The 57671-nt window shown below is 26.9% G+C and carries 63 protein-coding genes, 2 other RNA genes and 2 pseudogenes (2 of these 67 cut by a window edge); 63 read left to right on the top strand and 4 right to left on the bottom strand.

Annotated features, from left to right (window positions below):
• The 12 genes from HGAG_RS02370 to HGAG_RS02320 form a co-directional block, all read left to right on the top strand.
• On the top strand, positions 1–675 hold the 3' portion of the coding sequence (locus HGAG_RS02370; RefSeq protein WP_019117753.1) for a (Fe-S)-binding protein. 285 nt of this gene lie to the left of the window's left edge; only the last 675 of its 960 coding nucleotides appear in the window; its start codon lies beyond the left edge, outside the window; its stop codon occupies positions 673–675.
• 10 nt (positions 676–685) lie between these two features.
• Complete coding sequence (locus HGAG_RS02365; RefSeq protein WP_019117752.1) at positions 686–1105, top strand: C-GCAxxG-C-C family protein; 420 nt, start codon at positions 686–688, stop codon at positions 1103–1105.
• An 88-nt stretch (positions 1106–1193) separates the two neighbouring features.
• Positions 1194–2534: a phosphoglucosamine mutase gene (gene glmM, locus HGAG_RS02360; protein WP_019117751.1), complete on the top strand. Its 1341-nt coding sequence runs from the start codon at positions 1194–1196 to the stop codon at positions 2532–2534.
• A 3-nt stretch (positions 2535–2537) separates the two neighbouring features.
• Entirely contained in the window at positions 2538–2858 is a 321-nt protein-coding gene (locus HGAG_RS02355) for a hypothetical protein (protein ID WP_019117750.1), read from the top strand.
• A 79-nt stretch (positions 2859–2937) separates the two neighbouring features.
• Entirely contained in the window at positions 2938–3087 is a 150-nt protein-coding gene (gene rpmG / locus HGAG_RS02350; RefSeq protein WP_004816546.1) for a 50S ribosomal protein L33, read from the top strand.
• A gap of 69 nt (positions 3088–3156) precedes the next feature.
• The gene (gene secE, locus HGAG_RS12400; protein ID WP_341871709.1) at positions 3157–3285 is read left to right on the top strand and encodes a preprotein translocase subunit SecE; all 129 of its coding nucleotides are present in this window, start codon (positions 3157–3159) and stop codon (positions 3283–3285) included.
• A 7-nt stretch (positions 3286–3292) separates the two neighbouring features.
• Positions 3293–3886 carry a transcription termination/antitermination protein NusG gene (nusG, locus tag HGAG_RS02345; protein WP_019117749.1) on the top strand — a complete coding sequence of 198 codons (594 nt, stop codon included), beginning with the start codon at positions 3293–3295 and terminating at the stop codon, positions 3884–3886.
• A gap of 63 nt (positions 3887–3949) precedes the next feature.
• A complete protein-coding gene (rplK, locus tag HGAG_RS02340) occupies positions 3950–4384 on the top strand; it encodes a 50S ribosomal protein L11 (RefSeq protein ID WP_004838714.1) in 435 nt (144 codons plus the stop codon).
• Positions 4385–4421: 37 nt separating this feature from the next.
• Positions 4422–5132, top strand: coding sequence for a 50S ribosomal protein L1 (gene rplA / locus HGAG_RS02335; protein ID WP_019117748.1), 711 nt, complete (start codon positions 4422–4424; stop codon positions 5130–5132).
• Positions 5133–5333: 201 nt separating this feature from the next.
• Positions 5334–5882 (top strand): 50S ribosomal protein L10, encoded by a 549-nt coding sequence (gene rplJ, locus HGAG_RS02330; protein ID WP_019117747.1) that lies wholly within the window; start codon positions 5334–5336, stop codon positions 5880–5882.
• Between the two features lie 39 nt (positions 5883–5921).
• Positions 5922–6302 (top strand): 50S ribosomal protein L7/L12, encoded by a 381-nt coding sequence (gene rplL, locus HGAG_RS02325; RefSeq protein ID WP_019117746.1) that lies wholly within the window; start codon positions 5922–5924, stop codon positions 6300–6302.
• 112 nt (positions 6303–6414) lie between these two features.
• Complete coding sequence (locus HGAG_RS02320; RefSeq protein ID WP_019117745.1) at positions 6415–6864, top strand: Fur family transcriptional regulator; 450 nt, start codon at positions 6415–6417, stop codon at positions 6862–6864.
• Positions 6865–6905: 41 nt separating this feature from the next.
• On the opposite strand, the gene HGAG_RS02315 is transcribed toward HGAG_RS02320, so the two are convergent.
• The gene (locus HGAG_RS02315; RefSeq protein ID WP_019117744.1) at positions 6906–7619 is read right to left on the bottom strand and encodes a heparan-alpha-glucosaminide N-acetyltransferase domain-containing protein; all 714 of its coding nucleotides are present in this window, start codon (positions 7617–7619) and stop codon (positions 6906–6908) included.
• An 87-nt stretch (positions 7620–7706) separates the two neighbouring features.
• On the opposite strand from HGAG_RS02315, the gene HGAG_RS02310 reads away from it, so the two are divergent.
• The 6 genes from HGAG_RS02310 to HGAG_RS02285 all read left to right on the top strand — a co-directional run bounded on the left by HGAG_RS02310 (position 7707) and on the right by HGAG_RS02285 (position 14082).
• Positions 7707–8993: a bifunctional folylpolyglutamate synthase/dihydrofolate synthase gene (locus tag HGAG_RS02310; protein ID WP_019117743.1), complete on the top strand. Its 1287-nt coding sequence runs from the start codon at positions 7707–7709 to the stop codon at positions 8991–8993.
• A 274-nt stretch (positions 8994–9267) separates the two neighbouring features.
• Positions 9268–10785: a YfcC family protein gene (locus HGAG_RS02305; protein ID WP_019117742.1), complete on the top strand. Its 1518-nt coding sequence runs from the start codon at positions 9268–9270 to the stop codon at positions 10783–10785.
• A 13-nt stretch (positions 10786–10798) separates the two neighbouring features.
• Positions 10799–12010 (top strand): peptidase T, encoded by a 1212-nt coding sequence (gene pepT, locus HGAG_RS02300; RefSeq protein WP_019117741.1) that lies wholly within the window; start codon positions 10799–10801, stop codon positions 12008–12010.
• Positions 12010–13410: a beta-Ala-His dipeptidase gene (pepD, locus tag HGAG_RS02295; protein WP_019117740.1), complete on the top strand. Its 1401-nt coding sequence runs from the start codon at positions 12010–12012 to the stop codon at positions 13408–13410. The genes pepT and pepD overlap by 1 nt, the downstream gene beginning before the upstream one ends.
• Before the next feature lie 155 nt (positions 13411–13565).
• A complete protein-coding gene (locus tag HGAG_RS02290) occupies positions 13566–13826 on the top strand; it encodes a type II toxin-antitoxin system RelB/DinJ family antitoxin (RefSeq protein ID WP_019117739.1) in 261 nt (86 codons plus the stop codon).
• On the top strand, positions 13816–14082 hold the full coding sequence (locus HGAG_RS02285; protein WP_019117738.1) for a Txe/YoeB family addiction module toxin: 267 nt from the start codon (positions 13816–13818) through the stop codon (positions 14080–14082). The genes HGAG_RS02290 and HGAG_RS02285 overlap by 11 nt, the downstream gene beginning before the upstream one ends.
• Positions 14083–14596: 514 nt before the next feature.
• On the opposite strand, the gene ssrA is transcribed toward HGAG_RS02285, so the two are convergent.
• Positions 14597–14953, bottom strand: a transfer-messenger RNA (tmRNA) gene (ssrA, locus tag HGAG_RS11195).
• A gap of 154 nt (positions 14954–15107) precedes the next feature.
• Between ssrA and HGAG_RS02280 the strand changes: the two genes are divergently transcribed.
• From HGAG_RS02280 to HGAG_RS02240, 9 genes and pseudogenes are all read left to right on the top strand, one after another.
• Positions 15108–16241: a glucose-1-phosphate adenylyltransferase gene (locus tag HGAG_RS02280; protein WP_019117737.1), complete on the top strand. Its 1134-nt coding sequence runs from the start codon at positions 15108–15110 to the stop codon at positions 16239–16241.
• A gap of 1 nt (position 16242) precedes the next feature.
• Entirely contained in the window at positions 16243–17358 is a 1116-nt protein-coding gene (gene glgD / locus HGAG_RS02275; RefSeq protein WP_004838726.1) for a glucose-1-phosphate adenylyltransferase subunit GlgD, read from the top strand.
• Positions 17359–17368: 10 nt separating this feature from the next.
• On the top strand, positions 17369–18799 hold the full coding sequence (glgA, locus tag HGAG_RS02270; RefSeq protein ID WP_019117736.1) for a glycogen synthase GlgA: 1431 nt from the start codon (positions 17369–17371) through the stop codon (positions 18797–18799).
• A gap of 144 nt (positions 18800–18943) precedes the next feature.
• A complete protein-coding gene (locus HGAG_RS10445) occupies positions 18944–21049 on the top strand; it encodes a glycogen/starch/alpha-glucan phosphorylase (protein ID WP_244263798.1) in 2106 nt (701 codons plus the stop codon).
• A gap of 5 nt (positions 21050–21054) precedes the next feature.
• Positions 21055–22746 (top strand): type I pullulanase, encoded by a 1692-nt coding sequence (pulA, locus tag HGAG_RS10440; RefSeq protein WP_019117735.1) that lies wholly within the window; start codon positions 21055–21057, stop codon positions 22744–22746.
• 183 nt (positions 22747–22929) lie between these two features.
• On the top strand, positions 22930–24621 hold the full coding sequence (locus HGAG_RS02255; RefSeq protein ID WP_019117734.1) for a phospho-sugar mutase: 1692 nt from the start codon (positions 22930–22932) through the stop codon (positions 24619–24621).
• Positions 24622–24839: 218 nt separating this feature from the next.
• Positions 24840–25342: pseudogene (locus tag HGAG_RS10435) on the top strand (FHA domain-containing protein).
• Positions 25329–26606 carry an FtsW/RodA/SpoVE family cell cycle protein gene (locus HGAG_RS02245; RefSeq protein ID WP_026074031.1) on the top strand — a complete coding sequence of 426 codons (1278 nt, stop codon included), beginning with the start codon at positions 25329–25331 and terminating at the stop codon, positions 26604–26606. The pseudogene HGAG_RS10435 and the gene HGAG_RS02245 overlap by 14 nt, the downstream one beginning before the upstream one ends.
• Positions 26587–28092, top strand: a complete 1506-nt coding sequence (locus HGAG_RS02240) for a peptidoglycan D,D-transpeptidase FtsI family protein (protein ID WP_019117732.1) — start codon at positions 26587–26589, stop codon at positions 28090–28092. The genes HGAG_RS02245 and HGAG_RS02240 overlap by 20 nt, the downstream gene beginning before the upstream one ends.
• An 80-nt stretch (positions 28093–28172) precedes the next feature.
• Here HGAG_RS02240 and HGAG_RS02235 read toward each other — a convergent pair whose 3' ends face one another.
• Positions 28173–28958 (bottom strand): NAD(+)/NADH kinase, encoded by a 786-nt coding sequence (locus HGAG_RS02235; protein ID WP_004838735.1) that lies wholly within the window; start codon positions 28956–28958, stop codon positions 28173–28175.
• Between the two features lie 60 nt (positions 28959–29018).
• On the opposite strand from HGAG_RS02235, the gene HGAG_RS02230 reads away from it, so the two are divergent.
• The 36 genes and pseudogenes from HGAG_RS02230 to HGAG_RS02075 all read left to right on the top strand — a co-directional run bounded on the left by HGAG_RS02230 (position 29019) and on the right by HGAG_RS02075 (position 56280).
• Complete coding sequence (locus HGAG_RS02230) at positions 29019–29879, top strand: RluA family pseudouridine synthase (protein ID WP_019117731.1); 861 nt, start codon at positions 29019–29021, stop codon at positions 29877–29879.
• Between the two features lie 33 nt (positions 29880–29912).
• Positions 29913–30081: non-coding RNA, 6S RNA (ssrS, locus tag HGAG_RS11190), on the top strand.
• A gap of 83 nt (positions 30082–30164) precedes the next feature.
• A complete protein-coding gene (locus HGAG_RS02225; protein ID WP_004838737.1) occupies positions 30165–30740 on the top strand; it encodes a YtxH domain-containing protein in 576 nt (191 codons plus the stop codon).
• A 10-nt stretch (positions 30741–30750) separates the two neighbouring features.
• Positions 30751–31194 carry a hypothetical protein gene (locus tag HGAG_RS02220; protein WP_004838738.1) on the top strand — a complete coding sequence of 148 codons (444 nt, stop codon included), beginning with the start codon at positions 30751–30753 and terminating at the stop codon, positions 31192–31194.
• A 49-nt stretch (positions 31195–31243) separates the two neighbouring features.
• Complete coding sequence (locus HGAG_RS02215; RefSeq protein ID WP_019117730.1) at positions 31244–32254, top strand: LacI family DNA-binding transcriptional regulator; 1011 nt, start codon at positions 31244–31246, stop codon at positions 32252–32254.
• 52 nt (positions 32255–32306) lie between these two features.
• Complete coding sequence (locus tag HGAG_RS02210; protein ID WP_004838740.1) at positions 32307–32567, top strand: HPr family phosphocarrier protein; 261 nt, start codon at positions 32307–32309, stop codon at positions 32565–32567.
• A 59-nt stretch (positions 32568–32626) separates the two neighbouring features.
• Positions 32627–34336 (top strand): phosphoenolpyruvate--protein phosphotransferase, encoded by a 1710-nt coding sequence (gene ptsP, locus HGAG_RS02205; RefSeq protein WP_019117729.1) that lies wholly within the window; start codon positions 32627–32629, stop codon positions 34334–34336.
• Complete coding sequence (locus tag HGAG_RS11860; RefSeq protein WP_019117728.1) at positions 34336–34542, top strand: hypothetical protein; 207 nt, start codon at positions 34336–34338, stop codon at positions 34540–34542. The genes ptsP and HGAG_RS11860 overlap by 1 nt, the downstream gene beginning before the upstream one ends.
• 47 nt (positions 34543–34589) lie before the next feature.
• Positions 34590–35255 carry a hypothetical protein gene (locus HGAG_RS10430; protein ID WP_019117727.1) on the top strand — a complete coding sequence of 222 codons (666 nt, stop codon included), beginning with the start codon at positions 34590–34592 and terminating at the stop codon, positions 35253–35255.
• A 136-nt stretch (positions 35256–35391) separates the two neighbouring features.
• Complete coding sequence (locus HGAG_RS02195) at positions 35392–36243, top strand: YitT family protein (RefSeq protein WP_019117726.1); 852 nt, start codon at positions 35392–35394, stop codon at positions 36241–36243.
• A 15-nt stretch (positions 36244–36258) separates the two neighbouring features.
• A pseudogene (locus HGAG_RS12260) lies at positions 36259–36411 on the top strand (S1-like domain-containing RNA-binding protein); the annotation flags it as partial.
• A gap of 111 nt (positions 36412–36522) precedes the next feature.
• Positions 36523–37065 carry a S1 RNA-binding domain-containing protein gene (locus HGAG_RS02190; protein WP_019117725.1) on the top strand — a complete coding sequence of 181 codons (543 nt, stop codon included), beginning with the start codon at positions 36523–36525 and terminating at the stop codon, positions 37063–37065.
• Position 37066: 1 nt separating this feature from the next.
• A complete protein-coding gene (locus HGAG_RS02185) occupies positions 37067–37813 on the top strand; it encodes a peptidylprolyl isomerase (RefSeq protein WP_019117724.1) in 747 nt (248 codons plus the stop codon).
• A 12-nt stretch (positions 37814–37825) separates the two neighbouring features.
• A complete protein-coding gene (locus tag HGAG_RS02180) occupies positions 37826–39226 on the top strand; it encodes a zinc-binding metallopeptidase family protein (protein ID WP_019117723.1) in 1401 nt (466 codons plus the stop codon).
• Positions 39227–39228: 2 nt separating this feature from the next.
• Positions 39229–39585 (top strand): DUF1292 domain-containing protein, encoded by a 357-nt coding sequence (locus HGAG_RS02175; protein ID WP_019117722.1) that lies wholly within the window; start codon positions 39229–39231, stop codon positions 39583–39585.
• Complete coding sequence (mnmL, locus tag HGAG_RS02170; RefSeq protein WP_019117721.1) at positions 39578–40534, top strand: tRNA modification radical SAM protein MnmL/YtqA; 957 nt, start codon at positions 39578–39580, stop codon at positions 40532–40534. Before HGAG_RS02175 ends, mnmL begins: the two co-directional genes overlap by 8 nt.
• Entirely contained in the window at positions 40531–40959 is a 429-nt protein-coding gene (locus HGAG_RS02165) for a hypothetical protein (RefSeq protein ID WP_019117720.1), read from the top strand. The genes mnmL and HGAG_RS02165 overlap by 4 nt, the downstream gene beginning before the upstream one ends.
• Before the next feature lie 36 nt (positions 40960–40995).
• On the top strand, positions 40996–41535 hold the full coding sequence (locus HGAG_RS02160; protein WP_019117719.1) for a DUF6648 family protein: 540 nt from the start codon (positions 40996–40998) through the stop codon (positions 41533–41535).
• Positions 41516–42496, top strand: a complete 981-nt coding sequence (locus tag HGAG_RS02155) for an RluA family pseudouridine synthase (protein WP_019117718.1) — start codon at positions 41516–41518, stop codon at positions 42494–42496. The genes HGAG_RS02160 and HGAG_RS02155 overlap by 20 nt, the downstream gene beginning before the upstream one ends.
• Entirely contained in the window at positions 42477–44105 is a 1629-nt protein-coding gene (locus HGAG_RS02150; protein WP_019117717.1) for a nucleoside kinase, read from the top strand. The genes HGAG_RS02155 and HGAG_RS02150 overlap by 20 nt, the downstream gene beginning before the upstream one ends.
• On the top strand, positions 44098–45000 hold the full coding sequence (locus HGAG_RS02145; protein ID WP_019117716.1) for an ROK family protein: 903 nt from the start codon (positions 44098–44100) through the stop codon (positions 44998–45000). Before HGAG_RS02150 ends, HGAG_RS02145 begins: the two co-directional genes overlap by 8 nt.
• Positions 44993–45688 carry a response regulator gene (locus tag HGAG_RS02140; RefSeq protein WP_019117715.1) on the top strand — a complete coding sequence of 232 codons (696 nt, stop codon included), beginning with the start codon at positions 44993–44995 and terminating at the stop codon, positions 45686–45688. Before HGAG_RS02145 ends, HGAG_RS02140 begins: the two co-directional genes overlap by 8 nt.
• A complete protein-coding gene (locus HGAG_RS02135) occupies positions 45679–47118 on the top strand; it encodes a sensor histidine kinase (protein WP_004838755.1) in 1440 nt (479 codons plus the stop codon). Before HGAG_RS02140 ends, HGAG_RS02135 begins: the two co-directional genes overlap by 10 nt.
• Positions 47115–48590: a hypothetical protein gene (locus tag HGAG_RS02130; protein ID WP_019117714.1), complete on the top strand. Its 1476-nt coding sequence runs from the start codon at positions 47115–47117 to the stop codon at positions 48588–48590. Before HGAG_RS02135 ends, HGAG_RS02130 begins: the two co-directional genes overlap by 4 nt.
• Before the next feature lie 58 nt (positions 48591–48648).
• On the top strand, positions 48649–49257 hold the full coding sequence (gene rdgB / locus HGAG_RS02125) for an RdgB/HAM1 family non-canonical purine NTP pyrophosphatase (RefSeq protein ID WP_019117713.1): 609 nt from the start codon (positions 48649–48651) through the stop codon (positions 49255–49257).
• Positions 49235–49717: a metallophosphoesterase family protein gene (locus HGAG_RS02120; protein WP_019117712.1), complete on the top strand. Its 483-nt coding sequence runs from the start codon at positions 49235–49237 to the stop codon at positions 49715–49717. The genes rdgB and HGAG_RS02120 overlap by 23 nt, the downstream gene beginning before the upstream one ends.
• A gap of 2 nt (positions 49718–49719) precedes the next feature.
• Positions 49720–50067, top strand: a complete 348-nt coding sequence (locus tag HGAG_RS02115) for a hypothetical protein (RefSeq protein WP_019117711.1) — start codon at positions 49720–49722, stop codon at positions 50065–50067.
• The gene (locus HGAG_RS02110; protein WP_019117710.1) at positions 50054–50797 is read left to right on the top strand and encodes an HAD family hydrolase; all 744 of its coding nucleotides are present in this window, start codon (positions 50054–50056) and stop codon (positions 50795–50797) included. Before HGAG_RS02115 ends, HGAG_RS02110 begins: the two co-directional genes overlap by 14 nt.
• A gap of 197 nt (positions 50798–50994) precedes the next feature.
• A complete protein-coding gene (locus HGAG_RS11400; RefSeq protein ID WP_154645829.1) occupies positions 50995–51141 on the top strand; it encodes a hypothetical protein in 147 nt (48 codons plus the stop codon).
• Between the two features lie 20 nt (positions 51142–51161).
• Positions 51162–51701 carry a hypothetical protein gene (locus HGAG_RS10425; RefSeq protein WP_083857211.1) on the top strand — a complete coding sequence of 180 codons (540 nt, stop codon included), beginning with the start codon at positions 51162–51164 and terminating at the stop codon, positions 51699–51701.
• Between the two features lie 51 nt (positions 51702–51752).
• Entirely contained in the window at positions 51753–52247 is a 495-nt protein-coding gene (gene ruvC, locus HGAG_RS02100) for a crossover junction endodeoxyribonuclease RuvC (protein WP_019117709.1), read from the top strand.
• Positions 52247–52846: a Holliday junction branch migration protein RuvA gene (ruvA, locus tag HGAG_RS02095; protein WP_019117708.1), complete on the top strand. Its 600-nt coding sequence runs from the start codon at positions 52247–52249 to the stop codon at positions 52844–52846. The genes ruvC and ruvA overlap by 1 nt, the downstream gene beginning before the upstream one ends.
• A 9-nt stretch (positions 52847–52855) precedes the next feature.
• Positions 52856–53866: a Holliday junction branch migration DNA helicase RuvB gene (gene ruvB, locus HGAG_RS02090; RefSeq protein WP_019117707.1), complete on the top strand. Its 1011-nt coding sequence runs from the start codon at positions 52856–52858 to the stop codon at positions 53864–53866.
• Positions 53866–54888 carry a tRNA preQ1(34) S-adenosylmethionine ribosyltransferase-isomerase QueA gene (gene queA, locus HGAG_RS02085; RefSeq protein ID WP_019117706.1) on the top strand — a complete coding sequence of 341 codons (1023 nt, stop codon included), beginning with the start codon at positions 53866–53868 and terminating at the stop codon, positions 54886–54888. Before ruvB ends, queA begins: the two co-directional genes overlap by 1 nt.
• 8 nt (positions 54889–54896) lie before the next feature.
• Positions 54897–56021, top strand: coding sequence for a tRNA guanosine(34) transglycosylase Tgt (gene tgt / locus HGAG_RS02080; protein WP_019117705.1), 1125 nt, complete (start codon positions 54897–54899; stop codon positions 56019–56021).
• Entirely contained in the window at positions 56011–56280 is a 270-nt protein-coding gene (locus HGAG_RS02075; RefSeq protein WP_234287348.1) for a preprotein translocase subunit YajC, read from the top strand. The genes tgt and HGAG_RS02075 overlap by 11 nt, the downstream gene beginning before the upstream one ends.
• A gap of 75 nt (positions 56281–56355) precedes the next feature.
• On the opposite strand, the gene HGAG_RS02070 is transcribed toward HGAG_RS02075, so the two are convergent.
• Positions 56356–57671: the 3' portion of an alanine/glycine:cation symporter family protein gene (locus tag HGAG_RS02070; RefSeq protein ID WP_019117703.1), read on the bottom strand. The gene runs 67 nt beyond the window's last position; only the last 1316 of its 1383 coding nucleotides appear in the window; its start codon lies beyond the right edge, outside the window — the gene reads right to left on this strand; the stop codon is at positions 56356–56358.

The following is a 57671-nucleotide window of genomic DNA, read 5'->3' as shown; positions in this document are numbered from 1 at the left end:
AAAAAAAAATCAAAAGATTTGCTCTATTTGGGATGTAATTATCCAGGTTTTTTTCCTGAAACTTCGAAAAAGTTAATAGATATTTGCAAAGAAAAAGGAATTGATTATAGTGTAGATTGCTGTAAAAAACCAGTTTATGAAAAAGGAGGATATGCAAAAATAAGTCAGATAAAAAAATTATGTAAAATTAAAAATGTAGGAAGGCTTATTTGTTGTTGTCCAAATTGCTATCATTTTTTGAAAGATAAGATAGATATAGAAGTTATCAGTATATATAAATTTTTAAAAGAAAATAATATAGGTCAAAAAATCAAAGGAGAAGTTAATATATTCTTTCCTTGTAGTGATAGATATAATAAAGAAATATTTCAGGACACAAAGTATTACATAGAATCTTATAAAGATGCTTACAAGAAATTAAATTGCTGTGGTCTAGGTGGAGGGGCAATTACATACGAAAAAGATTTAGTAAAAGACATATCTAATTATATGAAAGAAAAAAATGAAGACAATATTTATACCTATTGTTCATCTTGCTCTGGAATTTTTACTAATCAATATAAACTAAATAATGTTAAAAATATTTTATCTGAAATTTTAGGTGTGAATGAAAGTGCATCATCAAATTATGGAAAAAATATTTTGAAATTTAAATTTAAAAATTATAGAAAGTAGGAAAAATATTATGGACTATGAAAAGATAAATGAAATGATGGAAAAAGGATATAATTGTAGCCAAGTCGTTTTTTGCTATTTTGCAGAGGACTATGGAATAGATAAAAAAACTGCTATGAAACTTGCAACTCCTTTTGAGATGGGAATATATGAAAGCAAGACTTGTGGAGCACTATCTGCAGCATATATGATTCTTGGATTGAAATATGGATCAACAGACTTTGATGATAGAATGAAACTTTTAAAGAAAATCAAAAAATTAAACGAATTATTTGATGGAAAAATGAAAGCTAAAAATTGCAAAGAGTTATTATCTATGGAGATTTTAGAAGATGATAATATGAAATTGGCTGAAGAAAAAGGTTTATTTGAAAGTGTCTGTACAAAATCAATAAAAACAACAATAGAAATATTAGAAGAATTATTATAAATAAAGTAAAAATGCAATTTTATATAACAAGAACTTGAATCAATGAACTTACTAATCTATAATTATATTAGTAAATTAGGAGGTTAGAATGAAATATTTTGGAACAGACGGATTTAGGGGAGAAGCTAACCAAGATCTTACCCTTTATCATGCAATTAAAATTGGAAGATTTTTAGGATATTATTTTAATAAAGAAAAAAATGGAAACGGAAAAATTGTAATAGGCAAAGACACGAGAAGATCATCATATATGTTTGAAGATGCCTTATCAGCAGGGATAACTTCATCAGGCTCTGATGCATATCTTCTTCATGTAACAACAACTCCTTCAGTATCTTATGTAGTTAGAAGTGAAGATTTTGATTGTGGTGTAATGATAACAGCAAGCCACAATCCATATCATGATAACGGAATAAAAATTATAAATTCTGATGGAGAAAAAATGGATGATGAATTTTTGCAAAAATTAGAAGATTATATTGATGCGGATATTAAAGATATTGATTTAAAAATTGGAGAAGAGATAGGAAGAACTCATGATTTTGTTGGTGGAAGAAATAGGTACACAGCATTTTTAATTCAAACTGTATCAAAATCTTTTAAAGGCAAAAAAGTAGGACTAGATTGTGCAAATGGAGCTGCATCATCAATAGTAAAAAGTGTTTATGATGCTCTAGGAGCAGAAACCTACGTAATAAATAATAATCCTGATGGCTTTAATATAAATGTGGATTGTGGTTCAACACACATTGAAGTTTTACAAAAATATGTAAAAGAAAATAAACTTGATTGTGGATTTGCTTATGATGGAGATGCTGATAGGTGTATAGCAGTCGATGAAAATGGTGAAGTTGTTGACGGAGATGCTATTCTTTATATTTGTGGAAAACACATGAAAGAAGAAGGATATTTAGAATCAAATACAATTGTAACAACAATAATGTCAAATATAGGCTTGTACAAAGCACTAGACAAAATTGGAATAAATTATAGCAAGACAAAAGTTGGAGATAAATATGTCCACATAGAAATGAGCGAAAATGGATATGAACTTGGTGGAGAACAATCAGGTCATATTATTTTTTCAAAATATGCAAACACAGGAGATGGAATTTTAACTTCACTTAGATTAATGGAAGCTATGATAGACAACAAAACAAGCCTATCAGAATTGAGAAGAGATTTAAAAATTTATCCACAAGTTTTAAAAAATGTAAGAGTAAATGATAAAAAAGCTGTATTAAATGATGAATCTATAAAAAATATTATAGAAAAAGAAAGTGAAAGTCTAAAAGATACAGGAAGAATTTTAGTTAGAGAAAGCGGAACAGAACCATTGATTAGGGTAATGGCAGAAGCAGAAACAGAGGAAATCGCTGATAAAAAAGTAAACAATATAGTAGAAGCAATAGAAAAAAGCGGACTTTAATTAATGAAAGATTATCTTACAGGTAGAGAGATAAATATAAAAGAAGCTGTACTTGTAGTAGGAAATAAAATATATTCAAAAAAATCTTATATAAGCATGGACACAAGAAAATTAGAAGGCTATCCGCCAAAAATATTTTATGATAAAAATAAAAATTATTTGGGGAAAATTTATGACGAAGGAGTATATGAGCTTTTAGATATAGAAGAAATACTTCTTGATTATAGCGATTCATGTTTTTCTAATCACGACTTAGATGATCTTAGAGATTTTTTAATAAATAAAAGAAAAAAACTTTATGAAAGCCTAGAAAAAAGTCAATAAAAAATATTGACAATATTGTAATTTGATGGTAATATATGTGTTTGTATGGGACTATCCATATAAATTAGGAGGTGTTTTAATGGCAGATAAAGTAAAACTAGAATGCACAGTTTGCAAAAATAGAAATTACGATACTACAAAAAACAAAAAGAACACTCAAGAAAGACTTGAGCTTAAAAAGTATTGTCCTTTCTGTAAAAAACACACTGTTCATAAAGAAACAAAATAGTAAGGAGTTTTAAAATGGCTAAGAAAAAAGATGGATTTTTTAAATCTGTAAGTAGAGAATTCAAAAAAAATCACATGGCCAACAAAAAATGAAACTTTAAATTACTCATTACTTGTTATTATTGTCAGTGTGATTACAGGACTTCTCATTTGGTTATTAGATATAGTCTTTGGAAACATGCTTGGATTTTTGATGTAGGTAAGATATGACTGATTTATCTAATAACAATAATTCAAATGAACCAAACAATACTAAAGAAGAAATTGATTCTAAAGATTCAGAAAAACAACCAAAATGGTATGTAGTTCACACATATACTGGCTACGAAAATAGGGTCAAAGATAAGATCCAAATGATGATAGACAACGAACAAAATCCTGATATCATCGATGTAACAGTGCCAGAAGAAGAGTATGTTGAAGTAAAAAATGAATCAAAGAAACTTAAAACAAGAAAATTATTCCCAGGTTATGTAATGGTAAAGATGAATATTACTAACAGATCTTGGTATATAATTAGAAATACTCAAGGCGTCACAGGCTTTGTAGGACCAGATTCTAAACCTGTTCCATTAACAAAAAGAGAGGTAAGAAAATTTGGTATTAAAGAAGATAAGCCTGTACTAAATATTAATATAAATGTAGGAGATAATATAAATATTATCCAAGGACCATTTAAAGATTTAGTAGCTGAAGTAAAAGAAGTTGATACAGACAAACAAATAATTAAAGCTTTAATTGATATGTTTGGAAGAGATACAATTATTGATTTAAGTTTCGAGGATATTGAGACAATTTAAACTGGCTTACGTAATGTAAGTGGGAGGGGATAACCCGCCAAAAACCACAAAGGAGGATTTAATATGCCAGCAAAAGAAAAAGAAGTACAAGCAAAAGTTAAATTACAAGTACCAGCAGGAAAAGCTACACCAGCACCTCCAGTAGGTACAGCACTAGGACCACACGGAATCAACATCATGGAATTCGTGCAAGCATTTAATGCTAAAACAGCTGACCAAGCTGGAATGATAATACCGGTTGAAATGACAATTTATAAGGATAGATCATTTGATTTTATCACCAAAACACCACCAGCACCAGTATTAATCAAAAAAGCTATAGGACTTGAAAAAGCAAGTGGAGAACCAAACAAAAATAAAGTTGGTTCAATAAAACTTGAACAAGTAAAAGAAATAGCTGAAACTAAGATGCAAGATTTAAATGCTGCAAGCCTAGAAGCTGCAATGAGCATGATAAAAGGCACATGCAGAAGCATGGGAATTACTGTAGAGGAATAAGTGGAAGAGGAAACTCGTTATACCACAAGGAGGCAACATGGCTAAAAAAGGTAAAAAATATATAGAATCAAAAAAATCTTTTGATACTCAAAAAGAATATGAATTATCAGAAGCATTAGATATAGTTGAAAAAACTGCAAAAGCAAACTTTGACGAAACTGTAGAATTACACGTAAGATTAGGTGTAGATTCAAGACATGCTGACCAACAAGTAAGAGGTACTGTTGTACTTCCACACGGAACTGGTAGAGATGTTAAAGTACTTGCAATTGTAAAAGATGATAAAGTTGAAGAAGCTTTAAATGCAGGTGCAGACTATGCAGGTAGTGAAGAATATACAGATAAAATCCAAAAAGAAAACTGGTTGGATTTTGATGTAATAGTAACAAGCCCTGACATGATGGGACAAGTAGGTAGACTTGGTAGAGTTTTAGGACCTCAAGGATTAATGCCAAACCCTAAATCAGGAACTGTAACAAATGATATTGCAAACGCAATTAAAGAAGTAAAAGCAGGTAAAGTAGAATATAGAACAGATAAAAACAATCTAGTTCACGTACCAACTGGAAAAGTTTCATTTGGTAAAGAAAAATTATCAGACAACTTAAAAGCTTTAATCACTGCTATTGTTAAAGCAAAACCAGCTTCAGCAAAAGGAAAATATTTAAAATCAATTACTATTGCTTCAACAATGGGTCCTGGAGTAAAATTATCTCCAGCAAGAGCAATGGACTTGGTTGAAAAATAAAAAAATATTTGACAACATATATATCAAGTGATATACTATCATAGTCAAATAAATAGGCTACCAAAGACTACGGAGACTTAATAGTTTAATTATTCCGTATAGGTGGGAATAAGAATCTACATCCCCACCGATGTAGGCATAATAATTATGCCTAATTGTGGGGATTTTTATATACCTACCAAAAGCCATAGGAGGTGAAATATGTCTGAAAAAGCTATACAACAAAAACAAGTAATTGTTAATGAAATAGTTAAAAAAATTGAAAATGCTAAATCAGTTACTCTTGTAGAATTTGATAAAATGGATGTAAAAGAAATTACTGATTTACGTAACAATTTTAGAGATGCAAATACTGAATACAAAGTATACAAAAATACTATGATGAGATTTGCATTCCAACAACTAGGATTTGACCAATTTACAGAAGAGCTAAAAGGTTCTAACGCACTAATTTTTTCAAATGAAGAAATGGTTGATGGACCAAAAGTAGCAAGAAAATACATCGTTAAAGACGATGCAAACAAAGATAAGCTTATAATTAAATCTGGTGTAGTTGATGGAAACTATCAAACTCCAGACGAAATGTTAGCAATTGCAAAATTACCAGGACAACAAGAACTTGCTTCAATGCTTGTTAATACATTACAAGCACCAATTAGAAAACTTGCTGGTGATTTATCACAAATCAATGCAAAACTTGTTTATGCACTTGATGCAGTTAGAGAAAAAAAAGAAAACGAAGCAGCTTAATATAATAACAATTTAAATTAAAATATCGGAGGATTAAAAATGTCAGAAAAAGTAACAAACTTATTAGAAGAAATTAAAGAACTTACAGTATTAGAACTATCAGAATTAGTAAAAGCATTAGAAGAAGAATTTGATGTAACAGCTCAAGCTACAGTAGCAGCAGCTCCAGTAGCTGCAGCAGGAGCAGCTGAAGCAGGTGCAGCAGAAAAATCAGAATTTGATGTTGTATTAAAATCAGCAGGTGCTTCAAAAATTAACGTAATCAAAGTAGTTAAAGAAGTTACAGGTCTTGGATTAAAAGATGCTAAAGCATTAGTTGATGGAGCTCCAAAACCAGTTAAAGAAGGCGTAGCTAAAGACGAAGCTGAAGAATTAAAATCAAAATTAGAAGAAGCTGGTGCAGAAGTAGAATTAGCATAGTTTCTATTTATAAAAAGGCTCAATTGAGCCTTTTTTCTTTGCGAAGATTGACACTTATTAGTTTATAATGTATATTAAAAATGAAGGATTTTAATTTTGGAAAGAGGAGAATATGAAAGAAATTATTGATTCTCTTGAAAATGTCGATCAAAATAAAAAATTTGAGATTGAAAAACATATACTAAAAAAACATGGGATTAGAGTTAGTCATCAAAGGCTAATGATACTAGATTTTCTTGTGAATAATAGAAATCATCCAACTGCTGATGATATTTATAAAAATTTAAAATCTTACGATCCTATTATATCTCAGGCAACGGTTTATAATACTTTAAATTTATTTGTTGAAAATAATATAGTAAGTGAATTAGATTTTAATCAATCAAGAAAAAGATATGATTTTTATCAAAAAAATCATTCTCATTTTATTTGTGAAAAATGTGGAAATATTCTGGATTTAAATGTTGATATCGACAATCTAAAATTAGAAGAATTAGAAGGCTATAAAATAAATAGTGTAGATATAACAATTAGAGGAATTTGTCCTAATTGTAAAAAATAAAAGAAGGCGATAAATTATTTTTTATTTATCGCCTTCTTTTGTTATTTAATTATTTCAAAAACAAAATAAACAAGGGCATATATTATTATCTGGTGGGAGAGGTAAATTTTTAGGGAATTTTGACCGATTTTTGCAAGAAAAGAATTTTTGCCGTAATGATTATAAAAATTTTTTTCTATTAAAATTTTTCCTATGATATAACCGCTCATATAAGCAAAAAACCACGGAATAATTGGGAAATAATCCGTTGAATGAAAGCTATTTGATGGAAATCCTAGAATAAATAAATTTTTATTATATAAAGAAAGCTCTATATTTTTACTTAAAAATTTTCCGCTAGGTAGGCTATAAGTTATGGCAAACAAGATAATAAAAATAATTAGTAGGTTTTTGTTTATTTTTATATTTTTTTGTAAAAAAGATATTATTATCATTGATAGACCAAGACCGTTTAGTACCCCAAAAATTATTAATTGGTCGGGTACAAAAAAATATGTTATTAAAGTAATTAAAATTCCTAAGATTGAAATTATTATTCCACGTTTTAAATTCATTTTCCAATCAAGAAAATTTGAGCTGATTCCTGAAATTATGAAAAATGATATGGCTATGGATAATTGCCAAATTTTATTTATATAAATATTATTGTACCAGTCAAGCCTTGTGTATAGGTTTATATCATAACAAAGATGAAATAATACCATAGATATTATTGTAAAGCCTCTGTACTTATCTAGTGTGTAGTTTCTTTTCATTTTCTTTCCTTTAAAATAAGAGTGTCCATTATTATTTTACTTTATTTTTTATTATAATATAATATTTGTGTTAAGAAAGAGGTAGAAATGATTAAAGATAAAGATTATTATTTGGATTGGATTTATGGAAGAGGAAATTCTGCTGGCAAAAGGAGAGATTTATCGGATATAAAGGCTTTACTAAATGAGCTTGGAAATCCTCAAGATAAAATAAAGGTTATTCATATAGCAGGAACAAATGGAAAGGGTTCTACTGCAAATTATATTGCAAATACCCTAGCAAAAACTTCTAAGTGTGGATTATTTACTTCTCCTTATATGATTGAAATAAATGAAGAAGTACAAATAAATGGAAAAGCAATTAGTGATGAAGATTTTTTTTCTTATATAAACTTAATTAGACCTATATGTGAAAAATTGGATGTAAGAGGATTAAAAAATACATATTTTGAGGTTATGACAGCTCTTATGTATAAGTATTTTTATGATAAAAAAGTTGATGTATGTGTTGTTGAAACAGGTTTGGGAGGAAGATTGGATTCTACAAATATTGTACAAAAACCTCTTGCTACTATTATTACAACAATATCAATGGACCATACAAATATTTTGGGTGATACTATTGAAGAAATTGCTTGGAATAAGGCGGGAATTATTAAAGAAAATGTTCCTGTATTTATTTATCCTCAAGTTCAAGAAGCCCTTGATGTCATTTTAAAAGAAGCGAATGAAAAAAATTCTAGGATTTATAAATTTGATTTTGATGAGATAAAAATAAAAACTCAAAATTATAACTACAATGAATTTGATTTTAGAAATTATAAAAATATAAAAACTTCTTTAATAGGAAAGGTTCAAATTTATAATGCTTGCAATGCTATAAATTTTTTGGATTATTTTAAAGAGGAATTTTTCTTGGATGAGAATATTATTAAAGAGGGGATATTTGAAAGCAAAAATTCGGGAAGGATGGAACTTATTTCTAAAAATCCAAAAGTTTTAATAGATGGAAGTCACAATAAAGAATCAATAGATGCTTTAATTAAATCATTAAAATTATTCAAATATAATAGGCTTATAGTAGGTTTTTCTGTTTTAAAAGATAAGGATTATGATTATATTATAGAAAATTTGTCATCAATAGCAGATGAAATTGTTATAACAAAAGTTGATAATCCAAGAGCATTTGATTTAGGTAAATTGGAAAAAATTGTTGGAGAAAAATTTACAAATATTAAGGCAATAGATAATATAAAAAATGCTTACGAATATTCAAAACAAATAGCTAAAGAAAATGATTTGGTTTTGTGGTGTGGATCTCTTTATTTGATTGGAGAAATAATCAAATATGAAAAAATGAATAAAGATATATAAAATTATTATATTTATAAGAAATACCAGATTTTAAATTTTTAAATCTGGTATTTTTTATTATTGCAAAAAAAGATTTATCTAAAAACAAATAAATGCTTTAATATTTATTGATTACTATAAATAAATATGATAGTTAGATAAAATTAAGTGAAAAAATATAATTATAGCAATTAAATCACAAATATGATTCAATCTTTTAGATTGATTGCTCAACATTACAATATTATTGACAATCTTAGTTAAAACCTGTATGGTTTGAATTGGAGGTATAATTATGAGTGAAAAAAAGAAAAAGAAATTTAAGTTTCCTTCAGCTTTTACTGTACTATTTATAGTTTTAGTATTAGCTTCTATTTTAACTTACCTAGTACCAGCAGGTTCTTATGATAGGTTAGAGTATAATAAGGAAGAAAATGTATTCATAAGAAGTGGAGTTGATGGAGAGGAAGAAAAACTTCCAGCAACTCAAGATGTTTTGGATAAGTTAAAAATAACTGTTCCATTAAAAAGTTTTGTCAAGGAAGATATTAAAAAGCCTGTAGCTATACCAGGATCTTACCATAAGCTTGATCAACAACCACAAGGTTTTCTAAAGGTAGCTAGAGCACCAATAGATGGTGTAGCTGATTCTATAGGAATTATTGTTTTTGTATTGCTACTTGGTGGTTGTATTGGAGTTTTAAATAAGACAGGTACTTTTGATGCGGGAATTGCTGCTTTGTCAAAACTAACAAAGGGAAAAGAATTTTTGATGGTTGCAATTTTATCAAGTATTGTTGCTCTTGGTGGAACAACTTTTGGAATGGCAGAAGAAACAATTGCCTTTTATCCTATTTTAATGCCAATATTTTTAGCATCAGGATTTGATGCTATGGTAACAATTGCTGCAATTTATATGGGCTCATCAATAGGAACAATGTTTTCAACAACAAATGCTTTCTCAGTTGTAGTTGCATCAAATGCTGCAGGAATTTCCTTTAAAGAAGGAATGGGTGTAAGAATTATAAGCTTAGTTTTAGCTCAAGCTATTTCTCTTTGGTATATCTATAGATATTCTAAAAAAGTTAAAAAAGACCCATCAAATTCTATAATTGAAGAAGATATGCCTAGAATTAAAGATCAATATCTAAAAGATTATGATCCAGATAATGTAGCACCATTTAATTTTAGAAGAATTGCAATGCTTGTTGTATTTATGCTAGCATTTCCTATAATGATTTATGGTGTTATGAATTTAGAATGGTGGTTTGAAGAAATGTCAACCTTGTTCTTGGTAGTTGGAATTTTATTGATTATTCTATCAGGTTTAGAAGAACAAGATGCAGTTGGATCATTCTTAGATGGAGCAGCAGATCTAGTATCAGTTGCCTTAATCATAGGAGTAGCTAGGGGAATTAATATAATTTTAGATGACGGAATGATTTCAGATACAATGCTTTATGGAGCATCAAATATTATTAGCGGAATAAATGGAGTATTATTCTCATCAGTACAAATGATTTTATTCTCATTCTTGGGAATTTTTATTCCTTCATCATCAGGACTTGCTACTTTGTCAATGCCAATTATTGCTCCACTTGCAGATACAGTTTCTCTTGGAAGAGATGTTGTAGTATCAGCATATAATTTTGGACAAGGTTGGATGGCAATAATAGCTCCAACAGGATTAATTTTGGCAACTCTCGAGATGGTAGATGTTTCATATAATAAATGGATTAAATTTATTGCACCATTAATGGGAATATTGTTAGTATTAGCTATAGTTATGTTAGGAATACAAACTGTAATTTAGAAATGGAGAATCTATGCTAGACAAATTTTTGAAATATGTTAAATTTGATACTCAAAGTGATGACAAAAACGAATCATGTCCATCAACACCAGGACAAATGAAACTTGCAAAAGTTATCGTTGAGGATTTAAAAGAAATTGGAATTGAAAATGCTCATGTAGATGAAAATGGATATGTTTATGCATCAATTGAGGGAACAGTAAAAAATGTTCCTACAATTGGTTTCATTTCTCACATGGATACAGCTTTAGAATTAACAGGTAAAAATGTTAATCCTCAAATTATTGATTCATACAAGGGTGGAGATATTGTTTTAAACGAAAAATATAAATTAAGTGAAGAAGAATATCCATTTTTAAAAGAATTAGTAGGACATAAATTAGTTACAACCGATGGAACAACCTTGCTTGGAGCAGATGACAAGGCTGGAATTGCTATAATTATGGAAATAGCAAAATATTTCATGGAAAATAGAGATTTAAAATTCGGAGATATAAAAATAGGATTTACACCAGATGAAGAAATTGGTAGGGGAGCAGATCTATTTGATGTAGAAAAATTTGGAGCTGACTTTGCCTATACAATTGATGGGGGACCTGTTGCAGAATTAGAATATGAAAACTTTAATGCTGCAACAGCAAAAATTCATATCGAAGGAAAATCAGTTCATCCAGGAGCTGCAAAAAATGTTTTGATAAACGCTCTTCTAGTAGGCCAAGAATTAAATTCAATGCTTCCAGTAAATGAAAGACCAGAATATTCAGAAGGATATGAAGGATTTTTTATGCTAGATGAAATTTATGGAACATCTGCTGAAGTTGATATTGTTTATTTGATAAGAGATTTTTTCACAGACTCATTTAACGAAAAGAAAAAATTATTAGAAGAAATAGTAAATTTCCTAAATAAAAAATATGATGATATAATAGATTTAAAAATAGAAGATTCTTATTACAATATGAAAGAAAAAATCGAGCCATGTATAGAAATTGTTGAGCTTGCAAAAGAATCAATCAAAAAAGCAGGCATGGATCCAATTGTAAAACCTGTAAGAGGTGGAACAGATGGAGCAAGTCTTTCATACAAAGGACTTCCAACACCTAACCTTTTTACAGGTGGATACAATTTCCACGGTAGATATGAAATTTTATCAGTAGATATAATGGAAAAATCACTCGAAGTTCTAAAAAATATTGTAGAGTTAAATGCTAAGGAGAGTAAATAATGGAAAAATTACAACCAGAAAGAGTTTTTTATTATTTTTCAAAATTAATGGAAATTCCAAGACCAAGCTTTCACGAAAAAAAAGTTTCTGATTTTTTAGTAAAAACAGGAAAAGAATTAAATCTTGAAACATATCAAGACGAAAGTTTAAATGTAATTTTGAAAAGAAAAGCATCTAAAGGATATGAAAATGCACCAAAAGTAATTTTGCAAGGTCACATGGATATGGTTGCATCAAAAACAGAAGATTCAAACCATGATTTCCTAAAAGATTCAATAATTCCAGTAATTGATGGAAAATATTTAACTGCAAAAGATACAACTTTAGGAGCAGACAATGGAATTGCTGTTGCTATGGGATTAGCTTTGCTTGAAGATGAAAATTATGTTGGACCACAAATTGAATTATTAGTTACTACAGAAGAAGAAACTTCAATGGCAGGAGCTTTGAACTTGGCAGATGATGTACTTGAAGGAGAATATTTAATAAATATAGACTCAGAAGAAGAAGGAGTCTTAACAGTTGGTTCTGCTGGAGGAATTACAATTTTTGTAGAAGAAAAAATTGGACAAGAAGAACAAAAAGATGGTTATGAAATAAAAGTTTCAGGCTTACTAGGTGGACATTCAGGAATGGATATAAATGACAATAGAGGAAATGCTCTAAAAGTATTTGCATCCATTTTAGATAATTTAAATTCAGATATAACAATAGGAGAATTTACAAGTGGAAGTCTTGATAATATAATTCCATCATCAGGAAGCGTGAAAGTTTATGGAGCAAAATTAGAAGAATTAGAAGAAGCTAAGAAAAATACTCTAGATAAATTTAAAGATGTAAAAGGCGAATTAAAAATAGAAATTAACGAAGCAAGCGGAAAAAGTTATTCAAAAGAATTATCAGAAAAAATAATAAAAATGATAGCAAATGTAGCTTGTGGAACAAATACTATGATGAAAGATGGAGAAACAGTAGAATCCTCAGATAATTTAGCCCTAATAAAAGAAGAAGACGGATTTATTAAAAGTGAAATTTCTTTAAGATCTTCAGATAATGATGCACTAGAAGAATTATCCAAAAAAATCAGGACAGTTATAGAAGATTTAGGAATTAATTATAGAATTGATTCAATATATCCAGGATGGGAATACAAAGAAGATTCAAAACTTAGACCACTAGCTCAAAAAGTATACAAAGAATTTGAAGGAAAAGAATTTGATACGATAGTAATACACGCTGGACTAGAATGCGGAGCATTTTATGAAAAATATCCAAATCTAGATATAATTTCAATAGGACCAAACATAACAGGAGCTCACTCTCCAGAAGAAAAAGTTGAAATAGAATCAGTACAAAGAGTGTATGCATATTTAAAACAATTACTAAAAGAAATTAAATAAGCTAGTAAAAATAATTTTTAATAGATGATGTTTGAAATAGATAAAACTATTTTACACATCATCTTTTTTATTATCTCTTAGAAAACAAAGATTATTATATAATATATCTTTACAAATAATATAATAATGCTATAATAAAATCAAGAGGTGATAATATGGCACAAATAAATTTAAGGGTAGATGATGATGTAAAAAAACAAGCGGAATTAGTATGCAATGATATAGGAATTTCTTTATCAAGTGCTATAAACATTTATTTAAAAAAATTAGGTAGAGAATACAGAATCCCTTTTGATGTTTCAGTAGATCCATTTTATAGTAAAAAAAATATTGAATATCTTGAAGAAAAATTTAGCGAGTATAAAAAAGGAAATATGAAACTTATTGAAAATGAGATAATTGAAGATGAAAATTAAAAGTTTGAAATGGGATTTTGACGCATGGAATGATTATCTATATTGGCAAAAAGCAGATAAAAATAACTTTAAAAGAATTAATCAACTAATCAAAGATATAAAAAGAAATCCATTTGAGGGAATAGGAAAACCAGAACCATTAAAAGAAAATTTAAAAGGGTTATGGAGTAGGAGAATAGATAAAGAGCATAGACTTGTATATTTTATAGATGATGATAGCCTTGTAATTTTCCAATGTAAGTGTCATTATAAATAAATTTAATTATCGTGAGTATTAAAATTTTACTCACGATTTTTTTATTTGGATAATGATAATTTAGAAAGTAGAAATGGTAATTTGATAATTTATAAAAACTAATATAAATTAGCATGAAAATTATATCAAATATTAGATGGTAATATAAAAATATTTAAGTGTTATAATCGTAAAAACAGAGATAAACACCATCTCCACCTATAAGGTTTCACGGACAGTGATTAATCTCTGTTTATTTTAATATACTTAAAAATATAAAGTTTACAAAAAGAAATAATAGAGATACTAACTCACTCCCCCACAAATGCGGAAGGTGGAAAGTACCTCTAATATTAATAATATACTATAAATTCATAAAAAAGTTAACAAAGCACAGGGCGCAACCCAAAGAAAATTCTATTAGGGGGTCACGTATGTGCTTTGTTATTGTAAATAATATAATATAAAATTCAAATTAAATCAATATTTTATTATAAAAAAATAAAACCTTGAAAATCAAGGCTTTAAATATTTATGGTGGAGATGACGGGATTTGAACCCGTGTCCGCACGAGTCTTAATAAAAGCATCTACAAGTTTAGTAAGTATTTGATTTTCATCTAGCACTTATCTACTTACAAATAACTTACTAGACTAGCTTCATGGATACTAAATATACTCAAAGCTTTGTATATTAGTTGCCACATAAAATTATGAAACAAATAAAAACTACTGTGGCTTAATTTTTATTTGCTGCTTGCCTAAATTAGGCAGCTAATGCGAATTGTCTTTCGCTATTATTGTTTGCATTTATATTTAATTTTCAATTTTACGAATTGATAAACGACTTGCAGCTTAAATCTTAACAAGCACGTCGAAACCAAAACATCCCCTTATAATTAACATTTATATTATACTAAAAATTATTTTTATGTCAAAATCTTAATTTTTTATAAAATTATTTATAGTAAATTAAATTATTATTTTTTGGGTATTATTATATTAAGTCATTCAGATTTTTTTAATCATGAAGTAATAGGAGGATTTATGAGAAATAATAATAAAATTGCAGCTATGCTTCTTGCTGGTGGTCAAGGATCTAGATTAAAGGCTCTTACTAAAGAAATGGCAAAACCTGTAGTTCCTTTTGGTGGAAAATATAAAATTATAGATTTTGCTTTGTCAAATGCAACTAATTCAGAAATTAGAGATATTGGTGTTTTAACTCAATATAAACCTCAATTATTAAATAAGCACTTGGGTATTGGTGCAGCATGGGATTATGATAGAAATTTTGGTGGTTTAAGAATTTTAACTCCTTACTACACAGAAGAAGGTGGAAGATGGTTTGAAGGTACTGCTGGAGCAATTTTTGTAAATATTAATTATCTTGATAGTATTGACCCAGAATATGTTTTGATTTTATCTGGAGATCATATTTACAAAATGGATTATACAAAACTTCTTTCTGAACATATGCAAAAAGGTGCTGATGCGACTATTGCAGTTATGGAAGTTGATTGGGATGAGGCATCTAGATTTGGTATTATGAATACTGATGATGAGGGAAGAATTGTTGAGTTTGAAGAAAAACCTGAAAATCCTAAATCAAATCTTGCTTCAATGGGAATTTATATTTTTAATTGGAAAGTTTTAAGAGCTGCTTTGATTGAAGATCATAATAATTCTGAATCTACAAATGATTTTGGTCATGATATTATTCCTTACTTACTAAATAATAATAGAGATTTATTTGTTTATAAATTTGATGGATATTGGAAGGATGTAGGAACTGTAAAATCTTATTGGCAAGCTAATCTTGATTTAATTGATCCTGAAAACCCTCTAAATATTCAAGATGATTCTTGGAAAATATATACAACTGCATTAAATTTGCCTCCTCATAGAGTTGGTAAAAATGGTGTATTAAATGATGCGCTAATAAATGAAGGATGTATTATAGATGGAGAGGTTAATAATTCTGTATTGTTTTCAAATGTAAAAATTGAAAAAAATGCTTGTGTAAATAATTGTGTAATATTATCAGGGGTTACTATAAAAGAAGGTGTAAAAGTATATAATTCTGTAATTACTGAAAATATGGAAATCAGTGAAAATATTGGAGATAAAAATTCTACATCAGTTTATCTTGTAAGTGAAGATGGGATAGAGGAGGAATAAGATGCAAAATATACTTGCTTTAATTTATAGTTCAGAATTTGATGAAAAAAATTATGATACACTTTGTAAATATAGACCTGATTATATGCTACCTTTTGGTTGTAGGTATAGGGTTATAGATTTTACTTTATCTAATATAACAAATCACAATATATCAAGTGTTATTTTATATGGTGGAGAACCTCTAAGATCAACTCTTGATCATGTAGGAGATGGAAGAAATTGGGAATTAAATAGAAGAAGCGGTGGTTTGATGATTAATCCGCCAGTATATTTAAGGTCAAGACTTGCTAATGAAATAGAAACCTACTACAACACGATGAAACATTTTATGAGAAATAAACGTGAGTATGTTTATATTACAAATCCAATGTATATTTCTAAGGTAAATATTTCAGATGCTTATGAAAAAATGCAAGATGAAAATTTGGATGCTTTAATTTTTACTCAAAAAAAGAATGATGAGTATGGATATTATTTGAATAGAAGAATTATTAATACTGACGAAAATGAAAATCCAGTTAGTGTTGGAATTAATCTTGGACTTGAAGAAGAAATAAATTTATTTACAGGTTCAATATTGATTAAAAAAGATATTTTTATGGATCTTCTTAGATATTCAATTGAAAAAAATAATGCTACAAATGTACTTGATGCTTTATTCAAATATCCAAAGAAAAAATCAATTGGTCTTTATAAATCAAAAGAAAGTTTGAGTGTTATTATGGATACTTTGACATACTTTGAAGCTAGTTTTAATTTGTTAGATAGGGACTTTTTTGATGAAATTTTCTATGAACAAGGAATGGTTTATACAAAAAGCAAAGACGAGCCTTCAACTGAATATTTAAAAGGTTCTAAAGTAAGAAATTCTTTGGTAGCAAATGGAGCAATAATAGAAGGAGAAATTGAAAATTCTATTATTTTTAGAGGAGTTACAGTTAAAAAAGGTGCAGTAATCAAAAATTCAATTATTTTCCAAAATTCTGAGATAGGCGAAGGTGCAATTTTAAATCACGTTATAACTGATAAAGACACAAAAGTTTTTGAAGATGTTAAACTATTTGGAAACAGAACCCATCCTTACTTAACAGATAAGGGAGAACACATTAACTAAGGGGTGTAAGATGAAAGTATTATTTTTAACAAGTGAAGCTGATCCTTTTATAAAAACAGGAGGTCTTGCAGATGTAGCAGGTTCTTTGCCAAAAGAACTTGCAAAAAAAGGTATCGATATAAGAGTTGTTATGCCTTTGTATTCAAGTATTGATGATATTTATAGAAAAAAGATGAAAAAAATAAAAGATTTTTATGTAGATCTTGATTGGAAACATCAATACGCTGGAATTTTTAGCCTAAAATGGGAAGGCGTTACATTTTATTTTATAGATAATCTTGAATATTTTGACAGACCAAACGCATACGGCTATGACGATGATGCTGAAAGATTTATATTTTTCTCAAAAGCTGCTACCTTATTAGGAAAAGAAATTGATTTTAAACCAGATATAATTCATGCTAATGATTGGCACACAGCTTTGGTAAATATTTATGTAAATGATTTTAGAAAAGGCGATCACTATTTTGATGATATAAGAACTTTATTTACTATTCATAATTTAAAATACCAAGGAGTTTTTGATTCGGGATATTTAACCTTAACAGGACTTGATGGTTATTATTTTAATGAACATGATTTAAAATATTTTGATGCCATTAATTTTATGAAAGGCGGAATTGTTCATTCAACAGCTTTTAATACTGTAAGTGAAAATTATGCCCAAGAAATCAAATATCCATTTTATGGGGAAGGTCTTGATGGAATAATTAGAGAATATCAAAACAAGCTTTCAGGAATTGTAAATGGAATAGATTATGATTTGTGGAATCCAAAAACTGATAAAAATATTTTCAAAAATTATGATATAAAATCTTTGGAAAATAAAATAGAAAATAAGATGAAATTACAAGAAGAATATGGACTCCCAGTTAATAAAGATGTGCCAATGATTGCAATTTGTTCAAGGCTTACATCAATGAAAGGATTTGATCTTGTAAGATATATATTGGATGAATTATTACAAGAAGATATTCAATTGGTTGTATTGGGCACAGGAGATTATACTTACGAAGAAATGTTTAAGTATTTTGAGTGGAAATATCCTGACAAGGTTGCTGCAAGAATTTATTATGATGGAAAAGAAAGTCATAAATTATATGCGGCTAGCGATTTATATATGATGCCATCAATATCAGAGCCTTGTGGAATTAGTCAATTAATTGCTATGAGATACGGATCTTTACCAATTGTAAGAGAAGCTGGTGGTTTAAAAGATACAGTAAAACCTTACAATAAGTATACTGGAGAAGGAAGTGGATTCTCATTTGAAAATATAAATGCTCACGAATTACTTTTTGCAAGCAAAAATGCAATTGATTTATACAAAAATAATAGAGAGGCTTTTGATAAACTTGTAGTTAATGCAATGAAAGAGAAAAATGATTGGGAAGAATCTTCTAAAAAATATATAAAATTATACGAAGATATTAAGGCTTAGAATGGAAAAAAATAATAATAATTTTATCTTAAAAAGAATACAAAATTTTTTGTATTCTTTTTATGCTAAAGAAACAGATGATGCGAGATTAAGTGAAATTTATGATGGGCTTGTAAAAGCTTTGATGCAAGATATAGGAAAAAATTGGACAAAGTCAAAAAAATTTTTAAAAATAAAGAAGTTTACTTACTATCTTTTGAATATAATCCAGGAAAATTTATTGAAAGCGCTATTGAATCCTTAGACTATACTGATGAAGTTAATAAGTGTCTTGATAGTTTAAATATTTCTATGGAAGATTTGGTTAATTATGAAAAAGAAGCAAGTCTTGGAAATAGCGATATAGGTATTGGCTCTTGGTATTTGATGAAAGAATTAAGTAAAAATAAAATAAAATCAATGGCCTATGCTTTAAGATATGAAAGCGGAGGGATGAAACAGGAAATAAGAGAAGGTAGGCAATTTGTAAATCCTAACGAGTGGTTATATAGGGGAAATAAATGGGAACATAAAAAAGATTTCTCTTATATTTTAAATATTCAAGATAAAGAAGTCAAAGCTGTTGCTTATGATATGCCAATTTTTAATAATGAAAATAATTTTGTTAATAGTTTAAGATTATGGAAATCTGAATCTATAAATAAAATAGATTACTTAAATTTAAAAAGTGGAGATTTAAAAAGTGCTTACGACGATTATATAAACAACAATTCTCTTACTCAATTTTTGTACTTAGATAATTCGACCTATGAAGGAAAAATTTTTAGGCTAAAACAAGAATATTTTTATTGTGTATCTTCTATTCAAGATATTTTTAGAAGATATTTTAAAAGGAATTTTGAAATAAAAAATATTAAAAATAAGATCAAAATTGTCCTTGCAGACATACATCCTTCCTTAGCAATAGTAGAATTTATTAGAAGTTTGCACCAAGGTTATAATTTAGAAATCGAAGAATGTGTAGATATTTCTAGAAAAGTTTTCGATCATATTGGATTTTTGGTTACTCCAGATTCTAGGGAGAGCTATGATATTTCTATGATAAAATCAATTGATGAATCTTTTTTTGATATAGTTATAAAATTAAATGACTATGCAAAAATAAATTTCAACTTACCAATAATTGAAAATAACCAATTGCAATATGATAGGTTAAATTATTTTTTTGCTGAAAAATATTTTTATTTGTCTAAAACAATTGTTGAAAACTATAAGGATAGGTCAGATAATTTTTCACATTTAAATTTTGGGATTGATAGGTATTTGTACGCAAAATCAAACAATAAAAATTTAAAAAAATTGCTTGAAAATTATAATATTAATATTAGTGATAAAAATAGCATAGAAAAATTGGAAAAATTAAAAAATAATATGGATTTTTATGATGAAGTTGAAGATGTTAAATACAAAAATAAACTTCAATTAATTGATTATTTTAAAATAAATGAAACTGAGCCTATAAATCCATATTCTATATTTGATATGCAACTTACTATGTTTCATGAGGCAAAAAGACAACTTCTTAGTGCAATATGTATAGCAAGCATGTATTATAAGTTGAAAGATAATTCAAATATTTTAATTCCACCAACAACTTATATATTTTCTGGAAAAGCCAGTGATGGATATTTTATGGCAAAAGAGATAATAAAATTCATTTTGGCATTAAAATATATGTTGGATAAGGACAAGCTAATCAAAGAAAAATTAAAAATAATTTTTATTGAAGATTTAAATGTTGAAAAACTTAGGAAAATTTATCCTGCTTGTGATATTTACAGCAATTTAACTCTTCCTTTATACGATAATCAAAGTTTTCATATGCTAAATTCTATTTTTAATTTTTCAAATATTATTTCAGCAAAGGGTGGAATACTTACAAATATTCAAAAAGAAAATAAAATTTATACTTTTGCAGATGACTACAAAAAAATCGAAAATATTAAAGAAGAAAATTCATATAATGCTCGCGAATTCTATTATAAAAATGATATAATCAAAACAACGATTGATAACTTAATCAATGAAGATTATAGTAATTTGCCTTATAATTTTAAAAATATATATGATTATTTAATTTCATATAATGATTCATTTTTTATTTTCAAAGATCATGAACAACTATTGGAAAAAAGACTTGAAATGGGCATGGATTACCTAGATAAGAAAAAATGGATTGATAAGGAAATTGATAATATTTTGTGGGCGAATGAATTTAATCTTGATAAAAATTTTGAAAAATTGAAATAGGAAATATGACATATAATTACGAAGAAATTAAGGATATAAAATTAGGGGCAACATATACAAAAAAATATACAGAATTTAGAGTTTTTGCTCCAAATAGAAAAAAAATAGATTTATTAATAACAGATGATTATAGAAAAATAAGAAAAGAAAAATTTTCTATGGTCAAAACAAAATTTGATATATTTTATTGTAAAATTGATAAAGATTTGGATGGATTTTTTTACTCATATTTGGTTGAGGATAAATACGAAGTAACAGATCCTTACTCAAAGGCGTCATCTATCAATAGCTTGATGTCAGCTGTAGTTGATTTTGAAAAGACAAATCCAAAAAACTTTAAAAAATTTGCCCCGAAAATTTGTGAAAATAAGGCAATAATTTATGAATTGAATGTAAAAGATTATACTGCAAATAAAAATTCAAATGTAAAATACAGGGGAAAATTTCTTGGTCTTTGTGAAGAAAATACAAAATTTAAAGGACATACAACCGGATTAAGCCATTTAAAAGAAATGAATGTGACTCACATACAACTTTTACCAGTTTATGATTTTATTTCCACTTTCGAAGAAAATGAGAAATTTTTTGATGATGATAATTACAATTGGGGCTATGATCCAGAATTGTATTTTAATGTAGAAGGTTCTTATGCTACAAATCCATACAAAATAAAAAGAAGAATCTATGAATTTAAAGAAATGGTAAATAAAATTCACGAAAATGGAATGAATGTTGTTATGGACGTTGTATATAATCATACATTTAAAACCATAGATTCAAATTTGGAAATTTTAGCACCAAATTATTATCATAGAAAAAATCAAGATGGATATTTTTCTAATGGTTCGGGAGTTGGAAATGAGCTTTCAAGTGAAAAAGCTTTTGTAAGAAAATTGATTATAGATTCCTTGAAACATTGGGTAAATGAATATGATATTGATGGATTTAGATTTGATTTGATGGCTTTGATTGATATTGACACAATAAAAATTGCAATAAAAGAATTGAAAAAAATAAAACCCTACATAATTATTTATGGAGAGCCTTGGATGGGAGGAGAATCAGTCTTACCTATTGAAAAACAAATTCTTATAGGAAGTCAAAAATCCAATGGCTTTGCAGTTTTTAATGATAGATTTAGAAATGCAATTAGGGGAGATAATGATGGATATTCAAAAGGATTTATCCAAGGAAATTTTACATTAAAAAATGAAATTGAAATAGGAATTAGCGGAAGTATTAATTTTGATGAAAAAAGAATTGGAGTTGCAGATGATGCAAGCGAAGTTATAAATTATTTTGCATGTCATGATAATCTCATTTATTACGATAAGTTAAAAATTTCTTTAACAAATCATGAAAATATTGATTCTATATCAAGACTTGGATTTGCAATTTTGTTTTTATCATTTGGCAAGCCATTTATATATGAAGGAACTGAATTTAATAATTCAAAATCAAATAACAGCAATTCATATAATTCGAGCCTTGATATAAATGGAATAAATTGGCAAGATAAAATTGATAATTTGGAAACTTTTACTTATGTAAAAGAGCTTATTGAATTGAGAAAAAAATTAGAAGTTTTTGACTTATATAAAAGCGAAGATATAAAAAAAGTTTTAACTTTTGTTGATGGACTAGAAGATTTCTTGATAGCTTATAAAATAAATTTTGAAAATAAAAAAATTATTTAGTATTTAATGCTTTAAAAAATGATTATGAACTTGATGATATAACAAGAAATAAAATATTTAATGAGCAAAGAGAACTTGTTAAAATATTTGATAAAAAGGGTAAAATTAATAAAAGATTAAATGTTTCTGATATAAAAAAAATCAGTAAATATTCTGTAAACGTATATGTAGGAGGAAAATATTATGGATTATAAAAAAGTTTATGAATCTTGGTTAAATAATGAATTTTTTGACCAAGACACAAGAGATGAATTAAAAAATATTGAAAATGATGAGAATGAAATTGAAGATAGATTTTATCAAGAGTTGGCATTTGGAACTGCAGGACTAAGAGGGAAATTAGGTGCTGGAACAAATAGAATGAACCAATATACAGTTGCCAAAGCAAGCCAAGCCTTTGCTGATACAATATCAGATATGGGCGAAGACGCAAAAAAAAGAGGAGTTACAATTTGTTATGACGTTAGACACAAATCTGATGAATTTTCAAAAATAACAGCTGAAGTCTTTGCCGCAAACGGAATTAAAGTAAATATTTTCAAAGAAATTCAACCAACACCAGTTTGTTCATACGCTATAAGAAAATTAAAATCTATAGCTGGAGTAATGGTAACAGCAAGCCACAATCCAAGAGAATATAATGGATACAAGGCTTATGGTTCTGATGGAAGTCAAATTCTTGAAGATATTGCAGTACAAATTCAAAATTATATGAAAGAATATGATGATTATTCAAAAATAAAAAGAATTGATTTTGACAAGGCAATGGATGAAGGATTAATTTCATGGATAGACGATTCATTAATAGAAGATTATGTAAAAGAAGTTTTGGCTTGTACAATTAACGATGACGTAGACAAGAAAGTAAAAATTGTTTACACTCCATTAAATGGTTGTGGAAATAAATTGGTAAGAAGAATACTTAAGGAAAGAGGATTTGAAAATATTTATATAGTAAAAGAACAAGAAAATCCAGATCCTGATTTTACAACAGTAGGTTATCCAAATCCAGAAGATCCAAAAGCATTTAAATTATCAGAAAAATTAGGAGAAGAAAAAGAAGCAGATTTGTTGCTTGCAACAGATCCAGACTCAGATAGATGTGCAGTTGAAGTTAAAGATGAAAAAGGAAACTATCAATTTTTAACAGGAAATCAAATTGGATCATTGCTTACAAATTATATTTTGACAGCTCTAGATGAAAATAATGAATTGCCAGAAGATGGAGCAGTTGTAAAAACTATTGTATCTACAGATTTAATTAAACCAATTGCAAAAAGCTATGGGGTTGAAGTCTATGAAGTTTTGACAGGATTTAAAAATATTTATGAAGTAGCAAATGAATTCGAAAGAAAAGGCAAAGGCGAATTTATTTTTGGATTTGAAGAAAGTATAGGATATAATTACAAAACATTTGTCAGAGATAAGGATGCGGTAAATTCTGCTATGCTTATTAGCGAAATGACAGCTTATTATAAAGATAAAGGTAAAACTTTGTTAGATGTATTGGATGATATATATGAAAAATTTGGATATTATTCAAACGAAGTTCAATCAATAGTTCTTGAAGGACTTGATGGAGCAAATAAAATTAAAAGAATAATGGAAACAATAAGAAACAATCCAATTGAAGAAGTAATAGGACTTAAAGTTAAAAACATAGTTGATTACTTAAATGATGATACAGGGTTGTCAAAATCAAATGTATTAAAATATTATCTAGAAGATGATTCATGGTTTGTATTAAGACCATCAGGAACAGAGCCAAAAATTAAATTATACCTAAATGTAATAGAAAAAAGTAAAAAAGAATCAGAAATTAAAAAAGATAAATTGAAAGATGAAGTAAATAAAATAATTGATAAAATTGACTAAAAATTTAAAATTAAAGTGCCATGGATGTAAATTAATTCCTGGCACTTTTTTTATTTTGTTTAGATAAGCAGAAAAAATAAGCTAAAAAATATTGTGATTTTAAATCAAATTTTAAAACAAATTTATCTAAGGCTTTTATATTAGATATTTTTAATAAGGATATTTTAAAGAATTTTAAATTTCTGATAAAATAAGTAAACAGGAAGTAAGGAGGTTTTATGGATCAATTTTTTAACTTTATAGATAAAGTATTTTCTATTCAAGTTTTTGGAAATTTAACTTTATATCAATTATTATCAACAATTTTAAAATATGTATTTGTTGTTATTGTTTTGTACTTTATCTATTCAATTATTAGAATAATATATTATGATGTTAGATATGCTATTAAAAAAGAGCAAATATCTGATACGTATTTACAATTCATAAATCAAAATCAAGAACACAAATTTAAAGTACAAGAATATTATTATATTGGAGACAATAATACTATTGGAAGAGATGATAAAAATACTATTTGTATAAAAGACAAATTTTTATCAAGTTTTCATGCGAGAATTATTTTAGACCAAGGTATTTATTTTTTGGAAGATATGAACTCTTCTAATGGAACTTTTTTAAATGATGAAAGAATTAATGAAGCGATAGAATTAAAAACAAGGATATTATTAAATTTGGAGAACTTAAATTCTTATTTATAAACGGTGATGAAGATGATTAAAAATGAAAATATAAATATCACCAGGCAAAGACAATATAAAAATTCTGCTTTATTTCTTTTATTTGTATTTGAATTTTTAAGTTTAAGTTTGTCAATGATTTACAATGCTAAACATTTACAAAGCAGAGATTTCTATTCCTATTTAACAATACTAATTACAACAATACTATCTACAGTTTTGGCTAATAAATTTACAAGAAGCGATAGTATTTTATTACTTATAGTAAATATGTTGTTTTCAATTGGCGTTGCTATGATTTATAGACTAGATCCTACTTTAGGAAAAAAGCAATTGTTGTTTTATATAATTGGTGTGGTTGTATTTTTTATTACCTATTTTATATTGCCAAAAATAAAAAATTGGGATGATTATATTATTTTTTATTTCGTAATTTCTATAGTTTTATTTATGGCAACTTTGGTATTTGGTTTTGCATCTGGTGGTGCGAAAAACTGGATTGTAATTGGCCCTATTACCATACAACCATCAGAATTTATTAAAATTCCTTTTATATTTTTTGTGGCAAGCTTTTATACAAATTACAATAAATATAGAAAAAAAGCATTTGGTAAGTATTATTTGAATATTGGAATTTACTTTTTTATTTTGATGTTTTTTATTCAAAAAGAATTGGGAACAGCTTTAATTTTTTTTGGGACAATGATTTTGACACAATTTGTTTATGAAAGAGATAGAAAGCTTATTCTTTTGAACGTAATATTTACAATTTTGGGAGCTATACTTGCATATTTTTTATTTTCTCATATTAGAGTAAGGGTACAAACATGGCTTGATCCATGGTCTGTTATTGACGATAAGGGTTACCAAATTACTCAATCATTATTTGCTCTTGCAAGTGGTGGACTATTTGGAACAGGAATAGGCTTGGGTAGACCTGATTATATTCCAGTTGCAGAAAGTGATTTCATTTTTCCTGCAATTTGTGAAGAATATGGGATTTTTATGGGAATTGCAGTAGTTTTATTGTTCTTGATTTTAGTTTATAGGGCAATAAAAATTGCTCTTCAACAAGAAAATAAATTCTTTTCAATACTTGCTTTTGGTATAGGGGGGCTTTTTGCGCTTCAAACCTTGATAATTTTAGGTGGAGTTTTAAAACTTATTCCATTAACAGGTGTTACTCTTCCATTTATTTCTGCAGGAGGCTCCTCAATGGTATCAGGTTTTATTTTATTAGCCTGCCTACAATATTGTGGTCAAAAAATAGAAAATGGTGATGATAATGAAAAAGAAGAAAGATAAGCAAAAGCCATTTATTCAAAAAATCTTAGATATGGAAAAAAAACAAAGATTAAAAGACGAAGATAACAAACATATATTAGAAAAATCAACTATGAATAAAAGATTAATATATGTTATGATGCTTTTTATTCTTTTGTTTTTATCTATAGTTTTATATTTGGTATATTTTCAATTATTTAAAGCTCAAACTCTAGCTGATAACAGTCATAATAAAAGAAATTGGGTAAATGAAAATGTAATTAAAAGAGGAAATATTTACGATAGAAATGGAAATCTTTTAGTATATAATGAAAAAGATGAAAATGGAAATAATATAAGAGTTTATAAAAATGGAAAAATAAATTCGGCTTTTACTGGATATAATTCAATTAAGTATGGAAAAAGTGGTTTAGAAAAAACTTACAATAAAGAATTATTAGATATTTCAGACCAACCAACATCAAAAATAAGGGATATGGTAGAAAAATCTGGAATTGGAAATAATTTGAATCTAACGATTGACCAAACAATTCAAAAAATAGCTTATGAAAGCTTAGGCGATCATATTGGCTCTATTGTCGTTATGGATCCAAGAAATGGAGAAGTTTTGGCAATGGTTTCAAAACCATCTTATGATCCAAACAGTCTAGACCAAGATTGGGATATGTTAATTCAAAATACAAATGCACCTTTGCTTAATAGGTCCAGTCAAGGAATTTATAGACCTGGTTCTTCAATGAAGATTGTTACTGCTAATGCAATATTAGAAAGTAAATTAAATACTCATTATAACGATACAGGAAAAGTTAAAATTCAAGGATATGATATAGAAAATTATGGTGGATATTCTTACGGGAATTTAAATTTACGATCAGCGTTTTTAAATTCTGTTAATACTTATTTTGCATCAAAAACAGATGAATTAGGTAAAGATTTTTATAAACAAATAGCTGAAAAATATATGTTCAATAAGGATTATAAGTTCGATATAGAAAAAATAAATTCCAAAATTCCATTTGATGATTTAAATCAAGTTGATTTAGCTATGACAGGATTTGGATATGGTAAGACAGAAGTTACTCCGCTTCACATGGCAATGATTGCATCTACAATTGCTAATAATGGAAAAATGATGCAACCAAGACTTGTAAAAAATGTTGTAAACAAAGATGGAAAAATAATAAAAGAAAGTGAAAGTAAAGTTATATCAGATGTTACAAGTGTAGAAAATTCTAATTATATTAGAGATTTTATGGTTGATGTTGTAAATAGAGGAACGGGAACAAATGCATACACCAGAACTGTACAAATAGCAGGAAAAACTGGAACAGCTGATAAAAAAAACGGAGCAACAGATGCTTGGTTTGTTGGATTTGCTCCAGCTTATCAACCTAAATTAGCTTTTGCTATTGTTATTGAAGATTCTGATGATACGGCAGGAATTACAGCTGCTCCAATTGCAGGAGAGTTAATTACAAGTATTGTAAATAACGTCAATCTAAATTAAAATAATTAAAAAATGCTTTGGTATAAAAAAATATATCCAAAGCATTTTTATTGTGATTAAATAGTTATAATTAAAAAAATTTACAAAAGCTTATTTTTTATATTAGACCAATAATGGTTTTTATTTAAAATAAGCTTTTTTAGTTCCTTATTAGAAATTCTTGTGCTTATTTTAAAACTATTTGTCTTATATTCTTTGCCATCAAACAAAAAAACTGTGTGATAATTATCTCTTTTGCTTACGTTAATTTCGATTTCAGCATTTTTTGGCAAAATTATTGGTGCTTTTAATGACCTATTTAAACTTGAAAAAATAGGAGCGATTGGTGTAAGTTGAAAGCCCTCAAGAGATTGGTGCAAAATTGCACCGTTTGATGATAAGTTATAAGCTGTTGAACCATGAGGAGTAGATATTATTAGACCATCTCCTGAAAAATTTTCTATAAAATTTCCGTCAATGAAAAGTCTAAGCCTTACAATTTGATTTCTATTGCTTTTTACTACAACTTCATTTACAGCATTAATTTTATTATTACCAATATTTGATTCGAGAATTGCAAGTTTTTCCATATAATAATTTTTTTCAGATAATCTTCTTACAAAATCTTCAATATTGTCAGGATTTACTTCTTGATAGAAACCTAAGTGTCCTGTGTTTATACCTATAAAAGGAATTTGAGAAAATTTTGAAAGCTTTACAGCGTTTAAAAACGTTCCATCTCCTCCAATAACAAGGTTTAAGCAAGCGTTTGGATCATAGTTATTAGAAATTTCATATCCAAAATCTTTTAATATTGCTCTAGTTTTATTATAAATATTTTTAGTATATCTAGATTTATTTTTGAAAATATTAATCGTTTTATTCATTGTTACTTACCTTTCTTAAGATATAATTAATTATAACATAAAAAAATTTTTGAGGAAAAAATGAAATATATTGAATTTAAAACAGATAGAAAGATTAGTTTAAAAAAATTCTTGTTAGATAAGAATATTTCAAATAGGGCTTACAAAAAAATAATTAAAAATTCTATCTTGGTTAATGACAAAAAAATAGAAAAAAATATTAAATTAAATCCAGATGACAATATTAAAATAATTATTGAAGATGAAATTCTTAATTATGAGCCGATAAATAAAGAGCTTGAAATTTTATATGAAGATCAAGATATAATTGCTATAGACAAAGACGCAAATCTTACTGTAAATTCTAAAGGTCAAGAAAGTTTGGCAAATTATATTAGCTATTATTTTTTGAAAAATAATATAAAATCTCAAGTTAGATTTATAAATAGGCTAGATATGAATACATCAGGAATTATTTTGATTGCAAAAAATCCTTATGCCCAAGCATATTACCAAAAATTGATAGAAAATAATGATTTTAATAAAGAATATTTGGCGCTTGTAGAAGGGAATTTAGAAATAGATAAAACAATTTTTTTGAAGATAAATTATGATGAAAATAATAAAAAAATGAAAATAGCAGATGAAGGCTATGAAATAAAAACATATTTTAAAAATATAAAATTATACGATAAATTTTCCTTAATTTATTGCAAAATTTATACAGGCAAAACTCATCAAATTAGAATTTCCTTATCAAATTTAAATCATCCAATAATTGGAGATAAACTTTATGGTTCAAAATATAAATTGGATAGGTTTTTATTGCATTCATACAAGGTAAGTTTTATAAGATTTAGAGATGAAGAAAAAATAACGATATTATCACGACCAAATTTTGATAAATATTTAAATTCTAGCCTTTTAAGAGGCGATAGCTAATTTGCAATTATGCTTTTCATGATATATAATAAAGGTATTCCAAGGGGCAAGGTCCAAATTTAAACCTACAACATTTATAAGGGATTGCGGAGTTTTGACTTTGATGGCAAGCCTCCTTTGAGTGGAAGTCAGATATTTCAAACAGCAAACCCACCTTCACTTACGCGAAGGTATTAAATAATAGGGCCGCCTTGGATTTTTTTTATATTTTGTTGTTTTTATCCAATAGTGGGTATAAATTTATAAGAACAAAAATTTAAAAAATAATAAATAAGGAGAGTTAATATGAGTATAGCTGATTATATTGAAAGTAAAGCACAAAGAAAACAAAGAGAAATTAAATATGAAATTTGGAAAATGAAAAATCATGATAGCAGAATGAGAGCTCAAGGAGCTTTGGTTGGAGCTGTTGCAGGAGTTGCTGCTGGTTTATTACTTGCACCAAAATCTGGTAAAAATTTAAGAAAAGATATAGTTAATTCTGTTGATAACACAATTAATCAAGTTAAAGATACAACAAATGATTTTGTAGAAAGTGCTAAAGAATCATACGTTGATTTTAAAGATAGAGCATATACAGAACTACAACCAATTGAAGAAGGCTTTGAAGAAGGAAAAAAAGTAGTTAAAGATACTTATGAAAAAACAAAAGCAAATCTAAAAGATAATGCAAAAGATGTTAAAGAAGAAGCTGAAAAATTAAAAGAAGATGCTAAAGACGTTAAAGATGCTGCAAAAGAAGGCGCAAAAGAAGCTAAAAAAGACGTCAAAGAGGGCAAAGAAGAAGTTAAAGAAGTAGCAGAAGATACTAAAAAGAAAGCTGGAGAAGTAAGAAGAGCAGAAGATAAAAAAAATAAGTAAGGAGTAGATAATGGTTACCATAAATTTAAGATTAATAGGAGATATTATCTTAGTATTAGTAGGCATAATCGCTATTGTATTTCTTGCTATGTTTTTGAAAAAAGCATCAGGTTTGGTTCAATCTATTCAAAAAATTGTTGACAAAAATGAAGATAATTTAGATAATGTAATAAATAAACTACCAAACTTGGTTGATCAAGCAAATATTTTAGTAGAAAATGTAAATGGATTAGTTTCTGATCCTAACCTAAAAATGGCTATATCCAATGCAAATCTGGCTATTTCTAATGTAAGTGATATAACTGTAGATATAAAAGATACAGTGAACTATTTTGGAGAAAGCGTAATAGATACAACTGATACATTTGGAGAAGGAATTGCTTCAATAAATGATTATGCGTCATTAATTATGGATGTGTTTGATATAGTTAGAAGCGTAATATCAGGAAGATAGGCCATCATTTGATGGCCTTTATTATTGTTTAATAATGAAAGGAGCATATATGGCACAACCTACAATTAAAGATGTAGCAAAACTTGCAGGTGTATCAATTTCCACTGTATCGAGAGTAATGAATGATTCAAAACCTGTTAGTCCTGAAGCAAGAAAAAAAGTACTAGATGCAATTAACAAATTGGATTTTAAACCTAACGAACTAGCAAGAAGTTTGGTTATGAAAAAATCTAATCTAATTGGTGTAATAGTTGAAGATATTGGAATTGAATATATGGCTCAACTAATTAGAGGCGTTGAAGAAATTGGTCACTTGTATAAATACGATATAATTCTTTCAAGTACTTATGGAGATGATAATTCTCTAGAAAATGCGATAGACTTTTTGTCAACAAAACAAGTTGAAGGAATTGTAGTAATAAGTGAAGATATTTCTGCAGAAATTCTAGTTAAATTGAGAGATAATAAAATACCATTTTTATTATTAGATAAATTCCACGATTTCAAAAAAATAAACACTGTAAAAATAGATTATGAAAAAGAAGAATATGAATTAACAAAATACTTATATGAACAAGGGCATGAAAATATTGCTTACGTTACTTTAAAAGAACATAATTATTTAACTGATATAAAAATCAAAGGATATGAAAAATTTGTTAATGAAAATAATTTAAAATCTATTATTATAGAAGCTGATGGAAAAAATAGTGATGATGGGTATAATATTGGGGAAGAAGTTATATCTCAAGCTAAAAGTGAAAATGTAAGTGCTATAAGCTTTTATAACGATCAAACTGCAGTTGGATTTATTTCATATTGCTATGATAACAATATAAAAATTCCAGAAGATTATTCAGTAGCAGGATTTGGAAATTTTGAAATTTCTAGAGTATACAGACCAAAATTAACTACTGTTTCTATACCAAATTATGATATAGGAGCAATAGGAATAAGGGCTTTGATTAAAAGAATAAGAGGCGAAGAAGATATACTAGAAAATGATTGGGTTTTGGATGCTCAATTAATAGAAAGAGATAGTACAAAAAGCATTAGTTGAATGTAACTTATTTAAATGTTAAAATAATAATATAATAATTTAGGAGGCAATTATGGCAGAAAGAAAAATTGTTGTAACTAACGAAACAGGTCTTCACGCAAGACCAGCAGCATCTTTGGTTCAATTTGTAAAAAATTACCCAGGTGATGTAAAATTAGTTAAAGATGGAAAAGAAGCTAACGCAAAAAGCATTTTCAATGTTATGAGTCTTGGAATTTCAAAAGGTACAGAAATTGGTATCATAGTTGAAGGCGAAGACGAAGAAGCATTTGCAGATAAATTAACTGATTTTATAGATAACTTATCAGAATAATTAATTAAGGGGTACATCAAGTACCCCTATATTTTTATAATAGAAAGGAAATTTAAGATATGTCTAATAAACTAAAAGGTATTATAGCTTCAAATGGAGTTGCTATTGCAAAGCTTTTTCTATTTAGTAAAGAAGAATTAGTTATTGATAAGTCAAATATTAGTGATCAAGATAAAGATTTACACGTTAAAAAAGTAGAAGATGCTATCAGTTCCTATTTCAACGACTTAGATTACAAAGAAAAAAATGAACAAAATGAAGAAGTTTTAAATATTGTTAGAGCACATAAGGAATTATTACAAGATCCTTATTTTGTAGATACAATCAAAGAAAAAATTCAAAATGAAAATAAAAATTCTGAGCTTGCTACAAATGAAACAGTTGAGCAAATGGTAATGGTTATGTCAGCTCTAGAAGATGAATATTTAAAAGAAAGAGCTGATGACTACAAAGATATAGGATTTCAAGTTCTTTGCAAAATTAAAAATGTTGTACCTAAAGATTTGTCAAAATTAGATGAAGAATGCATTATTATTTCTAAGGAACTTACACCTTCTGATACATCAAATATGGATAAGGAAAAAGTTTTAGGATTTGCAACAGACCTTGGAGGAAAAACTTCTCACGTTTCAATAATTGCACAAAATTTAGATATTCCAGCGCTTGTAGGTATGCAAGATGTTTCAAGTAATATTAAAGGCGAAGAGCTAGCAATAATTGATGGAAATCAAGGAATTTTAATTGTAGATCCTAGCGAAAAAGAAATAGAAGATTATAAAAATTTAATTGAAAAAGAAAAAGAAGAAAAACAAAGACTTGAAAAAGTTAAAAATCTAGAAGCTAAAACTTTGGATGGTAAAGTTTGTGAAGTTTCTGCAAATATTGGAAATATTGAAGATTTAAAAGTAGCAATTGAACATGGTTGCGATGGGGTTGGTTTATTTAGAACAGAATTTTTATATATGGAAAATGATCATTTCCCAACAGAAGAAGAACAATATGAAGTTTACAAAGAAGCTACACAAATGCTTGGAGAAAAACCTTTGGTTGTAAGAACTTTAGATATAGGTGGAGATAAGGGGCTTGATTATTATGATTTTCCAAAAGAAGAAAATCCATTCTTAGGTTACAGAGCAATTAGATTTTGCCTAGACCACCAAGATATTTTTAAAGACCAATTAAGAGCTTTACTAAGAGCATCAGCTTATGGAAATTTAAAAATAATGCTTCCTTTTGTAATTTCAACTGATGAAATAAAACAAACTAGACTAATACTTGAAGAATTGAAAAAAGACCTTGATAAAGAGGGAATTGCTTATAATAAAGACATAGATCTTGGAATTATGGTTGAAACATCAGCTTCAATTATTATGGCAGATAAATTAATAAAATATTCTGATTTCTTTTCAATAGGAACAAATGACCTTACCCAATACACCTTAGCTTGTGACAGAGGAAATGAAAATATTTCAGATATTTATAACAATTTTAATCCAGCAGTAATTAGATCTATTAAACATGTTATTGATGAAAGTCACAAAGCTGGAAAATGGACTGGAATGTGTGGACAATTTGCCTCAGATACAAAGGCAACAAAACTATTGTTAGGACTTGGATTAGACGAATTTTCAGGCTCAGCTTCAAAACTTCCAAAAGTTAAAGATATTATTTTAAATTCTAATTTTAAAGAAGAAGAAAAATTTGCCTTAACTATTTTAGATTTAGAAGATGTTAAAGATGTTGAGGAGTCAATAGAAAAACATAATTAATGGATAAAAAAATGAATGATAAATCTCTAGATATTATTAAAAGAACCAAATTTTTTACAGATAAAATTAAAAATATATCTTCAATCGAGGATATTTCATCTAATAAAATTAGAGTGATTTCAAATGAAAAATCTTATGTTTTGGGTTTGTATTCAATGGATGATTTTGATAAATTAAAAAAGAAGAAATTATTAATAATTATCTAAAAAGTATAGATTTATTAGATACTTTGGATTTATTTGAAATAGGAATAATGCCAGATATTAACAAATCTTACAAAATATTTGAGTACAGGGATGAAATTTCCTTGGGAGATTATTTAGATAAGCTTAAAAAAGATGAAATATATAATATTGGTATAAAATTTGGTAAAATTCTAAAAAATATTCATATCAAAAAAATTGATGAGTATGATGGATTTGATTGGTATAAAAATGTAGATACAAAAGTCAATTTCTTACTTTATAGGCATGGGTTAAATAAGATTAATGATAATAACGATTATATTTTGATTGATTATTTGACCTCAAATAAATATATATGCAAAAATACTGCATTTAATTCTTTGTATCAAAATATTAGTGAAAAAAATATTAGGATATTTGATGATGGGGAAATTGATATTAGAGGCTTAAAAGAAATTAAAATTGGAGATGGAGTTAGTGATTTTGTAAATATAAATAAAATTGCTATAAAATATCCTGAATTTGCCAAAGGAGTTCTTGATTCTTATCATAACGATGAAGTGATTTCAAGAAAATTTTATAGGCTATTAAGTTTCTACCAAGTTTATTATATTCTAGAATCTTTGGTTGATATTAGAGATAAAAAAGAACCATATTTAAATGAGCAAGAAATTGAAGCGATTTTAAATATGTATGATAATTTTTCAGAAATCATTCCTACATGGGCAAAATAAATTTTATAAAGAGGCTAAGAAAGTAAATTTTTTTAGCCTTTTATTTTTTTGTAAATTAAAATCAAATTTTGATTTATTGTAGAAAATTAAAAAATATGATAAAATTTATATAAATATTTACAAAAGGAAAGAAAGTATGGCAAAAAATTTAATAAAATTTATTAATATTGGATTTAATTCAATATTATTAGCGTTCGGATTGTATTTTTTTTTAGTAAAACATAATATTGCACCAGGTGGTGTCACTGGAATTTCTTTAATTATGGCAAAACTTTTTAATTTTTTCACGGTTGGACAATGGTATTTAATTTTAAATATAATTTTATTTATTATGGCTTTTTTACTTATGGGAAAAGATTTTGGAAAAAAGACGGTCTTGTCTGCATCAATAATTTCCTTGGCTATAATGTTTTTTGAAAGATATTTTCCACAAACAATTTTAACTGATGATTTGATAATAAACGTATTCTTTGGTGCAGGTATTGTATCTTATTCTTTAAGTTGTATTTTTTTTAATGATGCATCTTCTGGAGGAACAGATATAATTGCTGCAATCATAAACAAATATTTTAATATTACAGTAGCAAAATCTTTATTTATGATTGACTCTCTTGTAGTTTTGATGGCAGTCAAAGAATTTGGTGTAGAAACTGCTTTGTATGCGGTTTTATCTGTTATTATTCAATCATTTGGTTTTAATTATTTCATACAAGGATTAGGAAGAAAAATTGCCATTACTGTTATTAGTGATTATAGTGATGAAATTAATAAAATGATTTTGGGTAAATATAGAAGAGGAGTAAGCCTTTACAAAGCAGAGGGAGGTTTTTCTCATAAAGAAAGAAATATAATACTAACTGTAGTTCCTTTTAGAAAATACATACCTATTAGAGATGATATATTAAAAATTGACAAAAATGCATTTGTTTTTACTCATGCTATATCAGAAGTATTAGGCGAAGGATTTACATATCAAGTTTTTGAATAAATGGGAGTGATTTAAATTAAAAATTTAAAAATAAAAAGATTTAATAAAAATAAGGCATACATACAAACAAAGTATGGCGATGCTATAATTGACAAAAATGAAGTAAAAAAATACAAACAAGGCGATGAAATAAAGACATATATTTATTTTGATAAGAATAATACTTTAAGAGCAAGCATAAATCTTGATATTGAAAGTGGAAAAATATATAGTTTAAAGTGTATAGATGTCAAAAAAAATGGAGCATATTTTTTATATCAAGATAAAATAAAATTATTAATGCCAGCTAGTGAGAAAACTTATAGGATTATTAAGGATATGACTTATCCAGTTGGACTTATCATAGATGATCAAAATATGCCTATTCTTACAAGCAAAATTAGGGATATGTTATCGTTTGACCATAATTTTAAAGAAAATGATATTGTTGAAGGAAGAATTTATTCTATAAATAAACATATAGGAGCTTTCATTGCGATTAATAATCAATTTGACTCGTTAATTAGAATTAAAGAATTAAATGGAGTTCATATTGAGGGAGAACTTTTAAAATTAAGAGTAAAAGAAGTAAGAGAAGATGGTAAAATTGAATTATCTAATAGAAAAAGATCTTATCTTGAAATAGATGATGATTGTCAAAAAATATTAGATTATTTGGAAGAAAATAATGGTTTCTTAAATTTGGGAGATAAGTCATCTCCTGATAAGATTTATAAAATATTTGGATTTTCAAAATCTGCCTATAAAAGAGCTATAGGTAGACTTTATAAAGATAAATATATTAAGATTTATCCTAAAAAAATACAATTATTGGAGAGGTAAAATGACAGAAAAAAATAAGGATATATTAGCAGAAGTAAATGGTAAAAAAATTAGTCAAAAAGAAGTTGTAAGCTTTATTACACAAATGCAAGGCGGACAACAATTTTTGAATCCACAAGGAATTCATCAAATTACAGACGAATTAGTTAATCAAGAATTGATGTATATAGATGCATTAGAAAATAAACTAGACGAAGATGAAGAATTTACCAAAGAGTTAGAAATAACAAAGGAAAATATGCTCAAAAATTATGCAATGCACAAATTATTTGAAAGCATAGAAGTAAGCGACGAAGAAATTAAAAATTATTATGATAACAATAAAGAAGTGGTAAAAAAACCAAAATCTTACAGAGCAAGTCATATTTTAGTAGACGATGAAGAAAGTGCCAAAAATATTTTAAATGAAATAAATGATGGTTTAAGTTTTGAAGATGCTGCTAATAAATATTCAAAAGATAATGGCTCAAAAAATGGAGATTTGGGAGAATTTCCAAAAGGAACTATGGTTAAAGAATTTGAAGAAGCCCTTGATAAACTAGGAGAGGGAGAAATTTCAAAACCAGTAAAGACACAATTTGGTTATCATATAATAAAATTAGACCATACACATGATGAGTATTTACCAGAATTTGATGAAATAAAAGATAGAATTCACGATACACTTTTGATGATAAAAAGACAAGAAAAATATCTAGAAAAAACAAGAAAAATCAAAGAGAAGGTAGAAGTTAAAAAATATTACTAAGAAGGAAATTTTATGGAAAAGTCGAATTATTCCAATAAGCTAAGGGCAATTGCAAAAGATTTAAGTGAATATATTAAAGTAATTGATGATAAAAAATCACTTATAAAATTCGTTTTGTCAAAAGCTAAGGAAAGAAAATTAGTTATACTTTTAATAAACGATTGTTATTATATAAAAAATGAAAATTCTAAAGCTGTTTTACACCTAAATATTAGTGATAAAATAAACCAATCTTCTTTTATTAAAATTAAGGAAGATGAAGATTTTTCATTTGAAACAAATTTAAATCCAACTGAAATAAGCGGGATTTTATCGATAACAATGCTTTTGGAAGAAGGTATAAATAATTTTGATATTTTATTAACAAATAATTATATAAATGATTATAATAAAGATTTTTCTGTTTTAAGATCCGTTATAAGATCAAAAAATATTATTAATTTAAATTTAAATGAATCTGATTGCATAGCAGAAAGTTTTGCTTCACATACGATTAGTACAGTTGGAATTCCTATAAATAGGAAAGAAATTGAAGAAGAAAGTTTCTTAGAAAATAATTTAATTTATAGAATAAGTCTTAAAAATATAGCTGGCGATAATTTTTCTAATGATTTCAATAATGTTTTCAAAAATACAATAAAAATGTTGATGACTTTTATTAGAAAAATAAAATCAAAAGTTGATTTAGATGTAATTAATATTGAAGGCGGTGGCAAGCACGACAAAACACCATCCTATTGTTTTGTAGACTTAGTTTGTAAAAATGAATTCGAAAATGATTTATTAGATGTATTTTATTTATTTGAAAGCGAATATTTAACTGCAAATTTAAAAATTGAACCAAATTTAAAATTTGAAATAAAGAAGATAGATAAATTAAAATTTTATCCAATGACTCAAGAATCATACAATCACATAGCTTCTTTCGTTGAATTATCATTAAATGGAACATTTTCTGTAGATAGTAATACAAAAACCACAATCTCTTCTTCGGTTTTAACAAAAGTAAGAACTTCAAGTTATAAATTAAATGCTGTTATGATTTTTAGGTCTTTATCAGAAGAAAGTTTAAGCAGAATGTTAGAACAAACTAAGCTTGCTAGTGATATTAATGGGGGAGAATTTACAAATAGGTTATCAATTCCTTCATGGCAAAATAAAGAAAATGATCTGGCTCTTATATTTAAAGATACCTATGATTATTTATATAAGAGCAATTTAGAGATAATAAAAACACAATATTCTTTAGACTGCAACCTGATTTTTTATAAATTTAATGTTAATATGATATCAATTGGGGTAAAATATAAACAAGTGGATATGATAAATTCTGCTTGTGATTTTAAAGATATTTTAAAAACTTTTTCTTTAATTAAGGAAGTTTTGTTTAAACTAAATAAAAATTTGGAGTGAAGATGTCAAAAAAATTAGAAATTCATAATCATGAAATTGAGTTTGAAAAAAATGAAGGAAAAGCAATAATTGAATTGCAATTGGAAGAGAATCCAAGACAATGTTATTTAATTGATATATTTTCTGTAGATGGCGTTGATTATATAGCCTTAGTTGATTCTGAAAACAGCGAACTTATTATTCTCTTGTATGAATTAGAGGATGAAGAAAGCGGAGAAATCAAATTAAATTCTTTAGAAGATGAAGAAAAACTTGATGAAATATATCATTTATTTTCACATTATTGGGATTACGATACAATTGATGAGATTGTAAGTGAATACGAAAGTGATTTAGAAGATAGTGATTTAAATGAATAGGGATTTACCATATTTTCCTATATCAGAATATTACAAATTAGAATATGGACAAAAGGTATATAAACTACCTGTAAAATTATCTTTATCCTGTCCAAACAGAGATGGAGAAAAAAGTACAAAAGGATGTATTTTTTGCTCGGAAAGTGGGGGAAGTTTTGAAAATTTACCTTCATTTTTGACAGTTGATAGGCAATTAGAGATAAATAAAAATTATATAGGTAGTAGATATAAAGCAAAAAAGTTCATAGCCTATTTTCAAAACTTTTCAAATACTTATGTAGAGTTCGAAAAATTTAAAAATATTATTGAAGCTTGCAACAAAGAATATATTGTAGCTATATCAATATCAACTAGAAGTGATTGTATCACATATAAAAAATTAGATTTTTTAAGTGATTTTTCAAAAAAAACAGGGATTGATATAATCATAGAATTGGGTTTACAAACTGCAAATTATAAAACTCTAAATATTCTTAATAGATGTGAAGATTTGGCTGACTTTATAAAAGCTTGCAATATGATAAATGAATATGGATTTAGGATTTGTACTCATGTTATCTTATCACTTCCTTGGGATGATGATGAAGATATAATTGAAACTGCTAGGATTATTAATGTACTTAGAGTAAAAGAGGTTAAAATTCATTCCTTGTTTGTAATAAAAAATACAAAACTTGAAAAAATGTATCAAAACAATGAATTTAAAATGCCCTCAAAAGAAGATTATCAAAAAAATGTTATTTTGTTTTTGAGATATATTAATAAGGATGTAGCAATACAAAGACTTGTAGGAAGAGCACCTAAAGAAGATTCTGTTTTTTGTAATTGGAACTGTTCATGGTGGATGATTAGAGATGAAATTATAGATTATATGAACGAAAATAATATTTTTCAAGGCGATATGACTTGCCAAAAAGAATATAAAAAATTAAAGGGAGAGATGAAATGATTTATTTAGTATTAGGACCATCAGGAAGTGGAAAAACAAAATGGTTAATAGACCAAGCTAATGATGAAAAAGGTAAAGGAAACACAAATATAGTATTTGTTGATAGTGATAATGAACAAATTTATTCACTTGACCATTCTGTAAGACTAATTGATGCCTCAAACTTTTTTATAGATTCTGTAGAATCTTTTAGAGGATTTATAGCTGGAATATTAGCAAGAGATTATGATATTGGAAAAATTTATATTGATGGTATCTACGATATAATTGATATTAATAGTGAAAATATTGAGAAACTTTCAGATGACTTAACTAAACTTTCAAATGAATGTAATGTAGATATTTATCTTGGCCTAGATTGTAAGTCAAGTGATATACCTGAATCTCTTGATGCAGAAATTCACGAAACAAAATTATTAGATTAAATTTAAGCCGTCTCTAAGAGACGGTTTTTTGATATTATGTTAGATGAAGTAAAAAAATTAGAATCTTTCAATAAATGGAGAAAGGAAAGCATTGATTTATTAACTAATCAAAAAATTGGTAAAGATGAATTTTTAGAATTAAATTATAGGTATTTGGTAAAGCTTGATTTAAAACCATTTTCAAATATTTCTTCTGTTTTAGAAGCTGTATATAATTATCAGTATTACAATATAATGGCAAAAAGATCTAATCAAATGGCTCTTACTTTTATTTCTAGAAAAAAGAAAAAATATCAACAAGAAATAAACAATAGGGAAAATTATTATTATTTAAAAGATTTAGCAACAGAAAAATTGCTTGAATTGATAGATTATAAGGATATAGAAGCTTATTTCATAAAATTAAAATCAAAAAGATTAACAGGTGAAATATTTGAGATATATCTAAAAGATTTTGATAAGTTGATACTGCATTCAAAAAATAAAAATCTTCTTCAAAAATTAAAAGAGAGAGAATGTTTTTTGGATGAAGCAAAAATATCTATGATTGATTCCTATGTTAATAAATCATATTAATATGATAGAAGTTAAAATTAATGAAAATGATGCAAATCAAAGATTTGACAGATTTTTAAGAAAATATTTACAAAATGCTCCCTTATCACTTATTCAAAAAAATATTAGAAAGAAAAATTTTAAAATAAATGATAAAAGAGCAAAAAAAGATGATTTCGTCAAAAATGGCGATATTATTACAATGTATATTAAAGATGAAGATTACAAAAAATGGGTTAGAAAAAAAGAATTTAAAGCTAGTGATTTTGACCTTGATATAATATATGAAGATGAAAATATTATTATAATCGACAAAAAATCTGGAGTTTTATCTCATGCTGCCAATAAAAATGATTATGGAAATAATATAGTAGATCAGATGACTTCATATTTATATAAAACAAACAAGGTAAACAGTAGAGATTTAACCTTTAAACCAAGTATAGTAAATAGACTTGATAGAAATACTGCAGGGCTTATTATTGGAGCAAAAAATGCAAAAGCACTTAGAAGTCTTAACAAAGCAATTCGTCAAGGAAAGATAAATAAATATTACCTTACTATAGTTGAAGGAGAAATTCATAAAGATTTTGAAATTGATACTAGAATTTCAAAAAATGAAAATAAAAACATGGTAAAAGAAAAAGAAGATGGAAAAAGGATTATTACAAAATTTCATCCTCTAGAAACAAAAAATAATTTTACTTTACTAGAGTGTAAGCTTATTACTGGAAAAACCCATCAAATTAGATATTCATTAAGCAAAAATTCTACACCAATAATCGGCGATAGAAAATATAGTAAATCAAATATAGATTATAAAAAAATAAATCTTAAAAATCAAGCTCTATTAGCCTACAAATTAGAATTTGATTTTATTGAAGATTTATCATATCTAGATAAAAAAATATTTATTTCAAGACAAGTAGGAAAAATTAATGACCTAAAAGAGGAAGTCTTCTATGGAAATCTTATTAAATGATGAGTTTTTAAAAACAAATAAAAAATTTTTATATGAAATTATAAAAGAAAAATACCCAAATAATTTTAAAGATTATGTTTTAGCAAATGTGAAAGGTAAAATTGTAGATCTTAATTATGAAATTTCTCAAGATGACAAAATAGATTTAATAAAAAAATATACTCACATAGCAAATTTATCCTATGAATCTACCATAGCTTTGATTTGTATGCTTGCAATAGAAAAAATTTATAAAAACAAAAAAGTTAATATAGAATATTCTGTTAATAATTGCTTATACTTATCAGTTGAAAATTTTAAAATCTTACATAAAGATATAGAAAAAATAAAAAAAGAGATGGAAAATCTAATAAAAGAAGATTTTCCAATTGTTAAAAAAACTTACAAAAAATATGAAGCTCTTAAAATCTTTAAAGAAAATGATGACTTAGATAAGTACAATTTATTAAATAGCTTAGATTTAAATGAAATAAATATATACGACGTAAAAGATAAATTTTATTTTTTTACTAATTATTTATGCCCAAAATCATCTTGGATAGAAGATTTTGATATAATTTATTATCATCCAGGAATTTTAATAAATTATAAAAAATCTGAAAATTCAAAATTATTAGATTTTAAAGAGCAAATTAATATACCAAAAATATATGAAAGATCAAAAAGATGGACAAATCTATTGGGGATTAATTTTGCAAGCGACTTAAATGAATTAGTAATAAATGATAAAATTGAAAGCTTGGTTAATGTTAATGAAACATATTATAATAATCAGTTAAATAAATGTGCCAAAGATATTATTGCAAATAATATGAATATAGTTATGCTTGCAGGTCCTTCCTCATCAGGAAAGACAACTACAGCAAAAAAATTAGCAATTCAACTTGCGGTATTGGGAAAAGATGCTTATGTAATTTCAACTGATGATTATTTTGTAGATAGAAATAAAACGCCCTTAGATGAAAATGGAAATAAGGATTTTGAAAGTATTGATGCCATAGATCTACATAGTTTAAATGAAGATTTATTAGATCTTTTAGAGGGCAAAGAAGTTATTTTACCTTCATTTAATTTTATAAAAGGAATTAGAACCTTATCAAATAAAAAAATAAAAATGAAAGATAATACGATTTTGATAATAGAAGGAATTCATGCTCTAAATCCAAAACTAACTGACTATATACCAGAAAAAAATAAATACAAAATTTACGTTTCAGTTTTAACAGGTATAAATATAGACTCAACAAATAGAATTTCATCAACTGAAACAAGACTTATAAGAAGAATAGTTAGAGATAACAAGTACAGAGGATATGATACTTTAGAAACTTTAAAATCTTGGGATAAGGTAAAATTAGGAGAGCAAAAATATATTTTTCCTTATCAAAACAGGGCAGATTTTTATGTTGATTCATCACTTATATATGAATATAATGCATTAAAAAAATACGCCATAGAATGTTTCAAACAAGTTTCAAAAAATTCTAAATATTATTATATGGTTGATAGGCTTGAAAATATTTTGTCATATTTTGTAGAAATTGAAAATACAAAAATAATTGACGATCACTCAATACTAAGAGAATTTATAGGAGAAGATAATGACTAAAACAATAGGACTTGATATAGGTGGAACAAAAATCCAAGGTGCTGTAATTGATGAAAACGGAGAAATTTTAAAAACTTATAGACTTGAAACTTGTGCTAGAGAAGGAAAAGATAAAGTTTTAGAAAATATTTCAAAAATTATAGAGTTTTTAAAAACTGACGAAATTGAAGCCATTGGCGTTGGAACACCTGGTTTTATAGATTCAGAAAATGGAATAGTTACTTTTGCAGGAAACATAGATGGTTGGACAGGTCTTAATTTAAAAAAAGAACTTGAAAAAATATCAGGACTTCCTGTATTTGTAGAAAATGATGCAAATATAGCTTTGGTTTGTGAAAAATGGCTAGGGGCTGGTAAAGGTTATAATGATATAGTTATGATTACAATTGGAACAGGACTTGGCGGGGCTGTTTATAATGAAAAAATGGGATTATTATCTGGAAGTAATTTTCAAGGAGCAGAGCTTGGACATATAATTTTACATCCTGATGGAGAATATTGTACATGTGGACAAAGTGGTTGTGCAGAAAGTTATTGTTCTGGAACTGCTATTGTAAGACATTATGAAGAATTAACAAGAAATGAATTAAATGGGCAAGAAATATTTAAACTTGCTAATGATGATGATGAAAATGCAAAAAAAGTCATTGAAAGATTTACAAGCGATTTGGCTTGGTTTTTAACAAGCTTGAGAAATATTTTTGATCCTCAATTAATAATTGTTGGTGGTGGAGTAATAAATTCTAAAGATTTTTGGTGGAATGAAGTTTTGGAAAATTTCAAAAAATATTGCCATTTATCTGATAAAATTGAAATCAAATCAGCTAAATTTTTAAATGAAGCTGGTGTTATTGGTGCAGGAAGAATTGCAATGGAAAGGTTAAAAAATGAGTGATAAAATTTTGATTTGCGATGACGAAGAACATATCAGACAATTTATGAAAATAAATCTTGAGTATGCTGGATTTAATATTATTGAAGCTGGTAGTGGAGAAGAAGCATTGAGATTAGCAGATGAAGAAGAACCTTTGGTTTGTATTTTAGATATAATGCTACCAGGAATTAGTGGCTATGAAGTTTGCGATAGCATAAGAAAAAAATATCCAAAAGTTGGAATAATTATGGTGTCAGCAAAAAGTCAAGATATTGATAAAATTTTAGGTCTTGAAAGAGGGTGTGATGATTACATTATAAAACCGTTCAATCCTCAAGAGCTAATTTTAAGAGTTAAATCTTTGATGAGAAGAGTTAAATTTATTGATGTAGAAAAAGAAGAAAAAAATGAAAATGTTCTCGAAGATGGTGTATTCAAATTAGATTTGTATTCTAGAAATTTTTATAAAAATAATATAGAAATTGATGTTACACCAACTGAGTTTACAATATTAAAAAACTTTATTTTAAATAAAGGTAAGGCAATGAGTAGAATGGAAATAATGAAAGATACTTGGGGCGATAATTATAGCACAGATACAAAAATCGTAGATGTAAATATAAGAAGAATTAGAGCAAAAATTGAAGAAAATCCAGCAAGACCCGAGTATATAGAAACAGTTTGGGGAACAGGTTATAGATGGAGATAGAAAAAAAGAAAAAATCATTATTTAAAATAAATTTTAATAGCATAATTTTTAGTATTATGAAAATAATAATGATTTTTGTAACTTTAGTTGTTGTAGGATTTGAAATTTTTTCATATAGGTCAATTACTAATTATTATGAATCTGCACTTGTTGGAGCTATGCTTAATCAAGCAAAATACAATCAGGTTTTATATTCAAATTATTTGTCAAGATATGATCTTTCGGAGATTGTAATTGGAGATAAAAATTCTTTTTATAGAAATAATGTTAGCCAAGTTCAAATCTTAGATAATTCTTCCAATGTTTTATTTGATTCACTTGGCTCTTCAAAAATTGGAACTAAAATAAAATCAACTGATGTCATCAATGCAAATAAAGGGGAATATTCTTACCAAAAAATAATAAATAAAAAAACTGGAGAAGAAGTTATAGCTCTTTCATATCCATTAAGCGATAACCAAAAACAAATTGGCATTATAAGGCTAATTTCTTCTACTGCAAAAGTAAAAGAAAATGTAAATAATCAAATGATTATATTTTTATTTTTTGGCTTTACAATTTTTCTTTTTGCGCTGGTGGTTTCTTTTTATGCATCAAAAAGATGGATTGTCCCAATTAAAAATTTGACAAAGGTTGGAGAAAAATTAGCTCAGGGAGATTTTAAAGTAAAAGCCAGTGAAGATGGAAAAAATGAAATTTCCGAACTAGGGCAAACTCTTAATTATATGAGTGAAAATATAGTTAAAAGAGAAGATATGAAAAATGAATTTATATCTTCTGTTTCACATGAGCTTAGAACTCCACTTACTTCTATTAAAGGTTGGGCAATAACTTTACAAGCAAAAGAAATTCAAAAAAATGAAGATATGCTAAATCAAGGATTAACTATAATTGAAAATGAGGGAGAAAGATTATCACTTATGGTAGAAGATCTTCTTAATTTTTCAAGATTATCTTCCACATCTTTTCAATATGAAAAAGAAGATCTTAATATTGTTGAGATTGCAAAAGAAGTTTATCAACAACTTTATCCTAGAAGTTTAAACGAAAAAATAAATTTTGATTTTAAAACTGCTTATGAAGAAATTATTGTTAATTGTGATAAAAATAGAATGAAAGAAGTCTTTATAAATATCATTGACAATGCCATGAAATTTACTCCAAAAGATGGACATATTGATATTTTTATAAGCAAAGAAGACGAAAATGTAAATATTGAAGTTAAAGATGATGGGGAAGGAATAAAGGAAGATGAAATTTCTTTTGTTTCTAGTAAATTTTTCAAAGGTTCTTCATCAAAAAGCCAAACTGGATTGGGCTTATCTATTTGTGAGGAAATAGTAAAAGCTCATGATGGAAAACTTGTAATAAAAAGTAAATATACAGTTGGGACTTCTGTCATTGTAGTTTTACCGAGGGCTAAAGTATGAAAAAATTTAAAAAATTAATACTATTAATATTTCTTTTTGTTTTAACTGCATGTAGTTTTGGAAGACCTGAAGATGTGACAGAATTAATTGAAGCTCCAAAAGTAGAAGATCCAATTTTAAAAGGAACATGGCAAGTAAGCGAAATAAAAAAGGCATCAGGCACAACTGATTTATCAAATGTAAAAATAAATGACAAATTATATATTGATAAAAATTTAGTAGCTTTAAATGATGATTATGCTTATCCACCAAAATTTTCTACAAAATATGTAAATTTAAAATCCTATTTAGAAAGTAGGTCCTTAGATTTAGATTTATCATCAAAATCATACGTAAAAATCTTATCAGCAAATCAAGGACAATTGTATTCTAGAGATTTTGTTGTTTTGGACAAAGATACTATCTTTTATATTCAAGAAGATTGTGCAGTTATTTTAAAGAAAATAGATAAATCTGTAAAAAGAAATGTTATAAAAAAATATGCAAAGAGAGCGTCAAAAGAAAGAACTACTACAAAAACTGGAGAAAAAGTAGAAGAAGATACAAGTGTATTAATAGGCGTAAGGGAAAGAGTTGATAATAATACATCAAGTCCAAATTATTATTACTATACTTATTGTATTAGACTTGAGCCAAATAAAATGGCGAGAATTGAAAAAGCTGAGCATATATTTTTCCCTTTAAAAGAAGAATTTTGGCGTTTAAAATGTGAAATAAATACTAAAAATAAAAAATACGATAATATTTTAGCTTATCCAATAAAATTAGAAAACAAGATGAATGATAAAAAATATAAGGATAAGTATAAGTTTGAAAACAGTGATATTGATTTAAAAATCAATTATGTAGATGAAGATTATATTTCTTTTGACTACAACTTAGTTTCTGATAAACTTCCAATAAATAAATATGCTATGTTAAAAACTGACCAGTTATCAAATGATTCTTTTCTTACAATTAAAGAGTTTACAGGAGAAAGTAAGAGTAAGGACATATTTAAAAATGTAGTTTATGATCAAATTAGTCAAAATGTAGGCTCTCTTGATGATAATAAAATATCTTACGATTTTACAAATTTTGGTTTTATAAGAAATTTTGGTTTGTGGCAGTTGGAATCTTCTTATCAAATGAAAAAGGATGAAAATTTAGAACAAAAATCATTTCCTATAGATATGGCAATAACAGAAGAGCTTTTAGAGCAAAATAAAAAGGACATAACAGTTGATATGATAAAAAATATTAACAGTCATGCCAAAGATTATTTTGAGCTAGTTAATGGACAATATGTTGCTGTACAAACTCCAGATGAAATTTTATTTTATAATGTAAGAAATGGACTAATAGATCCAAATCCTAAATTTTCAATTCAACTATCAAATTCAACAGATATTATTATGTTTGAACAAGGTTTGGGTTCGTATGCTGAAAAATGGGAGAAATTATTCAGCGATAATAATATAATCATACATTAATAAAACAAAAAATTGACTTGACTTTAAAATATTTGATAAGATTTATTAAGAGGTGAATATGAAGATAGTATTAGCAACATCTAACAAAGATAAGGTTAGAGAAATCAAAGAAATTTTAGGGGAGAATATAAAAATATATACAACTAAAGATTATAATGTAGATAATTTTGAAGTTGAGGAAGATGGAGAAACATTAAAAGAAAATGCTTATAAAAAAGCAAAAACTTTATATGATATTTTAAAAGTACCAACACTTGCTGATGATACAGGTTTATTTGTAAAATCACTAGATTTAAGACCAGGTGTTTATTCTCATAGATATGCTGGAGATAATCCAACATATAAAGACAATAGGGATAAACTATTAGATGAATTAAAAAATTGTGAAAATAGAGATGCTTACTTTAAAACTACAGTTTGCTTTATAGATGATAAAGGAAAAGATTATTATTTTGATGGCCAAATAAATGGAGAAATAAGCAAAAAAGAATATGGCGATAAGGACTTTGGCTATGATCAAATTTTTAAAATTAAAGAATTGGATAAAACATTTGGTCAAATGACTGATGAAGAAAAAAATTTATACAGTCATAGGTCCTTGGCTTTAGAAAAATTCAAAAAATTTTTGTTGAAAGAAGAATTTAATGAGGATATTGGTAACAAGTGATACTCATGGAGATTATCATTCTATAGTGAATTTTATAAAAAAAAATCATGTAGATTTTATGATACACGCTGGAGATTATACCAGTGATGCTTATAATATTTCAAAAATCACTGGTATAAATTATATAACAGTTAAGGGGAATAATGATTATGGAGATTATAAAAATCCATTTGAACAAATAATACCTCTAGGAGATAATAATATCTTGTTAGTTCATGGCCACAAAGAAGGGGTTTACTTTTCTAAAGAAAAGCTTATTCAAAAAGCCCTATATTATGATTGTAATATTGTAATTTTTGGTCACACTCACACTTATTTTTTTGAATATTTAAAAGATTTTAACTTATATTTACTAAATCCAGGTTCTCCGACTCTTCCAAGAGATAATAAGGCTGGATTTGTAATTTTAGAATATGATAAAAAAATAAAATTTGATAGAATAGATTTAAAAAAGGAATAAATATGGCAGGTTTAATAACTTTAGTAGCAAATAATATATCAAAGCTTATTGTTTTGCCAATCTTATCATTAGTGATAATAGGGTTGACATATTTTATAAGCAAAAATAATGACGATAAAATTGTAAAATTTTACCCATCTTTTATAATAGGAATTGTTGGATTGGCTATTGGAATTATAGCTTTTGTAAATTTAACAACAGCAATAGGACTTAATTTGGCATGGATAGGAGTGATTTTACTATCAAATGCCTTTATAGGAATATTTGCTGCAATTATAATCGATTTGGTTAATGGTGTAAAAGATGATAGCAATCAGCAAAAAAAGGTGAAAAAAAATGCAAAAAAATAAGGCAGCATTTTTTGATATAGATGGAACCTTATTTAGAAATTCATTATTAATAGAACATTATTTTTTGATGACAAAAGATGGAATTTTAGATAAGGAAAATTGGGAAGAAAATGTGAAACCCTTATATCAAAAATATCAAGATAGAAAAGGTCCTTATGAAGATTACCTTGATAAAGCATCATTGCTTTATCAACAAAATTTAAAAGGCATCGATAAGCTTACTATTAATATATACGCAAAAAAAGTTATCGAAAATAATCAAAGTAAAATTTATAGAGTGACAAAAAATGCCTTAGAATATCACAAAAAAATGGGATATAAAATATTTGTGATTTCAGGCTCTCCAGATTTTTTGGTTAGAGATTTTGCAAAAATTTATGGAGCTGACCATACTATTGCAACAAAATATATTTTTGATGATAAAGATAAATTTACAGGCAAAATATTGCCAATGTGGGATAGCAAAAATAAGAAAAAATCAATTGATTTTTTGACAGAAAAATATGATATAGACTTAGAAAATTCACATGCTTATGGAGATACTAATGGGGATTTTTCTATGTTTGAAAAAGTTGGAAATGCTCATGCTATAAATCCAAGCTATGAACTTATAGAAAGATTATATAATAATAAAAAATTAAGAGAAAAAACGAAAATTCATGTTGAAAGAAAAGATGTAAACTATACTTTTTTGTTAAGTGATTTGAATGTAGATTTTCATCAATTTTAATAAATTTTTCAATGAATAAAATTAAATTGAATTTTTTTAAATAGCTAATTTACAATTAATTTATACAATATTTAGGAAATATTGCATAAATTATTCATTTGTTTTAGCTATTTTTATTTTTCTGTAAATAAACTTAAATAAATTTATTTGATTTTATGTTAAAATTTATTTACAGACTAAGAAGAGGGATAAGAAATATGACATCAAGTGCGGAAAAAAAACCAATAATTGAAAAACTTGAATATGATTATTTAATTAATGAAGATATATCTTCATTAAATACATTGATGTCATTATATGATAATAAAAATTTTAGAAATTATAAAAAAATAAATTTTTCATAAAACCATATATATTAAAAAATTTGAAAAAGAATTTTTGGTATCTGTCTGATATAGATCAAATCATTATTAGCTTAGATAAAACAATAGGAAATGATTTGGACAGGTTTGAATTTTTATTGACTTTAAAAAGTGAATATGAAGCTTTTAAAGATAAAAAATTAATTGATGATTTAGAGTATCTTGCTATTAACTATTATGGGGATGTTTTTTTATTTGAAGAAAATGAAATTTTTACAGAAGATAATCCTTATGTTAATCAAGAGAAAAATAATTATATAAAAAAGATTTATGACAATAAAGATTTGGTTTCAAGTATTAGAAAAAGTGTAAAAATATATGCTGATACGTATTTAAAGTTAAAAGTTTTAAATCTTGATGTGAACACTAATAAGCAATTAGCTTTTGATATTGATATGATTTATACCGAAGATATTACATTAAAGCAGGCTCAAGAAATTAATGATAAATTAGTAAGCCTACTTTACAATATAGCTATTGATGTCTATGCTAATTATTATTGGAAGGGACTTTGTATAGAAGTTGTTAATAGGTATCATTAAAACAAAAGGGCAATTAGCCCTTTTTTAATTGTAAGTTTAAGAAAGGTTAGTATGATTATTTTAGGGATTGATCCAGGAATTGCTATTATGGGTTATGGAGTTTTAGAAGTTAATGGAAATAGGTATAAGGTTTTGGAAAATGGTGTCGTTACAACTTCTTCAAAAACTAAAACTCCTGAAAGGCTCAAAATTTTATATGATAATTTAAATGATATAATTAAACAGTATAAGCCAGATGAATTTGCCATAGAGGAATTATTTTTTAATCAAAATGTTAAAACGGCTATTACTGTAGGACATGCAAGGGGAGTGCAAGTTTTGTGTGCGCAAGTAAATAATCTTCCGATTTACGAATATACTCCTTTACAAATAAAACAAGCTATTACTGGATTTGGTAGGGCGAATAAAAAACAAATGCAACAAACAGTTACAACTTTACTAAATTTAAGTGAAATTCCAAAACCTGATGATGCTGCTGATGCTTTGGCAGTATCTTTAACTCACGCTTTTAGTCAAAGATTTAAAGAACAATTTAGGATGAATTAATGATTAGTTATATAATTGGAGAAATAAAATATATAGGAGAAGATAATTTTGTAATTGAAAATAACAATATAGGTTACTTTATTAATTCTTCTTTTAATACTATAAAAACTCTTGAAATAAATAATGAATTTAAAATTTTTACAAAAATGAATGTAAGAGAAGATGATATATCTTTATTTGGTTTTTCATCAAAAGATGAATTAGAAGTTTTTGAGCTTTTGACAAGTGTATCTACAATAGGACCTAAAAACGCTATAGCAATTTTGTCAACTTTAAATGTAGATAAGATTAAACTTGCTATAGTAAATAATGATATTGATACTTTAACCAAGGCTAAGGGGATTGGTAAAAAAACTGCATCAAGAATTATTCTTGAGCTTGTTGATAAGGTTAAGAAAATGGCTATTAATGATGATATTTCAATTTCTAACCCGGATATTGATGATATTACTTCTAATGGAGAAATTGAAGTTGCAAGAGAGGCTTTACTTAATCTTGGCTATCAAAGAAATAGCATAGATAAAGTTCTTGCTAGCCTAAAAGATAGTGATCTTAGTCTTGAAGAAATTATTAAAGAGTCTTTGAAGCGAATGATTTAAGGTGATTATATGTATGATCAAAACGAAAGAATAGTTGGCTCTAATGAGCAAATAAATGATAAATATAAGGAAATGACTATAAGGCCAAAGTGGCTAAAAGATTATATAGGTCAAGATAAGGCTAAAGAAAAATTGAAAATTTTTATTGAATCATCAAAAAAAAGAGAAGAAGCTCTTGACCATGTTTTATTGCAAGGTCCTCCAGGACTTGGTAAGACAACTCTTTCAAATATAATTGCCAATGAATTGGGAGTTAATATTAGAATTACAAGTGGACCTGCTATAGAAAGACCATCCGACCTTGCAAGTATTCTTACAAATCTTGACAAGGGAGATGTCTTATTTATTGATGAAATTCATAGGATAAATAGATCAGTTGAAGAAATTTTATATCCTGCTATGGAAGATTTTGCCCTTGATATTATTGTAGGAAAAGGACCAAATGCTCAGTCTATTAGAATAGATTTGGAAAAATTTACTTTGGTTGGTGCTACAACAAGAGCTGGAATGCTTTCTGCACCATTAAGGGATAGGTTTGGCGTTTTATTATCCTTAAACCTATATGATACAAAAGATTTAACAAAAATTGTAAAAAGGTCTGCTGATATTTTAGAAATTCCAATAGAGGATAAGGGAGCTTTTGAAATAGCTAGAAGAAGTAGAGGAACGCCAAGAATTGCAAATAGACTTTTAAGAAGAGTAAGAGATTATGCAATAGTAAAAAAAGATGAAATTATAGATTATGAAACATCTTGTGAGGGCTTAGAATTATTAGAAGTTGATCCTATGGGACTTGATAATATGGATAAAAAAATAGTTCTAACTATGTATGAAAATTTTTCAGGAGGTCCTGTTGGAATTGATACTATTGCTGCATCAACAGGAATTGAAAATATTACAATAGAAGATGTTTATGAGCCATATTTATTACAAATTGGGTTTTTAACAAGAACTCCAAGAGGAAGAATTTTGACAAGAAAAGCTTATGAACATTACGGATTAAAATATGAGGATAAATAATGAGAACAGAAGATTTTGATTACAATTTACCAGAAGAATTAATTGCTCAACATCCAGCAGATAAGAGAGATTTTTCTAGATTAATGGTTGTTGATAGAAAAACTGGTAAAAGAGAAGATAAACATTTTTATGATATTATTGATTATTTAAATGAAGGCGACCTTCTTGTAATGAATGATACAAGAGTTATTCCTGCAAGACTTTTTGGTCATAGAGAAGGAAAAGAAGAAAAAATAGAAGTATTTTTGCTTGAAAATGTTGAAGATGATAAGTGGGAAGTACTTGTAAAGCCAGGGAAAAAAATGAAAATCGGAACAAAATGTATTTTTTCTGATGAATTAAGTCTTGAAGTTATTGATATTAAAGAAGATGGAAATAGGATTGTTGAATTTTTCTATGATGGAATTTTTCAAGAAATTTTAGATAGACTTGGAAATATGCCTTTGCCACCTTATATAAAAGAAAAACTAAAAGATAAAGAAAGATACCAAACAGTTTATTCCAAAAATCCTGGTTCAGTTGCTGCACCAACAGCCGGTCTTCATTTTACAAAAGAATTACTTAAAAAAATTGAAGAAAAAGGTGTTAAATTAGCATATATAACTTTAAATGTAGGGCTTGGAACATTTAGACCTGTAAAAGTTGATGATGTAAAAAATCATAAAATGCATTCTGAATTTTATCAAATAAGCAAAGAAACTGCAGATTTAATAAATGAAACAAAGAAAAATAATAAGAGAATTATTTCAACAGGAACTACAACTACAAGAACACTTGAATCAGTTTACAAAAAAAATGGACAAATAAAAGAAGATTCAGGTTGGACTGATATATTTATTTATCCTGGATTTGAATTTAATGTTATAGATTGTCAAATAACAAATTTTCATTTGCCAAAATCTACTCTAATAATGCTTGTGTCAGCTTTAGCTAGCAAAGAAATAATTTTAGATGCTTATAAGGATGCTGTTGATAAAAAATATAGGTTCTTTAGCTTTGGCGATGCAATGTTTTTGAAATAGGAGAGAAAATGCCGATAAAATATGAATTAATAAAAAAAGATAAATATTCCAATGCAAGATGTGGAATAATTCACACAGACCATGGAGATATACCAACACCGATTTTTATGCCAGTTGGAACAAAGGCTACTGTAAAAACTATGAGTGTTGAAGAATTAAAAGAAATTGATGCAAAAATAATTTTGGGAAACACCTATCATTTGTATTTAAGACCAGGCATGGATATTATGAAAAAAGCTGGCGGTCTTCATAAATTTATGAATTGGAATGGACCAATTCTAACAGATAGTGGTGGATTTCAAGTTTTTTCTTTGTCAGATACAAGAGATATTTCTGAAAAAGGTGTAGTTTTTAGATCCCACATTGACGGTTCAAAACATTTATTTACACCAGAAAAGTCAATTGAAATTCAAAATGATATTCATTCAGATATAATGATGAGCTTTGATGAATGTATTCCTTATCCTGCAGATTATAAATATGTAGAAGAATCTATAGAAAGAACAATTAGGTGGGCAAAAAGAGGACTTGATTATCACAAAAAAAATTCCCACAAAGATCAATCCTTATTTGGAATTATTCAAGGTGGAATGTTTGAAGATTTAAGAAAAAGATCAGTTGAAGAAACTTGTGCAATGGATTTTGATGGATATTCATTGGGAGGTTTATCTGTTGGAGAGCCAAAAGAGGAAATGATAAGACTTTTAAAATATACAACTCCACTTTTACCAGAAGATAAACCAAGATATAATATGGGTGTAGGAAGTCCTGATTATTTATTTGAATCTTTTGAAGCAGGAATTGATATGGCTGATTGTGTTTTGCCTACAAGAATTGCAAGAAATGGAACAGCTATAACATCAGAGGGAAGACTTGTTGTAAGAAATGCAAAATACAAGGAAGATTTCACGCCACTTGATCATGATTGTGATTGTTATACTTGTAGAAATTATTCACGAGCTTACCTAAGACACCTTGTAAATGTAAATGAAATTTTGGGAGCAAGGCTTTTAACTTATCATAATTTATATTTCTTACTTAAATTATGTGAAAATATAAGAAAAGCTATAATGGAAGATAGATTTTTGGAATTTAAAAAAGAATTTTATAAAAAGTATGGATATGAATCTTAAATTAGAATATATTATTTTAATAATTTTAGCTTTGATGTTTTATTTTTATTCCTTAAAGGACGATATAAATAGGAAAAAGAATAAAAAATTTATAAAAGAAAATCTTAAAATCGGTTCAAAAATTATAACTGAAAGTAAAATTATTGGAGAAGTAGTAGAATTTAATAAGACAGATTGCCTTATTGTTAGCGGAAAAGATGACAAATTTTCATATATTTTAGTAAATATTGAAAGTATCGAAAATATTATAGAAATTTAAAATAAAAAAGCTTAGCTTGGACTTTAATTAATTTGGTCTAAGCTAGGCTTTTTTATTGGGGATTATATAAATATTTTATTTTATTTCTATACATGATTTATATTCTTCTGGACTTTTTCTGATTTTTTCTGGATTTTTAAAGAAATCATTACTTAGTTTCACTACAACAGGACTAAGAGTGACAACTGCAAAAAGATTTGGCAAAGCCATAAAACCATTTAAAATATTTGCCACAATCCAAGCTACTCCAAGATCAATATTTGCTCCAACAAAAACGAAAATAACATACAAAATTCTATAATGAATTATAATTTTATCTCCAAATAAATATGTAAGAGCAGTTTCTCCATAATATGCCCATCCAAGAATTGTTGATAAGGCAAAAAGACTTAAGCCAACGCATACTATAATATTTCCAAAACTTGAGCCTGTTGCAAAAGCACGTGCAACAAGGCTTGCTGCATTGTTTGTATCAGTAATATCTACATTTGTAGAAAGAATTACTAAAGCTGTCATGGTACAGATTATAATTGTATCTACAAAAACTTCGCTAATTCCCCAAAGACCTTGACGTACAGGATGATCAGTTGTTGCACACGCATGAGCCATAGGAGATGAACCTAAACCAGCTTCGTTTGTAAAAACTCCTCTAGCAACACCAGCAGATATAACTGCTTTAACAGAAAGACCAGCAAAAGAACCGCCAAGACTTTTTGGACTAAAGGCTCCTAGAAAAATTGATTTAAAAGCTGGCAAAATATTTGCTTTGTTTAAAAATAAAATCCATAAACAACCAAGAATGTAAAGAAGGGACATTAATGGAACCAACTTTTCAGTAACTTTTGTAATTGAATTTATTCCTCCAACTATTACAACACCCGCTATAATCGATAAAATTATTCCACTAATTATTGTATTTACTCCAAAAGTATCTTTAAGTACACCTGAAATTGCATTTGATTGGGTAGAATCTCCAATTCCAAAAACGGCAATTCCTGCAAAAATTGCAAAAGTTTTTGCAAGTTTTTTATTATTTAGACCCTTTTCAATATAATACATTGGTCCGCCAACATATTTTCCATTTTTCTTTTCCCTATAAGTAACTGCTAAGGTTACTTCAGAAAATTTTGTAGCCATTCCTAATAAGGCTGCAATCCACATCCAAAATATTGCACCAGGTCCTCCCAGAATAATTGCAAGAGAAACACCAACAATATTTCCAGTACCAACTGTAGCTGCAAGAGCCGTTGCTAATGCACCAAAAGGACTTATATCTCCCTTGGCATGATGGCTATTTTTTTCAAAAATTTTTCCCAAAGTATTTTTTAAAGCGTATCCTAATTTTCTAAATTGAATTGCTTGAGTTTTTATGCTTATGTATATTCCTGTTC

The sequence above is a fragment of the Anaerococcus obesiensis ph10 genome, assembly GCF_000311745.1.
In the GTDB taxonomy this organism is placed as follows: domain Bacteria; phylum Bacillota; class Clostridia; order Tissierellales; family Peptoniphilaceae; genus Anaerococcus; species Anaerococcus vaginalis.
This window is presented reverse-complemented; position numbering and strand designations above follow the sequence as displayed.

Bases quoted from the DNA above. Each gene is read 5' to 3' on its own strand.
- HGAG_RS02365 (WP_019117752.1), top strand. From the start codon at position 686: ATGGACTATGAAAAGATAAATGAAATGATGGAAAAAGGATATAATTGT.
- glmM (WP_019117751.1), top strand. From the start codon at position 1,194: ATGAAATATTTTGGAACAGACGGATTTAGGGGAGAAGCTAACCAAGAT.
- HGAG_RS02355 (WP_019117750.1), top strand. From the start codon at position 2,538: ATGAAAGATTATCTTACAGGTAGAGAGATAAATATAAAAGAAGCTGTA.
- rpmG (WP_004816546.1), top strand. From the start codon at position 2,938: ATGGCAGATAAAGTAAAACTAGAATGCACAGTTTGCAAAAATAGAAAT.
- nusG (WP_019117749.1), top strand. From the start codon at position 3,293: ATGACTGATTTATCTAATAACAATAATTCAAATGAACCAAACAATACT.
- rplK (WP_004838714.1), top strand. From the start codon at position 3,950: ATGCCAGCAAAAGAAAAAGAAGTACAAGCAAAAGTTAAATTACAAGTA.
- rplA (WP_019117748.1), top strand. From the start codon at position 4,422: ATGGCTAAAAAAGGTAAAAAATATATAGAATCAAAAAAATCTTTTGAT.
- rplJ (WP_019117747.1), top strand. From the start codon at position 5,334: ATGTCTGAAAAAGCTATACAACAAAAACAAGTAATTGTTAATGAAATA.
- rplL (WP_019117746.1), top strand. From the start codon at position 5,922: ATGTCAGAAAAAGTAACAAACTTATTAGAAGAAATTAAAGAACTTACA.
- HGAG_RS02320 (WP_019117745.1), top strand. From the start codon at position 6,415: ATGAAAGAAATTATTGATTCTCTTGAAAATGTCGATCAAAATAAAAAA.
- HGAG_RS02315 (WP_019117744.1), bottom strand. From the start codon at position 7,619: ATGAAAAGAAACTACACACTAGATAAGTACAGAGGCTTTACAATAATA.
- HGAG_RS02310 (WP_019117743.1), top strand. From the start codon at position 7,707: ATGATTAAAGATAAAGATTATTATTTGGATTGGATTTATGGAAGAGGA.
- HGAG_RS02305 (WP_019117742.1), top strand. From the start codon at position 9,268: ATGAGTGAAAAAAAGAAAAAGAAATTTAAGTTTCCTTCAGCTTTTACT.
- pepT (WP_019117741.1), top strand. From the start codon at position 10,799: ATGCTAGACAAATTTTTGAAATATGTTAAATTTGATACTCAAAGTGAT.
- pepD (WP_019117740.1), top strand. From the start codon at position 12,010: ATGGAAAAATTACAACCAGAAAGAGTTTTTTATTATTTTTCAAAATTA.
- HGAG_RS02290 (WP_019117739.1), top strand. From the start codon at position 13,566: ATGGCACAAATAAATTTAAGGGTAGATGATGATGTAAAAAAACAAGCG.
- HGAG_RS02285 (WP_019117738.1), top strand. From the start codon at position 13,816: ATGAAAATTAAAAGTTTGAAATGGGATTTTGACGCATGGAATGATTAT.
- HGAG_RS02280 (WP_019117737.1), top strand. From the start codon at position 15,108: ATGAGAAATAATAATAAAATTGCAGCTATGCTTCTTGCTGGTGGTCAA.
- glgD (WP_004838726.1), top strand. From the start codon at position 16,243: ATGCAAAATATACTTGCTTTAATTTATAGTTCAGAATTTGATGAAAAA.
- glgA (WP_019117736.1), top strand. From the start codon at position 17,369: ATGAAAGTATTATTTTTAACAAGTGAAGCTGATCCTTTTATAAAAACA.
- pulA (WP_019117735.1), top strand. From the start codon at position 21,055: ATGACATATAATTACGAAGAAATTAAGGATATAAAATTAGGGGCAACA.
- HGAG_RS02255 (WP_019117734.1), top strand. From the start codon at position 22,930: ATGGATTATAAAAAAGTTTATGAATCTTGGTTAAATAATGAATTTTTT.
- HGAG_RS02245 (WP_026074031.1), top strand. From the start codon at position 25,329: ATGAAGATGATTAAAAATGAAAATATAAATATCACCAGGCAAAGACAA.
- HGAG_RS02240 (WP_019117732.1), top strand. From the start codon at position 26,587: ATGAAAAAGAAGAAAGATAAGCAAAAGCCATTTATTCAAAAAATCTTA.
- HGAG_RS02235 (WP_004838735.1), bottom strand. From the start codon at position 28,958: ATGAATAAAACGATTAATATTTTCAAAAATAAATCTAGATATACTAAA.
- HGAG_RS02230 (WP_019117731.1), top strand. From the start codon at position 29,019: ATGAAATATATTGAATTTAAAACAGATAGAAAGATTAGTTTAAAAAAA.
- HGAG_RS02225 (WP_004838737.1), top strand. From the start codon at position 30,165: ATGAGTATAGCTGATTATATTGAAAGTAAAGCACAAAGAAAACAAAGA.
- HGAG_RS02220 (WP_004838738.1), top strand. From the start codon at position 30,751: ATGGTTACCATAAATTTAAGATTAATAGGAGATATTATCTTAGTATTA.
- HGAG_RS02215 (WP_019117730.1), top strand. From the start codon at position 31,244: ATGGCACAACCTACAATTAAAGATGTAGCAAAACTTGCAGGTGTATCA.
- HGAG_RS02210 (WP_004838740.1), top strand. From the start codon at position 32,307: ATGGCAGAAAGAAAAATTGTTGTAACTAACGAAACAGGTCTTCACGCA.
- ptsP (WP_019117729.1), top strand. From the start codon at position 32,627: ATGTCTAATAAACTAAAAGGTATTATAGCTTCAAATGGAGTTGCTATT.
- HGAG_RS11860 (WP_019117728.1), top strand. From the start codon at position 34,336: ATGGATAAAAAAATGAATGATAAATCTCTAGATATTATTAAAAGAACC.
- HGAG_RS10430 (WP_019117727.1), top strand. From the start codon at position 34,590: ATGCCAGATATTAACAAATCTTACAAAATATTTGAGTACAGGGATGAA.
- HGAG_RS02195 (WP_019117726.1), top strand. From the start codon at position 35,392: ATGGCAAAAAATTTAATAAAATTTATTAATATTGGATTTAATTCAATA.
- HGAG_RS02190 (WP_019117725.1), top strand. From the start codon at position 36,523: ATGCCAGCTAGTGAGAAAACTTATAGGATTATTAAGGATATGACTTAT.
- HGAG_RS02185 (WP_019117724.1), top strand. From the start codon at position 37,067: ATGACAGAAAAAAATAAGGATATATTAGCAGAAGTAAATGGTAAAAAA.
- HGAG_RS02180 (WP_019117723.1), top strand. From the start codon at position 37,826: ATGGAAAAGTCGAATTATTCCAATAAGCTAAGGGCAATTGCAAAAGAT.
- HGAG_RS02175 (WP_019117722.1), top strand. From the start codon at position 39,229: ATGTCAAAAAAATTAGAAATTCATAATCATGAAATTGAGTTTGAAAAA.
- mnmL (WP_019117721.1), top strand. From the start codon at position 39,578: ATGAATAGGGATTTACCATATTTTCCTATATCAGAATATTACAAATTA.
- HGAG_RS02165 (WP_019117720.1), top strand. From the start codon at position 40,531: ATGATTTATTTAGTATTAGGACCATCAGGAAGTGGAAAAACAAAATGG.
- HGAG_RS02160 (WP_019117719.1), top strand. From the start codon at position 40,996: ATGTTAGATGAAGTAAAAAAATTAGAATCTTTCAATAAATGGAGAAAG.
- HGAG_RS02155 (WP_019117718.1), top strand. From the start codon at position 41,516: ATGTTAATAAATCATATTAATATGATAGAAGTTAAAATTAATGAAAAT.
- HGAG_RS02150 (WP_019117717.1), top strand. From the start codon at position 42,477: ATGGAAATCTTATTAAATGATGAGTTTTTAAAAACAAATAAAAAATTT.
- HGAG_RS02145 (WP_019117716.1), top strand. From the start codon at position 44,098: ATGACTAAAACAATAGGACTTGATATAGGTGGAACAAAAATCCAAGGT.
- HGAG_RS02140 (WP_019117715.1), top strand. From the start codon at position 44,993: ATGAGTGATAAAATTTTGATTTGCGATGACGAAGAACATATCAGACAA.
- HGAG_RS02135 (WP_004838755.1), top strand. From the start codon at position 45,679: ATGGAGATAGAAAAAAAGAAAAAATCATTATTTAAAATAAATTTTAAT.
- HGAG_RS02130 (WP_019117714.1), top strand. From the start codon at position 47,115: ATGAAAAAATTTAAAAAATTAATACTATTAATATTTCTTTTTGTTTTA.
- rdgB (WP_019117713.1), top strand. From the start codon at position 48,649: ATGAAGATAGTATTAGCAACATCTAACAAAGATAAGGTTAGAGAAATC.
- HGAG_RS02120 (WP_019117712.1), top strand. From the start codon at position 49,235: ATGAGGATATTGGTAACAAGTGATACTCATGGAGATTATCATTCTATA.
- HGAG_RS02115 (WP_019117711.1), top strand. From the start codon at position 49,720: ATGGCAGGTTTAATAACTTTAGTAGCAAATAATATATCAAAGCTTATT.
- HGAG_RS02110 (WP_019117710.1), top strand. From the start codon at position 50,054: ATGCAAAAAAATAAGGCAGCATTTTTTGATATAGATGGAACCTTATTT.
- HGAG_RS11400 (WP_154645829.1), top strand. From the start codon at position 50,995: ATGACATCAAGTGCGGAAAAAAAACCAATAATTGAAAAACTTGAATAT.
- ruvC (WP_019117709.1), top strand. From the start codon at position 51,753: ATGATTATTTTAGGGATTGATCCAGGAATTGCTATTATGGGTTATGGA.
- ruvA (WP_019117708.1), top strand. From the start codon at position 52,247: ATGATTAGTTATATAATTGGAGAAATAAAATATATAGGAGAAGATAAT.
- ruvB (WP_019117707.1), top strand. From the start codon at position 52,856: ATGTATGATCAAAACGAAAGAATAGTTGGCTCTAATGAGCAAATAAAT.
- queA (WP_019117706.1), top strand. From the start codon at position 53,866: ATGAGAACAGAAGATTTTGATTACAATTTACCAGAAGAATTAATTGCT.
- tgt (WP_019117705.1), top strand. From the start codon at position 54,897: ATGCCGATAAAATATGAATTAATAAAAAAAGATAAATATTCCAATGCA.
- HGAG_RS02075 (WP_234287348.1), top strand. From the start codon at position 56,011: ATGAATCTTAAATTAGAATATATTATTTTAATAATTTTAGCTTTGATG.